54 protein-coding genes and 2 pseudogenes are annotated in these 57,671 nt (G+C 41.0%); 28 read left to right on the top strand and 28 right to left on the bottom strand.

What is annotated here, in order from left to right; all coding sequences use genetic code 11:
* Positions 1 to 239: 239 nt before the first annotated feature.
* The 3 genes from GNF10_RS03945 (at position 240) to GNF10_RS03935 (ending at position 1,956) form a co-directional block, all read left to right on the top strand.
* Positions 240 to 425, top strand: a complete 186-nt coding sequence (locus GNF10_RS03945; protein WP_185586200.1) for a hypothetical protein — start codon at positions 240 to 242, stop codon at positions 423 to 425.
* A gap of 259 nt (positions 426 to 684) precedes the next feature.
* The gene (locus tag GNF10_RS03940) at positions 685 to 1,467 is read left to right on the top strand and encodes an NB-ARC domain-containing protein (RefSeq protein WP_185586196.1); all 783 of its coding nucleotides are present in this window, start codon (positions 685 to 687) and stop codon (positions 1,465 to 1,467) included.
* A gap of 48 nt (positions 1,468 to 1,515) precedes the next feature.
* Positions 1,516 to 1,956, top strand: coding sequence for a hypothetical protein (locus tag GNF10_RS03935; protein WP_185586197.1), 441 nt, complete (start codon positions 1,516 to 1,518; stop codon positions 1,954 to 1,956).
* Here the strand turns inward: GNF10_RS03935 and GNF10_RS03930 are convergent.
* The 5 genes from GNF10_RS03930 to GNF10_RS03910 form a co-directional block, all read right to left on the bottom strand.
* Complete coding sequence (locus GNF10_RS03930; RefSeq protein WP_185586198.1) at positions 1,949 to 3,181, bottom strand: aspartate aminotransferase; 1,233 nt, start codon at positions 3,179 to 3,181, stop codon at positions 1,949 to 1,951. The genes GNF10_RS03935 and GNF10_RS03930 overlap by 8 nt on opposite strands.
* Positions 3,178 to 4,368: an iron-containing alcohol dehydrogenase family protein gene (locus GNF10_RS03925; protein WP_185586199.1), complete on the bottom strand. Its 1,191-nt coding sequence runs from the start codon at positions 4,366 to 4,368 to the stop codon at positions 3,178 to 3,180. Before GNF10_RS03925 ends, GNF10_RS03930 begins: the two co-directional genes overlap by 4 nt.
* A gap of 688 nt (positions 4,369 to 5,056) precedes the next feature.
* Positions 5,057 to 5,578 carry a Ycf51 family protein gene (locus tag GNF10_RS03920; RefSeq protein WP_185581558.1) on the bottom strand — a complete coding sequence of 174 codons (522 nt, stop codon included), beginning with the start codon at positions 5,576 to 5,578 and terminating at the stop codon, positions 5,057 to 5,059.
* Between the two features lie 642 nt (positions 5,579 to 6,220).
* On the bottom strand, positions 6,221 to 7,549 hold the full coding sequence (locus GNF10_RS03915) for an O-antigen ligase (protein ID WP_185581826.1): 1,329 nt from the start codon (positions 7,547 to 7,549) through the stop codon (positions 6,221 to 6,223).
* The gene (locus tag GNF10_RS03910; protein ID WP_185581825.1) at positions 7,531 to 8,373 is read right to left on the bottom strand and encodes a hypothetical protein; all 843 of its coding nucleotides are present in this window, start codon (positions 8,371 to 8,373) and stop codon (positions 7,531 to 7,533) included. The genes GNF10_RS03915 and GNF10_RS03910 overlap by 19 nt, the downstream gene beginning before the upstream one ends.
* A gap of 128 nt (positions 8,374 to 8,501) precedes the next feature.
* Between GNF10_RS03910 and GNF10_RS03905 the strand changes: the two genes are divergently transcribed.
* The 4 genes from GNF10_RS03905 (at position 8,502) to GNF10_RS03890 (ending at position 12,616) form a co-directional block, all read left to right on the top strand.
* Positions 8,502 to 9,566: an NAD(P)/FAD-dependent oxidoreductase gene (locus GNF10_RS03905; protein ID WP_185581824.1), complete on the top strand. Its 1,065-nt coding sequence runs from the start codon at positions 8,502 to 8,504 to the stop codon at positions 9,564 to 9,566.
* Between the two features lie 518 nt (positions 9,567 to 10,084).
* The gene (locus tag GNF10_RS03900) at positions 10,085 to 10,462 is read left to right on the top strand and encodes a hypothetical protein (RefSeq protein ID WP_185581823.1); all 378 of its coding nucleotides are present in this window, start codon (positions 10,085 to 10,087) and stop codon (positions 10,460 to 10,462) included.
* Between the two features lie 101 nt (positions 10,463 to 10,563).
* Positions 10,564 to 11,499, top strand: coding sequence for an SIMPL domain-containing protein (locus GNF10_RS03895; RefSeq protein ID WP_185592776.1), 936 nt, complete (start codon positions 10,564 to 10,566; stop codon positions 11,497 to 11,499).
* A gap of 340 nt (positions 11,500 to 11,839) precedes the next feature.
* Positions 11,840 to 12,616: a lecithin retinol acyltransferase family protein gene (locus GNF10_RS03890; protein ID WP_185587574.1), complete on the top strand. Its 777-nt coding sequence runs from the start codon at positions 11,840 to 11,842 to the stop codon at positions 12,614 to 12,616.
* 95 nt (positions 12,617 to 12,711) lie between these two features.
* Here GNF10_RS03890 and GNF10_RS03885 read toward each other — a convergent pair whose 3' ends face one another.
* Together GNF10_RS03885 and GNF10_RS03880 are read right to left on the bottom strand one after the other, a co-directional pair.
* Entirely contained in the window at positions 12,712 to 13,074 is a 363-nt protein-coding gene (locus GNF10_RS03885; RefSeq protein ID WP_185587576.1) for a type II toxin-antitoxin system PemK/MazF family toxin, read from the bottom strand.
* Entirely contained in the window at positions 13,064 to 13,282 is a 219-nt protein-coding gene (locus tag GNF10_RS03880) for a hypothetical protein (protein WP_185587580.1), read from the bottom strand. Before GNF10_RS03880 ends, GNF10_RS03885 begins: the two co-directional genes overlap by 11 nt.
* Positions 13,283 to 14,017: 735 nt before the next feature.
* Between GNF10_RS03880 and GNF10_RS03875 the strand changes: the two genes are divergently transcribed.
* Together GNF10_RS03875 and GNF10_RS03870 are read left to right on the top strand one after the other, a co-directional pair.
* Complete coding sequence (locus tag GNF10_RS03875) at positions 14,018 to 14,419, top strand: VOC family protein (protein ID WP_185587578.1); 402 nt, start codon at positions 14,018 to 14,020, stop codon at positions 14,417 to 14,419.
* 465 nt (positions 14,420 to 14,884) lie between these two features.
* The gene (locus GNF10_RS03870; RefSeq protein WP_185581750.1) at positions 14,885 to 15,832 is read left to right on the top strand and encodes a bestrophin family protein; all 948 of its coding nucleotides are present in this window, start codon (positions 14,885 to 14,887) and stop codon (positions 15,830 to 15,832) included.
* Positions 15,833 to 15,887: 55 nt separating this feature from the next.
* On the opposite strand, the gene GNF10_RS03865 is transcribed toward GNF10_RS03870, so the two are convergent.
* On the bottom strand, positions 15,888 to 16,535 hold the full coding sequence (locus GNF10_RS03865) for an MOSC domain-containing protein (protein ID WP_185581751.1): 648 nt from the start codon (positions 16,533 to 16,535) through the stop codon (positions 15,888 to 15,890).
* Positions 16,536 to 16,782: 247 nt separating this feature from the next.
* Here GNF10_RS03865 and GNF10_RS03860 point away from each other — a divergent pair, with 247 nt between their 5' ends.
* Both GNF10_RS03860 and GNF10_RS03855 read left to right on the top strand, forming a co-directional pair.
* Positions 16,783 to 17,619: an alpha/beta fold hydrolase gene (locus GNF10_RS03860; RefSeq protein ID WP_185581752.1), complete on the top strand. Its 837-nt coding sequence runs from the start codon at positions 16,783 to 16,785 to the stop codon at positions 17,617 to 17,619.
* A gap of 334 nt (positions 17,620 to 17,953) precedes the next feature.
* Positions 17,954 to 19,852 (top strand): serine/threonine-protein kinase, encoded by a 1,899-nt coding sequence (locus GNF10_RS03855; RefSeq protein WP_185607116.1) that lies wholly within the window; start codon positions 17,954 to 17,956, stop codon positions 19,850 to 19,852.
* A gap of 275 nt (positions 19,853 to 20,127) precedes the next feature.
* On the opposite strand, the gene GNF10_RS03850 is transcribed toward GNF10_RS03855, so the two are convergent.
* The 5 genes from GNF10_RS03850 to GNF10_RS03830 form a co-directional block, all read right to left on the bottom strand.
* Positions 20,128 to 20,916, bottom strand: coding sequence for an ABC-2 family transporter protein (locus tag GNF10_RS03850; RefSeq protein ID WP_185581883.1), 789 nt, complete (start codon positions 20,914 to 20,916; stop codon positions 20,128 to 20,130).
* A gap of 46 nt (positions 20,917 to 20,962) precedes the next feature.
* Positions 20,963 to 21,943, bottom strand: a complete 981-nt coding sequence (locus tag GNF10_RS03845; RefSeq protein ID WP_185592418.1) for an ATP-binding cassette domain-containing protein — start codon at positions 21,941 to 21,943, stop codon at positions 20,963 to 20,965.
* Positions 21,944 to 22,086: 143 nt separating this feature from the next.
* Entirely contained in the window at positions 22,087 to 23,733 is a 1,647-nt protein-coding gene (locus GNF10_RS03840) for an AarF/ABC1/UbiB kinase family protein (RefSeq protein WP_185581353.1), read from the bottom strand.
* 30 nt (positions 23,734 to 23,763) lie between these two features.
* The gene (gene yidD / locus GNF10_RS03835; protein WP_185581352.1) at positions 23,764 to 24,051 is read right to left on the bottom strand and encodes a membrane protein insertion efficiency factor YidD; all 288 of its coding nucleotides are present in this window, start codon (positions 24,049 to 24,051) and stop codon (positions 23,764 to 23,766) included.
* A gap of 78 nt (positions 24,052 to 24,129) precedes the next feature.
* The gene (locus GNF10_RS03830) at positions 24,130 to 25,194 is read right to left on the bottom strand and encodes a mannose-1-phosphate guanylyltransferase (RefSeq protein WP_185581351.1); all 1,065 of its coding nucleotides are present in this window, start codon (positions 25,192 to 25,194) and stop codon (positions 24,130 to 24,132) included.
* 115 nt (positions 25,195 to 25,309) lie between these two features.
* Here GNF10_RS03830 and GNF10_RS03825 point away from each other — a divergent pair, with 115 nt between their 5' ends.
* From GNF10_RS03825 to GNF10_RS03810, 4 genes are all read left to right on the top strand, one after another.
* Positions 25,310 to 26,842, top strand: a complete 1,533-nt coding sequence (locus GNF10_RS03825) for an LCP family protein (RefSeq protein WP_185581350.1) — start codon at positions 25,310 to 25,312, stop codon at positions 26,840 to 26,842.
* Positions 26,843 to 26,934: 92 nt separating this feature from the next.
* On the top strand, positions 26,935 to 27,441 hold the full coding sequence (locus GNF10_RS03820; protein WP_185581354.1) for a pentapeptide repeat-containing protein: 507 nt from the start codon (positions 26,935 to 26,937) through the stop codon (positions 27,439 to 27,441).
* A 173-nt stretch (positions 27,442 to 27,614) separates the two neighbouring features.
* A complete protein-coding gene (locus GNF10_RS03815; RefSeq protein WP_260446034.1) occupies positions 27,615 to 28,193 on the top strand; it encodes a DUF6232 family protein in 579 nt (192 codons plus the stop codon).
* A 51-nt stretch (positions 28,194 to 28,244) separates the two neighbouring features.
* Entirely contained in the window at positions 28,245 to 28,640 is a 396-nt protein-coding gene (locus tag GNF10_RS03810; RefSeq protein ID WP_185581857.1) for a hypothetical protein, read from the top strand.
* Between the two features lie 98 nt (positions 28,641 to 28,738).
* On the opposite strand, the pseudogene GNF10_RS03805 reads toward GNF10_RS03810, so the two are convergent.
* Positions 28,739 to 28,915 (bottom strand): annotated as a pseudogene (locus GNF10_RS03805) (sensor histidine kinase); the annotation flags it as partial.
* Positions 28,916 to 29,037: 122 nt separating this feature from the next.
* On the opposite strand from GNF10_RS03805, the gene murJ reads away from it, so the two are divergent.
* The 3 genes from murJ (at position 29,038) to GNF10_RS03790 (ending at position 31,983) form a co-directional block, all read left to right on the top strand.
* Positions 29,038 to 30,642 carry a murein biosynthesis integral membrane protein MurJ gene (murJ, locus tag GNF10_RS03800; protein ID WP_185581858.1) on the top strand — a complete coding sequence of 535 codons (1,605 nt, stop codon included), beginning with the start codon at positions 29,038 to 29,040 and terminating at the stop codon, positions 30,640 to 30,642.
* A gap of 328 nt (positions 30,643 to 30,970) precedes the next feature.
* Positions 30,971 to 31,483 carry an outer membrane beta-barrel protein gene (locus GNF10_RS03795; RefSeq protein WP_185581859.1) on the top strand — a complete coding sequence of 171 codons (513 nt, stop codon included), beginning with the start codon at positions 30,971 to 30,973 and terminating at the stop codon, positions 31,481 to 31,483.
* 221 nt (positions 31,484 to 31,704) lie between these two features.
* Positions 31,705 to 31,983, top strand: a complete 279-nt coding sequence (locus GNF10_RS03790) for a hypothetical protein (RefSeq protein ID WP_185581334.1) — start codon at positions 31,705 to 31,707, stop codon at positions 31,981 to 31,983.
* Between the two features lie 93 nt (positions 31,984 to 32,076).
* On the opposite strand, the gene GNF10_RS03785 is transcribed toward GNF10_RS03790, so the two are convergent.
* The 4 genes from GNF10_RS03785 to GNF10_RS03770 all read right to left on the bottom strand — a co-directional run bounded on the left by GNF10_RS03785 (position 32,077) and on the right by GNF10_RS03770 (position 37,121).
* The gene (locus GNF10_RS03785; RefSeq protein ID WP_185581333.1) at positions 32,077 to 34,944 is read right to left on the bottom strand and encodes a DUF3769 domain-containing protein; all 2,868 of its coding nucleotides are present in this window, start codon (positions 34,942 to 34,944) and stop codon (positions 32,077 to 32,079) included.
* Positions 34,945 to 35,140: 196 nt separating this feature from the next.
* A complete protein-coding gene (locus tag GNF10_RS03780) occupies positions 35,141 to 35,257 on the bottom strand; it encodes a photosystem II reaction center protein I (protein WP_041566417.1) in 117 nt (38 codons plus the stop codon).
* Between the two features lie 349 nt (positions 35,258 to 35,606).
* Positions 35,607 to 36,308: a DapH/DapD/GlmU-related protein gene (locus GNF10_RS03775; protein ID WP_185581332.1), complete on the bottom strand. Its 702-nt coding sequence runs from the start codon at positions 36,306 to 36,308 to the stop codon at positions 35,607 to 35,609.
* 648 nt (positions 36,309 to 36,956) lie between these two features.
* Positions 36,957 to 37,121: a hypothetical protein gene (locus GNF10_RS03770; RefSeq protein WP_159402498.1), complete on the bottom strand. Its 165-nt coding sequence runs from the start codon at positions 37,119 to 37,121 to the stop codon at positions 36,957 to 36,959.
* A 542-nt stretch (positions 37,122 to 37,663) separates the two neighbouring features.
* On the opposite strand from GNF10_RS03770, the gene GNF10_RS03765 reads away from it, so the two are divergent.
* Both GNF10_RS03765 and glgP read left to right on the top strand, forming a co-directional pair.
* Positions 37,664 to 37,987 (top strand): hypothetical protein, encoded by a 324-nt coding sequence (locus GNF10_RS03765; protein ID WP_114083509.1) that lies wholly within the window; start codon positions 37,664 to 37,666, stop codon positions 37,985 to 37,987.
* A 570-nt stretch (positions 37,988 to 38,557) separates the two neighbouring features.
* Entirely contained in the window at positions 38,558 to 41,122 is a 2,565-nt protein-coding gene (gene glgP, locus GNF10_RS03760; RefSeq protein ID WP_185581329.1) for an alpha-glucan family phosphorylase, read from the top strand.
* 68 nt (positions 41,123 to 41,190) lie between these two features.
* Here the strand turns inward: glgP and GNF10_RS03755 are convergent, their stop codons facing one another.
* Both GNF10_RS03755 and GNF10_RS03750 read right to left on the bottom strand, forming a co-directional pair.
* Complete coding sequence (locus GNF10_RS03755) at positions 41,191 to 41,658, bottom strand: DUF29 domain-containing protein (RefSeq protein WP_185592293.1); 468 nt, start codon at positions 41,656 to 41,658, stop codon at positions 41,191 to 41,193.
* Between the two features lie 37 nt (positions 41,659 to 41,695).
* The gene (locus GNF10_RS03750) at positions 41,696 to 42,436 is read right to left on the bottom strand and encodes a DUF429 domain-containing protein (RefSeq protein ID WP_185581064.1); all 741 of its coding nucleotides are present in this window, start codon (positions 42,434 to 42,436) and stop codon (positions 41,696 to 41,698) included.
* A 151-nt stretch (positions 42,437 to 42,587) separates the two neighbouring features.
* Between GNF10_RS03750 and GNF10_RS03745 the strand changes: the two genes are divergently transcribed.
* Positions 42,588 to 43,856, top strand: coding sequence for a glycosyltransferase family 4 protein (locus tag GNF10_RS03745; RefSeq protein WP_185581060.1), 1,269 nt, complete (start codon positions 42,588 to 42,590; stop codon positions 43,854 to 43,856).
* Positions 43,857 to 44,037: 181 nt separating this feature from the next.
* Positions 44,038 to 44,802: an ABC transporter ATP-binding protein gene (locus GNF10_RS03740; protein WP_221643517.1), complete on the top strand. Its 765-nt coding sequence runs from the start codon at positions 44,038 to 44,040 to the stop codon at positions 44,800 to 44,802.
* A 115-nt stretch (positions 44,803 to 44,917) separates the two neighbouring features.
* Here the strand turns inward: GNF10_RS03740 and GNF10_RS03735 are convergent, their stop codons facing one another.
* A complete protein-coding gene (locus tag GNF10_RS03735; protein WP_185581061.1) occupies positions 44,918 to 45,448 on the bottom strand; it encodes an orange carotenoid protein N-terminal domain-containing protein in 531 nt (176 codons plus the stop codon).
* Between the two features lie 222 nt (positions 45,449 to 45,670).
* On the opposite strand from GNF10_RS03735, the gene GNF10_RS03730 reads away from it, so the two are divergent.
* Positions 45,671 to 46,045: a hypothetical protein gene (locus GNF10_RS03730; RefSeq protein ID WP_185581062.1), complete on the top strand. Its 375-nt coding sequence runs from the start codon at positions 45,671 to 45,673 to the stop codon at positions 46,043 to 46,045.
* 113 nt (positions 46,046 to 46,158) lie between these two features.
* Here the strand turns inward: GNF10_RS03730 and GNF10_RS38330 are convergent, their stop codons facing one another.
* Positions 46,159 to 46,794: an HAD-IA family hydrolase gene (locus GNF10_RS38330; protein ID WP_260446274.1), complete on the bottom strand. Its 636-nt coding sequence runs from the start codon at positions 46,792 to 46,794 to the stop codon at positions 46,159 to 46,161.
* Positions 46,769 to 47,742 (bottom strand): annotated as a pseudogene (queG, locus tag GNF10_RS38325) (tRNA epoxyqueuosine(34) reductase QueG). Before queG ends, GNF10_RS38330 begins: the two are co-directional and overlap by 26 nt.
* A 329-nt stretch (positions 47,743 to 48,071) precedes the next feature.
* Here queG and GNF10_RS03720 point away from each other — a divergent pair.
* The gene (locus GNF10_RS03720; RefSeq protein ID WP_185585449.1) at positions 48,072 to 48,503 is read left to right on the top strand and encodes a ketosteroid isomerase family protein; all 432 of its coding nucleotides are present in this window, start codon (positions 48,072 to 48,074) and stop codon (positions 48,501 to 48,503) included.
* Positions 48,504 to 48,587: 84 nt separating this feature from the next.
* On the opposite strand, the gene GNF10_RS03715 is transcribed toward GNF10_RS03720, so the two are convergent.
* The 3 genes from GNF10_RS03715 to GNF10_RS03705 all read right to left on the bottom strand — a co-directional run bounded on the left by GNF10_RS03715 (position 48,588) and on the right by GNF10_RS03705 (position 51,574).
* Entirely contained in the window at positions 48,588 to 49,013 is a 426-nt protein-coding gene (locus GNF10_RS03715) for an anti-sigma regulatory factor (RefSeq protein ID WP_012411419.1), read from the bottom strand.
* Positions 49,014 to 49,016: 3 nt separating this feature from the next.
* Positions 49,017 to 50,690: a SpoIIE family protein phosphatase gene (locus tag GNF10_RS03710; RefSeq protein ID WP_185585450.1), complete on the bottom strand. Its 1,674-nt coding sequence runs from the start codon at positions 50,688 to 50,690 to the stop codon at positions 49,017 to 49,019.
* Positions 50,691 to 50,854: 164 nt separating this feature from the next.
* Positions 50,855 to 51,574: a response regulator transcription factor gene (locus GNF10_RS03705; protein ID WP_094329680.1), complete on the bottom strand. Its 720-nt coding sequence runs from the start codon at positions 51,572 to 51,574 to the stop codon at positions 50,855 to 50,857.
* A gap of 373 nt (positions 51,575 to 51,947) precedes the next feature.
* On the opposite strand from GNF10_RS03705, the gene GNF10_RS03700 reads away from it, so the two are divergent.
* Positions 51,948 to 52,703 (top strand): WecB/TagA/CpsF family glycosyltransferase, encoded by a 756-nt coding sequence (locus GNF10_RS03700; RefSeq protein WP_185585451.1) that lies wholly within the window; start codon positions 51,948 to 51,950, stop codon positions 52,701 to 52,703.
* Between the two features lie 322 nt (positions 52,704 to 53,025).
* Positions 53,026 to 53,772 carry a cell division ATP-binding protein FtsE gene (ftsE, locus tag GNF10_RS03695; protein WP_163927653.1) on the top strand — a complete coding sequence of 249 codons (747 nt, stop codon included), beginning with the start codon at positions 53,026 to 53,028 and terminating at the stop codon, positions 53,770 to 53,772.
* A 91-nt stretch (positions 53,773 to 53,863) separates the two neighbouring features.
* Here ftsE and GNF10_RS03690 read toward each other — a convergent pair whose 3' ends face one another.
* Both GNF10_RS03690 and GNF10_RS03685 read right to left on the bottom strand, forming a co-directional pair.
* A complete protein-coding gene (locus tag GNF10_RS03690) occupies positions 53,864 to 54,661 on the bottom strand; it encodes an armadillo-type fold-containing protein (RefSeq protein ID WP_185585452.1) in 798 nt (265 codons plus the stop codon).
* Positions 54,662 to 54,840: 179 nt separating this feature from the next.
* Entirely contained in the window at positions 54,841 to 55,425 is a 585-nt protein-coding gene (locus GNF10_RS03685) for a hypothetical protein (protein ID WP_185585453.1), read from the bottom strand.
* Positions 55,426 to 55,932: 507 nt separating this feature from the next.
* Here GNF10_RS03685 and GNF10_RS03680 point away from each other — a divergent pair.
* Complete coding sequence (locus GNF10_RS03680; protein ID WP_185585454.1) at positions 55,933 to 56,829, top strand: alpha/beta fold hydrolase; 897 nt, start codon at positions 55,933 to 55,935, stop codon at positions 56,827 to 56,829.
* A gap of 384 nt (positions 56,830 to 57,213) precedes the next feature.
* On the top strand, positions 57,214 to 57,671 hold a 458-nt coding region (locus tag GNF10_RS03675; protein WP_185607114.1), incomplete at its 3' end, for a type I restriction enzyme HsdR N-terminal domain-containing protein.

The following is a 57,671-nucleotide window of genomic DNA, read 5'->3' as shown; positions in this document are numbered from 1 at the left end:
ATAGAACACTCTGTATTTAGTAATTACACTGCTTATGTCTGTTAATCAGGATAATTTTCAGCTTTCAGGTAAATAGACCACACAGTAGGGGTGCAAGGCCTTGCGCCCTTACCCAAATGCAGAGATGGGATGTTTTTTTACCGGAAGTCCCTAAACCTTTGCATTCATTAAAATATTATTCCCGGATATGAAAAAATACTAATTACTGCAAAATTAACAATGCTGACATTCATAATCTCATGACTCGACAACCCCATGACCAATTTGCCAAGGAATATCTAGAGGAGTTGTTAACCTCTTTAGGTAAAGTAGAAACCAGCAAAGATGTTAAAAGCGAAGTTCGTGAGATAGATGTTTGGTTTGTCCCCAATACATCCCCATCTAATACATCAGAATTAGGTTTACAGCACTTCCCGAAGTTATGAGGTACACTAATTGCTCGAATTATTGTTTATCTGTGTTAATAGTCTTTCAAGTTTAAATTGATGGGTAAGAAAGTTCGTAGTAACTTTTCATTACTAGCTTGACAGACTACTAATAGCATCCCAAGTATCTGTACCTCACAGCAGCAGGAAGTGCTGTAATTCAGTGAAAAATCCGATGCAGCGAAAACTTTACATAAACTTGATAAAATCTCAAGGTTTTTATATTAGATACTTACAAAGTAAAATAACAAGAAAATTAATGCCACGCTCATTAAGAGTAAATCATCAGAGAATTAAGTATGTCAAAATTGCACTGTCTGAGAATGGATATCCCACCCAAAAATCCTTGGCTTATGAAACGGGATTATCCATAGACACAATTAGTAGATTCCTCAATTGTAAACCCGTTCTGTATGGAACCTTTGAAGAAATATGTCGGAAATTAAACCTAGATTGGAGAGAAATTTCCACTCCTGATTTTGAGCCTAGCTCTCTCAAAAAAAGTATCAATACACAGGAATTAAAAAGGAACAAATACCAAGACTGGGGAACTGCGGTTGATGTCTCAGTGTTTTACGATCGCACCCAAGAAATGGCACTGTTAGAATCATGGATATTGCAAGATAGGTGTCGCTTGCTTACAGTATTCGGCAGGGGTGGGGTTGGTAAAACAATTTTAGCTGCCAAGCTAGCTAAACAGATCCAGGATGAATTTGATTCTGTGATTTGGCGATCGCTCCGTCAAGCCCCATCCTTTGATGAGATAATAACTGACTTGGTATCTTTTGTATCCAATCATCAAGAACCCAAACCCGACATCAACAAACTCATTTATTATCTGCGTACTTCCCGATGTCTAATTATTTTAGATAACCTAGAAACAGTCTTAGATGTCGGTCATACTGGTAAATATCGCTCCGATTATCAAGAATATACTGAGTTAATCCGGATAATAGCAGAAGTAGAGCATAAAATCTGTGTAATTTTAACTACTAGAGAGAAAGCAGTAGAAATGAATTTTTTGGAGGGAGCTAACCGTTAGGTTAGCTCCCTCCAATTATTTGGCTCACTCGAAGCAGCCTTTCTCATAGTGCAATCTTATCCCCTCTTGGGTACGGATGAGGATAAATATAAATTATGCAATTTATACAGTAATAACCCCCTAAAAATCCGGGTAGCTGCCAATACCATCATTAACTTATTCAATAAAGATATCAATAACTTTCTAAAGCAAAATACTTTCGTATTCAGTGGTATCCGCAGCTTGCTTGATCAGCAATTCCATCGCCTTTCTGCTTTGGAACAGCAGGTAATGTACTGGTTACAAATAAATCAAGAATTGACTACTATTGGTTACTTACACAGTAAAATTGTGCCTACAATATCTAAAGCCAAACTGTTTGATGCTGTAGAAAGCTTGATTAGGCGTTCTTTAATTGAGACAGAGGTTGGTGGCTATACCCAGTCACTTATTGTAATGGAATATGTGAGAGAGGTATTTACGGAGGAAATTCTTCCTGTAATCAACTAACGAGATCGGCGATCGCTCCTGATGTAGAAACTACACTTTCAGGTTGATAGCGGATACCCGCTTGTTTGAAGCGATGTAAAGCTTCACCCAAGCGATCGCAATCTGCAATCAAACTGATCCGTACATAACCCTCACCTGCAACCCCAAAGGCATTACCTGGAGTCAGAACAACGCCAGTTTGTTGCAACACATTCAAGGCAAAATCTGTGGAACCCATACCAACGGGACACTTCACCCAAAGATACATTGTCGCCTTAGTTCTGGGGATATCCCAACCCAACTCTCCTAACCCATCAATGAGGAAATCACGGCGGGTACGGTAGCGTTGTTGTACCTCGTGCAAATAGACATCTGGCAATTGCAAAGCTGTTTCAGCTGCTTTTTGCAAGGCAGAAAAAATACCGTAATCCAAGTTAGTTTTCAGTGTTCGCAAACCTTGAATTACATGGCGATTCCCCACCACAAAGCCAACGCGCCAACCAGCCATATTATAGGTTTTAGATAAGGTGTGAAATTCCACACCAATATCTTTCGCGCCGGGAATTTCTAGTAAGCTAGTGGGTTGATAACCATCAAAAGCTAACTCGGCATAACACAAATCATGCACCAGTAAAATTTCATATTTACGGGCGAAGGCGACGATTTCTTCAAAAAATTCGCGGGGTGCGGTGGCAGCAGTGGGATTGCTGGGATAGTTAAAATAGAGAATTTTAGCTTGTCTTGCAACTTCATCAGGAATGGCAGCTAAATCAATTAACCAGTCATTCTCTGGTTTGAGAATCAAACTGTGGATTTTGCCTCCTGCGATCGCAGGGCCGCGAAAATGGGCGGGATAAGCTGGGGAAGGAACCAGAACTAAATCGCCAGGGTTAACGTAGGCAAGTGCTAAATGGGTTAATCCTTCTTTAGAACCTAGCAATGGCAAAGCTTCGCTATCGGGATCGAGAACCACACCATAACGGCGATGATACCAATTAGTGATGGCACGACGAAAACTAGCAGTGCCTTCAAAGGGCGGATAACCGTGATTGGCGGGATCTTTCAAGGCTGCGATCGCCGCTTCTACAACTGGTGCTGGCGTTGCACCATCGGGGTTTCCCATACCCAAATCAATTAAATCTAACCCTTGTTCCCGTGCTTTCGCTTTTAGTTCATCTAAACGGGCAAATACATAAGGTGGTAGTTTTTGTATGCGTTCTGCTGGGACAATCCAATTTAAACTCATTCTTCAACCTCGTCACTGATTCCCTTGGGTGAAACTCGATTTATATCTTTACTATCTATAGGTGCAGTGGTGGAAACCATTGCTGCCATCAATTGTTCTGGCGCGACTTTAAAAGGTAGTCGATGGATGTCAGAATTAGGAACTAGAGCAATTTCGGCGGCTGTTTGCAACTCCCCTAATGTAATATTGCCCAATCCCAGATCACTTAATTTTTGGGGTAGTCCAATTTCTGTATAAAACTTTAACAACTGTTGTCGTGCTGATGCTGCTAGTTGATTGCCTTGTAGCATTTCTTCTAAACGCAGTTGCACCAAAATTCCAAAAGCGACTTTTTCGCCATGAATACTGCCATATCCTGAAATATGAGTTAAACCATTATGCACGGCATGGGCAGCAACTGTGCGACACTGCGCCCCTCCAAGTCCTCCAACTACCCCAGCGAGTAAAACAGTCGCGTCTACAACTTCTCGCCAAACTTCACTACCTGGTTCGTTCAAAGCGGCGGCTGACTTTTGCAAGAGGATATCTCGCAAAACTCTTGCTTGTTGCACCGCAGCAATAATTAAAGTGTCTTGCAAATGCCCACTGCTAACAGAGGCTTCATACCACTTAGCGATCGCATCACCAATTCCAGCTACTAACGTCCGTTGTGGTGCAGTTTTAATCAAGTCATAATCGAGTATCAGTAAATCCGGACAACGAGACAGTCCTACATCATAGAGAAACGCCCCATTTTCCGAATAAACATTCGACAAGGCACTCCAAGCTGCACAGGTAGCCCCTGATGTCGGAATTGTCACCACTGGCAACTGTAACTGCTGCGCGAGTAATTTCGCTGTATCTAAGGCTTTGCCGCCACCAACACCAATAATCACATCAGCTTTATGTTCTTTTGCCTTCTTCTGTAAAGATTTCAGGCTAGCTTCGCAGCAATCTGGACTGTATGAAGCTTGAACAGGATGTAACTGTTGCGTTTCTAAAACTGGTTGCAAATTCTTTCGGCTGATGGCGAGAGTTGATTCACCTGCCACAATTAAGGGACGACTTCCCAAAGAGGCAATCTCTGTTGCGGCTGCTTGCAACACCCCAGAACCACGGATGACTTTTGCCGGGGCAACTGTGAGCGTAAATAATGAACTAGAGGTTTGAGTAGACAAAGAAGGTTGAGTAGAAAATTGATTAGACATATAATCTAGTTTGCCAAAAACTTGATATTTCTTAATCTAATAGACTTGCAACAAAATATACTTGTTGCCAGATGGCTACAAACTTACATCTGACTCAACTAGGTTTTAACCGATCTAATCGCTAACTGGTTAAGCCATTTAACGACGTTGCTTGAATCTGTAGTGTCCATTAGCCTGAAATTCCGAACTATCAAAGTTTTGAATAACCGTATGATTAACTAACATTACCACTCTCAGATTCTCAAGAAAAGTGATTGAGAACTGAATCGTCTTTTGATGGTCATTTCAGCTATGGATAGGTGCGTAAGGGTTTACAGTTCGATGTCCACTCCCACGCCGTTCCTTTTGGCTGCAAAAAATTGTAAAAATGTCAATAGTGGCAATTAAAATAACAACTGACAAATCACAACTGTCAGTATCCATTACCCGCACGCTGATCGATTTTTTTCCACAGTACAATCACGAAAGTGTGAATATCTTAATCTAAGAATAACTATTAATGTATCGGTAAATACAAAATAAATTATGTCATTCTGATAACAAGCATTGGATTGGGGATTAGGGATTAGGGATTGGGAATTGGGGATTGGGAATTGGGAATTGGGGAAAGACTTGTTTCAAGTTCTCACCTCTTGTCCCCTTGTCCCCTGCTCCCCTGCCCTCTGCCTCTTTCCCATTCCCCATTCCCTTAACCGTTAGATTTTGGCAATTGGGCAAATTTGTCTGTGTAAATTTCCACAGCCACTGGGGAATTTTGATGAGAAACGAGCGATCGCTTGGCCTTACCCAAGTACACTGGTACAGAAACCCCTGGTTCCGGGTGAATAATGGTGCGGGCGCGAACTGTCAACTTGTCGTCTTCCCGTGTACCTGAACGACCAGAAGAAAATAAATTACTAGCTGCTTGACGTAAAGTTGCTTCTAATTGGGTAGGTGTAATTTGGGGTGATGTAGCAATCACCGCTTGGTTTGAGCCATTGTCATAAACTAGAGTGTACTTCGTCGCTCCTGGAATCACAGCCCGACTCAACGGGACTATCGACAGTGCAAATAAACCACCTGTCACTACCAGCATAAAGCCAGTCGTACCCACCAGCCGAAAGCGGATGCCCCATTTGAGAATAAAAGCCAAAACTGTTAAGACAGCGAATGCCAAGGTAGCTATACCTGACCATTGGGTGTACTGAAGAAAGTTAGCTGTTGTGAGCATAAGGTAGGTTATGGATGCGTCTTTTTTTTGTTACCGACATACCCATTTTACCGAGAGCTTACACCATAGGGGTTGCCGTAATTCGCTTCGGTTAGAGAAAGTTATTTGTCATTGATTTTTATAAGACATCAAAAACCTCATTAACCTTATTTACATTGGTAGTAATGCAATAGACATCTCCAGAAATTAAATATGCGTTACCCATAAACCTTGTAGAGACCTAGCAATGCTACGTTTCTACATTCTTTTTCGGAGATGTCTAATAGGGTTTGAAAACAGATTAATCACATCTAAATAGTGTTGAGCGCAACCTTAATTAAAAATAAATGTAAAGAATAAGCATTTACCATTTGGTTTATTTTTCAAGACTCAAAACGATATTTAAAACGGGCTAGTCCTAAAAGAATATCAATAATTATAAATATACAAAAGGGCATCTACAAGAGATGCCCGTCATGCAGGAAAAACCCAAAGGGTTGTCCCTACACCTTCCCAACAATCAGCAACAGTGACTAATTAGGTATTAGTCACACTCACAGACGTGAATATAGTAATCTTATTAACTTCAAACTCTCAATGCCCCCAGTGCATACACTGAAAATTAACTGATGGTATTGTAAGTTGCTGTTTATCATTTCCTAACTAATTTGAACCAGATGTAAACCTGTCTTGCTCGTTATAACGATGTAATACTCCACAAATGGCAGCTAAAATTAACCATGAAATTACATTCAAACGGAAATCGAAGAGGGTTACATCTACTGTATTCAATAGAACCCACCCCACAAAGGCCAGAAGATAACTAAAATATATCAATCTATCTTCTGTTTTTATATATTTTGGCTTGCGTAGTAATTGGATACCTGTAATCAAAATCCAACCAAGTAAGCCACAAAATAAAAAAGTACTAGGAAAACCAGTTTCAGCAGATAACATCAAAAACAAGTTATGGGGATGACCCAAGGGAATCTGCGTTTGCGCTTTGTAGAGTCCACTAAAACTGCGTAATCCCCAACCAGTCCAAGGATGTTCTTTGGCTAAAGACCAGGCAAACTCCCATTGAGTTTTTCGCATTAAAGCGACTGGTCGATCTGGATACATATCGTCATTTAACCTTGCCCAAAAGAAGGCAGGAACTACCCGGCGAAAAATTTGAGCGATTGGGGAGGGAGCAAAAGCTGCCAAAAGAACGCTAGAGGCGATCGCAGCGACACCACTCACAATAATGCGCCAGCCTTGGTAAAGTGCATAAGCTAAACACGCAAAAATAGCGATCGCCCAGCCATTGCGTGAGTTAGTGAAAATCAAGGTAATGAAATTTGTAATCACCGCAATAGTTATGAAGATAAAAGGAAGTGAATTCTTCCTAATACCCAATCCTCGATACAATCGCCATTGTTCTAGCCACAACCCTAAGCTAAGGATGAAAACTATTGTTAGATAAGCGGCAAAGGTGTTAGCGTGCAAGAAAAGTGAGGCTATGCGACCTGGCGGATTTCCTCCTGGTGCGATCGTCCAATTCAACACAACCCACAAAATCTCTAATTTCAAACTCCAGCCTAAAAATAACTGTCCCAAACCAAGAATTATCACTGGCATGGAACCAATCGCAAAAACCCAAGCCATTTGCCGCAATTGGACAAATGTTTGAATTAGAGCGCTATGGGCAACAAAAAGTAAAAAGAATGGTAATAAATTAAATAAGCCAAGGAAAGCTGCTGTTTTGTCATCGGCAAATCCAGCACTTGCGATCAGCAACAGACTCAAAAGGGCAAATCCCCAATTGAGGGGGCGGCGATTAATTTTGTGGGATTGTTTCAGCCAAGTTATTAATGAGACAAAACCAATGGTCACAGCCCCCAACAATGGACTCAATGGGAAGATTAACAATGCCCATAGAGAGTAATTCCAAGAAGATCGCCAGCGATACTTGAAATAATCAGAAACCTTGTTCAAGCTGGCTCCCAACATTCCTCACGGGTGAGGCGAATTTGAGCTAAGGCGAAAATAGTCGGAATGATCCGACCATAGTTGGTAGCGATCGCTCTCCACCCCAAATCTGCAAAAAACCAAGTCCACATCATCGGCCCAATCACGGCAAACATGGTGCGGGCTGCCCCATAACGAGCAGCACTCACTGTCATACCCCGTTGCGCCATTTGCATAGCTACATAGCTTTGAAATTGCGTTGCAGCTGCTTCTGTACCTGTAATTGCCGCTTGTTTTGCTACTTCATAAGTAGCAAAGTGGATGGCAAATTGACGGGCAATTTGCTTAAGTACAAGTGGCTGGAGAAGTGAAGTAACCGCGATCGCACTACCGCCTTTGAAAAGCAACCCCAAGGGGTCAGGCTGCAATAAAAGTGGTAACGGTTCTTTTAGTTCTGATTGCACAAGGTGACGCTGCACTCTAAGAGTCAATTTTTGCTTTTCCTGTTCAGGTAATTTTTTCCATACCTGTCCTAGCAGATGTAAAAATACTTCTGCTTCTAAATCAATAGTTGGCAGCTGATGAGAATAGTGAATTTTTAGATACTTACATACTTGAACTAAGGCTTGTCGGTAAGTTACCTGGCCTGTGCGTCCCCGTAATACTGTCATCCCATCTGCCGCCAAAAAACGAAAGCGTCCCTCTAGTGAATCTAACCAAGCTTTGCGGTCTTGGCTTTGCACTTCGATGGGTTCGGGTGTGTGTACATAGTCTAAGGGATTGAACTTACGACTAAATAAAATTGCCGTTAAATCTTGCAATTCTTCTTCGGTCGCTAACTCTAGCGCCGCCCTCATTTCATCCAATTTCCCTTCCTCCCTTCCGTGCAGCTTTCTGTACCTTATTCTACTATTAGCTATTTTGTCCTTTGTTATTCGTCCTTGGTCATTTGATAAATAATGACTAAGGACAAATAACAAAGGACTATGGACTCATGACTGATATTGCAGTGATTGGTGCCGGAATGGCCGGTTTAGTCTGCGCCCAGCAATTAAGTCAAGCTGGATATTCTGTGCTAGTGGTGGACAAGTCCCGTGGTTTGGGAGGAAGATTAGCTACACGCCGCTTGCATGGAACTTGGGCAGATCATGGGGCTTGTTACCTGAAGCCAAAGGGTGAATTATTTAGACGTTTTGTGGAGATATTGCGATCGCGCCATATCCTCGAAGTTTGGACGGAGGAGGTTTACGAACTCACAGCAGGCGCTCCTTTATCTGAACCGAAAAACCGTAGTCCGCGATATGTTGCACCTAGTGGAATGAGTGCGATCGCTAAATCTCTCGCTCCAGGTTTAGAAATATTACTGAATCAGCGTGTCATTGCTATTACCCCAACTCCCGAAAATAGTTGGCGGATCACTCTTGAATCTAGCAACGAAGAATTAACTGCAAAAGCTATAGTTGTAGCCATTCCTGCACCCCAAGCGGTGATGCTGTTGGAATCTTTGGGTGAAGGTGTATTAGATACAGCTTTTCTTGATAACTTGCGTTCTGTAGAATTTTATCCTTCCATTAGTGCGATCACTGGATATCCTTTCACATCCCAACCACTCCCTCACTGGAAAGCTCTAACTTTTGTAGATGATGCTGATTTAGCATGGATTGGTTTAGACAGTAGCAAGCGTCCTAACCCTCAACAACCACATTTTGTGGTGCAAAGTAGCGCTAATTTTGCCCAACGTCATCTAGAATCACAGGATTTAGAACCTGCTGGAAAGCTAATGCTGCAACGAGCAGCTGAATCTCTATCCCTTCCTTGGCTGAATACCCCCGAATGGATGCAAGTACATCGTTGGCGTTATGCCTTTCCTAGCCGTCCTTGGCACGAGGCTTTTTTGTCTACCGAAACTCCCTTACCTTTAGTTTGTTGTGGTGATTGGTGTGGCGGCAATCTTGCAGAAGGTGCGATGCTTTCTGGATTAGCGGCGGCAGATGAAATTAATCATCAGCTGCGTCATCTACCTTTAGACAATGTGAACTTTTTCAACGTTTTTGTCTGATCATTTCATCAGTAGCTAGACTGATTTTGCGTTCTAGTGAGTTGGTATTTGTCTGACTTACTAAATCAATGTGCAACAAATAAGTTTTTTAGATGAAACAGCAAATTTTTTAGCAAACTTAAAATGTGATGTAAATTACCAACAAAGCTTAACTTCATTAAAAACTTGTTCCTAATTCAAGATTTTTATTGCCGTTAAGTTTGATCCCCTAGCCTTGATGCTGCATTTTATGTAGATTTCTGCCTTTTTGGCAAAAATTTAAAATAATTAGGATTATAAATATAAAATGTCGCTAACCTCCCAGCATATTGGATGCTGTTTTAATAAGTCATGCTGTGAATCAGTATAAACTTTAACTAAGATAAGCAAAGCCAAATGTCTCAAATCCAACCAAGATAAAAGGCTAGTTACAGGGTTTATTACATCTATCAGTTGAATTACTTTTAACTGATTTTCATCTAAAAAATTTGTTTTCTCCACCAATCATTGACTGGAATTAAAAAAGGAGTTTAAAAATTATGAAAACGGTAGTTAATTTAACACAGCAATCAGTAGTAGGAGAGATTGAAAGCGTTTTGGATACATATCCATACCATCCATATCAAAAAGCCTTTGCGATTCCTGACTTACGCCAAGAGCTAATTGCTTTCGTCCTCACCCGCCTTCCCTCTTTTGACGGCGCTATCTCTGAGGGACGTATTTCCCTAGCGGAGGCTGAACAAGGAAGCTTGGCTTATTACAAATTGCCTCGTAAACCCTTAGAGCAGCAACTCCACCTACAGAATTTGATTCACCAAGGCATTTGTTTAATCGTTCAAGAAAAGTCAGATTGGATTAACGATCGTGTTTGTGAAATAGTTCAGCCAGCTTGTGAAGCCTCTCACTGGTTTGGTTAATAGTTCCCAGTGAATTTTTAATTTTTGAGCTAATTCCAAGGCGTTTAGCCCTGGGATTAGCTCAATATTTTTGTACGTATCTTGCTCTTGAGGTGTAAACTTTGACAATTAGATTCAAAGGATATTCCCAGGATATGAGAAAAATAACTGCTCTAATGTTGGTAAGTATGACGGTGACTGTCGGCGTGGGAGTATTAACGCCCAAAGTTACTAATGCCCAATTATTTTATCCACCAGCAAGCGATCGCCATTCACTAATGGTAATCGGTCAAGGAGTAGTGAAAGTGCCGGCAGATACAGCCGATATTGAACTGGTATTCAGTAGCGAAAGTAGCAATGGTGAGTCAGAAACGCAACCATCATCTCTACCGCAAACCCGTCGCATATCCTCACCCTCCGGGTATGCCTCCGGCACGCCAAGAGCGAACGGCAGTCCCTCTTTGTTGGAACAAAAAGACCGGGCTGCCTCACCAACTCTATTTTTAAATTACAAAACAGTAGCAGAATCTTCACCAAGCAAAAAATCACTAAGTAAAGCAACTCTCCAGCCTGTAGTTAATAGCCTAGTTGCCAAAGGAATTAGTGCTGATAAAATTCAAGTACAAATTAACCCAAATTCCAGCGAAAATAACGCCAAAATATTGGTGAGGTTGGAAAAACCAACACGCGATAGAGTCCAGGAAATTGTTGCTACAGCGAACAAAGCGACAAGCCAAATTGACAATCTTTCTGTTAAGAGTGTGGGCGTTGAGTACGCAGTAAATGACTGTCAGGCTTTGCAGAGTTCAGTTTATCAATCAGCTATGAAAGATGCTCAAAGCCGCGCTCAGGCTTTAGCAACTGCAATGAGTGTTAAACTTGATGTTCCTTCTGTAGCCGAACCATTTTACACATTATTTTATCCCTCATGTAGTTCTAAAACTGGAGCTCCTTTACCCTCATTTGCTAGTTTTTTATTATCACCGACTTATAATCCCGATGCCCCAGCAGAAGTTGAGATGAAAAAGGATATTTTTGTGACATATACAACAAAATAAGCATTTATATTCAGTGCGATCGCATTTTGATTTAATCAAGATTGAGAGTGCGATCGCTTAACTATTTATTCTGAGCTGAATCAATAAGGATAGGTGCGATCGCACTTTTTATTTACTTCACATTTTGCGATTCGCTTTCTATAAAACCTCATGTTTTTATCTGGATATAACCCAAGATTTACTTAAGTAATATTTTAATGTTTGCTACTCTATATTTTAATATTTAGTTCTAACTTTATCGGAAATTTTTACGGCTTTTACTACTGATAAATAAATTGTTATCCTCATAATCTATATCTAAAGGATTACAAAGAATGTAGCCCAATAGAAGAGGTAAATCATGGCTAAAGGGGATCATATCTACGTCAGTCTTTGGACGAATGGCAATCCTTTTACTCATCATGGAATTGATTGTGGAGATGGGACTGTCATTCATTATGATGGGCAAAGAATTTGTCTAGTTTCTAAGACTGCATTTGCCGAAGGGAAGAAAATTCATATAAAGGAGTATGGAAAGTGTGATGCAGATGAAATTGTAGTCCAAAGGGCAAAAACTAGATTAGGTGAGGGCAAATACTGGCTCCCTTCTAACAACTGTGAGCATTTTGCCTCCTATTGCAAAACAGGTAAGCATAAAAGTGAGCAAGTCAATAGGGTTGTAGCAGGTGGGGGAGGTGCAGTGGCTGGGGGTGCTGTTGGTTTGGCTACAAAGTTTGCAACTGAAACGGCTTTTCTAGCAGCAGTGGAAGCTGCAAAGAACTCTGTAAACCCAATATCAAAAGTTTTAATAAATGTAGGAATTAAACAAGCTCCTCGTGCTGCTGTCGCTGGGCGTGTTGCAGGGGGTATAGCAGGTGTAGGAGGTTTAGTAAGTTGTGTAGCGACTGATTTGGTAGTCGGTAAAGTTCTAGAAGATGATGAAAACTTATCTGAACATGAACGTGAAGCTAGAAAAAATGGTAGAGATGCAGGAAAAATAGGATCAATAGCTGGGGGACTGGCCGGAGGTGCTGCTGCTCTTATTGTAGGAGAAGGTGCTGCTATTGCTGTTGGCGTTGCTGCTCCTGCTGTATTAGGAATAGGGGCTGCTTTAGGAGCCTATCACTTTGGGAAATAAAACAAAAAATAGTAAGGTAATTCAAGGTGCGTTACATTATGTTGACGCACCCTATAGTTTTAATATTCACGTTAATAAATGAATTATACAAATCACTAATAATACTCAACTACGGCAGCAATAGCAGCAGCAACTTCCTCCATAATTTCACTTGAACATCCTCCAATTTTACGGATAAATCTTTGTATATCCATACCGCGCAGTTGCAAAATATCTACAGCAGAAGTTTTTGTTAGACTATTTGCACTGTCTGGTTCAATTTTAACGTGCCAAATATTGCTAGCATAATATTCTTTCCAGTCTGTGATTGGTGCAATCAACTTAATGGGTAGCTTGCCAACACCATCAGAACTTACTACTATAGCCGGACGGACTTTTTTAATTTCTGCTCCTACTGTCGGATCGAAATTAGCAAGCCAAATATCACCCCGTTTAGGAGATGTATATTTAATAATCAATCAATTCTCCTGTCTGTAATTCCTGCCATTCTCTATCTTGCTCGTAATGTAATAACATTAACTCAGCCTGTGCTGCCAATATGCATCGCCGTTCTTCTAATGACAATTTCATAAACTCCCGACGGCTGATACTCTTAGCTTGTACAAGTGTTTCCGAAGCTTGTGGCTGTGGTATGCCTCTCTGAGGATTAGAATTCGAGATTTCCATACTTTCTTAGTAATTTTTATAAAAATTACTACCTATACTACCTAATTTATATTTATTTTACTGCACAGCTATAATATGCGAGTTCATACTCAAAATCAAATATTCACTTGAATCTAGACTAAATTGCTGATTTCAAACTCCAATAATGAAAAAACTCCAGAAATGTTTGTGACAAATCTGGAGTCAGGAAAGATACGCATTTACCTATACCAAATTTTCACCGTGAGAGTATCTTACGTCATCAGGGTATACACTCAAATACAGTAAAGAATGTCTGAGGATTAACTGCTTCGTTTACACAAATTTTCTGTTTGAATAGAACTTACGCACGAGTTACGGAATAAGGAACCGCGGAGGCGCAGTATTTCGACTTCGCTCAATAACCGGACACAGAGAAATGAGATTTTGCGTAAGTCTTATTGAAGTAACGCAAAACAGCCCCAGTAAATCTGAGGCTGCTTTGCGAGAGTTGTTTGGTAGGAGGGGGTACATCAACAGAGTGATGCCCTATGTTAAATATAAATAATTCAGTATGCATCCCTATTCAGCCGTCTTTTGGCTGATCAGGATGATTTGAAAAATTGCGTAGGCGCAGCCTGTCGTAGACATCGCTTTTTCAAAAAGAAACTCCAGATGCACTTAAGGCATTCTGGAGTAGTAACAGGTTTCTAACATCAATTAATTTTTACATCTGCGATCGCCTAATGTCGTTGGGATATATACTCAAATCTATTTATGTCTACTCATCCGCAAATAGAACAGCAAATTACCTTCTTTTACACCCATAATCTCAATTCCTCTACAGAATTCTACGAGCAAATACTAGGCTTGGAGCTATGGCTTGACCAAGGAACCTGTCGAATTTATACTGTTAGTGGTTCTGGATACTTGGGATTTTGTCAAGCAAGCGAAACATCGACTCCTCCAGGCGACCAGCAATCAAGTGTCATTTTTACCCTAGTAACGCCGCAGGTGGATGAGTGGTTTGAATATCTCAAAGAACGTGGTGTCAAATTTGAAAAGCCACCTACACTAAATGAAAAGTACAATATTTACCACTGTTTTTTTCGCGATCCCAGTGGTTATTTGATTGAAATTCAACGTTTTGAGACTAACCATAAAAAAAGACATAACTAAATAAGTTATGTCTAAATATTCAATTTATAGGGCAGGATTTTTACAGATTAGAACTTTTTGATTTACTGGGGTATATGACACCGACTAATGCAGTATGACCATTACCCTGAGCCATCTACCTTTTCTTCTATCGACTTATCAGAGTGAGGCGCGGGATTTATGCAGCCATCGAAAATATTTACATTTCTTTACAATTAGCCATAAGCACTGTTGATTTTTATATAATGGTCGCTTAATCGCTGACAAAAAACTATTTGTATTAGTCCTAATAATAGGTATTTAACCGGACTCGATATTGTATAACAGAAGCTAAGATACAATCATTATCGCAAATGTCTCGTGTTTTTTAGCAAGATTACTTTTTAAAGTATACTGCTTGCCAATTTTGCTATTTATATAGTTATTATTTTTAAAGTATCGATATTTAACATATCGATTCGCTAAATATTCTCTTGGGGTGACTGCATGACAGCCAAAAAAATTACATGGCTACGTACAACATTGCAATTTAAAGGTTCGGTCTTGAAAGCAGTTTACAAGCATATCTTATGGTGCGGAGCTTTCGGGTTTTTGATTTCGATACTGTACCATTTTAAAGTGCCTGTATCTCAACCGATTTTAGGAAGTGTTATTCCTAGTATTGTTTTAGGTTTATTACTGGTATTTCGCACCAATACTGCTTATGAGCGATTTTGGGAAGGGAGAAAATGCTGGGGTTCTCTAGTAAATAACATCCGAAACCTGGCTCGACAAATTTGGGTATCTATTGAAGAAAAATCTCCAGAAGATAAAGAAAATAAAATTACAGCCTTAAATTTATTGGTAGCTTTTGCTGTGACAACTAAATTACATTTGCGAGAAGAAGAAGTCAATAGTGAGTTAGAAGATTTAATGCCATCTAGTAAGTATATCAAATTGAAAATTATGAATAATCCCCCTATAGAGATTGCTTTTTGGATAGGAGATTATTTACAGGAGCAATATCATCGCAATTGCCTTAACAGTTACCAGCTAACATCTATGCAAGAATTATTAAACAATCTTGTAGATAATTTAGGTGCTTGTGAACGAATTTTAAAAACACCTATGCCATTAGCCTATGCCATTCATTTGAAGCAATTATTGTTACTATATTGTTTACTATTACCCTTTCAAATAGTGGCAACTCTGGGTTGGTGGACAGGTTTAATTTCGGCTTTAGTTGGTTTTACAGTATTTGGCATTGAAGCAATCGGTTTGGAGATAGAAAACCCTTTTGGTTATGACCCTAACGACTTACCTCTAGATACGATTTGTGCCACAATGAAACGGAATATAGACGATTTAATTACTCTGACTCCAAATGCGCGTAGACGCGAAGCGGCTTGTCATCAGACATCGCACCAAGGTAATTTGACTTATGAGAAAAGCTGAGACTGTTTATAAAACAATTAGAACGTTTTCTTAAGAATTTTAAGATTCATGAGATTCATCTGTTAAGCTTTTTGATTTGCTGCTGGAAATAGTCTCGCCAATTTATAGGTAAAGCCTCAACTTTTACGGCGCGGTGTAACAGTTCTAGGTCGTCTCTTTCGCGTGCATACAATCGGGTAATATCGGCAATAGTGACATTATTTGAGTCTCGACTGATTAACTCAAAAGTATCACCATTCCCTACTTGGCCCTCTTGTAGCACCGAAAAGTAAAACCCTGTTAGGCGGCTATCTAAAAACTGTTTAACTATATCAGCACGTCCAAACTTGATTCCTAGTTTATAACAAGGCATTCGAGGTTGAGTCACCATTACCTCTGCGCTACCAATCTGGAAGCAATCGCCAATATTAACGTCATCTTCTAACAGCCCGACTGTAGTGAAGTTTTCACCAAACATTCCCCAGGGCAAATCTATATCAGGTAACTTGCGCCGCCAATAGTCGTAATGCTCAAATGGATAAGCATAAACTGCTTTGTCCTTGCCTCCGTGGACACTCAAATCAGCTTGTCTATCTCCATCTAAGTTGAGGGCTTGCATCATCACCCGTCCCTCAACTGGTTCTTTAAAAATCCCCGTTGTAACTGTTTTGCCCTTCCAAAGTACTTCACGGGGAAGTCCTACATTGACTGAGATAACTTGCATAAGTTAATATCCCTTCTTGCAAAAATTGGATTTTTAATTATATAAAGCAAACGTTACAAAATTCAGCACTTTTCATTTTCCACTTTGAGGCTAAGTATTGTTGGCAAACAGTTAATAATCTTACAAGTGGCGCTACGCCCAGTCGTAGGTGTAGCACATCGCATAGACTCATTTCTCCCTGCCCTCCAGCTTGTTTCGCAGTAATATATAAGCGCGAAACTATCTCTTCATTGGTGGATGTGCAATGATGCCTGTACGTCAAACTTTATCAAAGCCTGATATCCAACTTTCTTACTTAGAGTGGAAGCAGGGTCAAGAACCCTTACTGCTGTTACACGGTTTAGGCGACCATGCTTTAGTGTGGTCTAGTTTAGGAGATTATTTAGCAGCAGACTACCACATAGTCGCACCAGATATGCGCGGACATGGCGAAAGTACCAAGCCTGAGAGAGATTATACTTTTGAAAGTGCGATCGCAGACCTCGAAGCACTCATGGATCATCTAGGATGGACATCTGCCCAGATTGTAAGTCATTCGTGGACAGGTAAATTAGCCGCTATCTGGGCAAGGCAAAACCCAAAGCGTTTGCGGAGTATAATTCTCGTCGATCCCATTTTTATCTGGAAAATGCCCAGCCTTCTCAGGCTAACTTTTCCCATATTGTATCGCTTCTTACCTTTTCTCAAAAGCATGGGCCCCTTTGCCAGTTATGGAGAAGCCGAACAACAAGCACGGCAATTAAAGCAATATCAAGGATGGAGTTCCTGGCAGCAGCAAGTTTTCCAAGCAGGAATAGAAGAAAAAACCGATGGTAGTTGGGGTAGCAAATTTACCATCGCCGCCCGCGACGGGATTTTTGAAGCAGTTATGCAAGTGCCTGGTTTTACAATCCCCCTTGATACCCAAGCTCTCTTTGTCCAACCAGAACAAGGGCTTAATCGCCAAAATTGGCAAATCCAGCCCTACAAAACTTATCTCAAAAAACTACGCATCTGCCAAGTTCCTGGCAATCACTGGTCGTTTTTGACACAACCAAAGGCATTTAACCAGACTGTTGCAGCTTTTTTGGCAGAACACAGATAGAAAATCTCATTATTATTAGACGGGATTATCATCCGGCAACAGAAGAATGAATAGGAAGGATGTTTAGCGATAAGCGGCTACGCATCTGCGCTTCCCTTAAATCAGTTATTAGTTATCAGTCATCAGCATTCAGTGATTATTGATAACTAATTAGGACTTACACCAAACTACAATGCTGTAGGGGTAATATCCTGCGGGTACTCCGTTGGAAAACTCGTAGATTAGCCGCTTTGTGTCTACATGAATTGCCCCTACCTGAAAATAAGGGTTTTGGCTATTGTTTGCGTAAGTCCTGCTAATAACTGATAACTGTTAAAGTACGGATAAGCCACTCATGAGCCTTTGTATCAATCCCGTTTGCCCTACACCAAATCACTCAAATAATGAACAAAACCGCTTCTGTCAAAGTTGTGGTTCCCATTTGGAATTGCTAGGGCGTTATCGGGTGACGCGCCTGTTGAGTGACAAAACAGGGTTTAGTAAAGTTTATGAAGCATACGAACAAGATACTCCTAAAATCCTCAAAATACTCAAAGAGGATTTATCAGGTAACGCCAGAGCAGTAGAACTATTTCAGCAAGAAGTAACTGTGCTGGAACAACTCAACCATCCCGGCATTCCCAAACAAGATAGTTACTTCCAGTATCAAACCCGACATGGTTTAGTGTTGCATTGCATTGCAATGGAAAAAATCGACGGGTACAACTTAATACAGTGGCTAGAGCAGCAGCAGAATCGCCCTATTTCCGAAGACCAAGCTGTAGGTTGGCTAAAACAATTAGTGGAAATTTTGGATTTAGTGCATCGTAAACAATACCTGCATCGAGATATTAAGCCATCTAATATCATGATTAGATCCCCTCTTGGAAAGGATTGGGGGGATTTAGTACTAATTGATTTTGGCACCGCCACAGAAATTGACAGAACCGACCCAGACCAACCTAGTAACGGCGACAGGATGACAGCACTTATGTCATCTGGCTACAGCGCTCCCGAACAAATGAATGGTCAAGCAGTACCGCAATCAGATTTCTTTGCTTTGGGACGCACTTTTATATTTTTGCTAACGGGACACCATCCCTTAGATATGTATGATGTCCAGCAAAATGTATTGCACTGGAAAAATCATGCCATCGATATCTCACCCTTACTATTAAATTTAATCGATTGGCTCACAGCAGCAGATATAAAAAAGCGTCCTGCTAATGCTCAAGAAATTTTGCAGCGCCTAGAACACATTGAAGAAGGCAAAAAATTCTGCTCAGATGAGGATTCAACCACACCTGTTGCGCCAGGTTCCCCCAGAGTAGAGGAGCCACTTGCAGAAGTGGAAGATTCAGAGCCAATCTCGCTGTTGTCGGAGCAGGAACCAGAAAATAGTATTCCTCCTGCCTCTTTTGTTGAAACTCAGCTAACAGAAACTACTCCTGAAAATATTAATTTAGTAATTGATTTGAACACAGAAGAATTGTCCCCGCCAATTCCTAAAACTTTATCATCCCCACAGAAAGAGCCAGAAGAAGTACCACTATTGAAATTTTTTGCAGGGTTGCTAGTGATATTAGGATTACTTAGTATAGTGGCTTTAGCAATGCGAAACTCAAAATTTATGGTGAATTCAAATTATGGGCAATCTCCCGAAAAGAGAGGTAATATTGATTATTTTTCTTATCAAGAAGGTAGAGATAGCCAGGGGAGGAGAGCCGATTTTAATATAGCTGTTTTATCACTAGAATATAAATGGCTTTTAGGTAGCAATTTTCAAATTAAATATAATAATGAAATTATTAGTATAGACCTTTTAAAGTTGAACTTAGAACAAGAAGGCATACAAAAGATAATGGATGAACCAAGGGAAATTATCTCTGTAGGTACAGTTTCTTGTAGGGGTAATATAGCAGTTCAACAACGAATGGCTCTAGAACGTTCTAAACAGATTCAATTTTTAGTCAAAAAATTATTTATTAATACACCAAGCGTCAAAAGTTATAGAATACTAAATTTAGGACAATTTCAACGAAGTAATTGTCAGGCGAATCAGGATTTAACTACATATCAGAGAAGTCTTATAATTATTGGCGTGAAAAATAAATCTTCAGGTGTCATTCTCGATGAAGCGCTACGGGATAGGTTAGAAAATAAACCTTTTGCTGATTTTAAGTTAGAAGATTATTCTTTGGGGACGACAGAAAATTTTAGGACGATACCAAGTAATTTATTACAGTTAAGATAAGACCAAAACATTTGTAGATACGGCGATTTATCGCGTCTTAAAATCCAAAGTTTTTGCCAGTCGCCCTTAACCCAAGCCTATTGATTTATATTATTATATATAGCATAGCAAAGTATAAGCTGTTACTTATACAACTTGCACTATCAGGGCGCTCATGTTGACCACCCCACAATCATATTGAAAAAAATATTAGTGCAAATTAAAGGCACAACAGTTAATCAATATATAGGTTTAGCCAATCATAATATATCGCCACTTTAGTAATTATGAATCGTTTATGCTCCCATCCCAGAATACCTCTTCAAACCCGCACGCCAAAGGAAGCGATTCAGTCCCAAAAACACTAATATCCAACCAAACATTGACCAAAATCCTCGCCCTATATCCACAGGTAGCCCTACCAAAAGACTCGCAGGAAAATCAATCAAATACGGAAAAGGCGTAAACATTACGATTGTCCGCACAGGCTCTGGAAAAACCTCTAAAGGTGCTATCAAACCAGATAAAAATAGATAAAATAACAACCAAAAATTTTCTAAAGCACTAGCCCGTTCTGTCCAAAAAGCGAACATGGCAAAGGTGTACTGAATTGTAAACCGCAAAGTAAAAGCTAGCGCCACCGCCAATGTAAACAGCAAAAATCTACTCAAACTTGGTACCCAAAAAGCTTGGGGATAAAGAATAAAAAATAATGCCACTAATAAAAAAGCAAACGATAGCCTAGCAAATCTTTCAGAAATATGCCCTGCAACATGATGCCATACTGGGTCGAGTGGTTGTAGCAATTTGGGCGAAAGCTTTCCTTCCACAACCTCTTTTTCAAAGTCCCAAATTACCCAAGCAACTGTTAATTGTCTAACAACGAAAACCGTGATAAAGTAACGAGCAAAATCTACAGGTGATAGCCCAAATTGGCCACCTTGTGCTGCCTGTATCCAGATACCCATGAGGATAATTGGCAAAGACCCAGCCAAAACCCATAGAATTAATTCTGCTCGATACTCAACCGAATAGGCATAGTATACTGACAGCAAAGTTAGGGCTTTTCTAATCATCTTTTTCATTTACAGTGCATTCTCCCCTCGGTAACTCTATTTCTGGCAGCGATCGCTACACAACACCTGCCTGAAAAACTCGTCCAATTACTTCTTCTACAGGCGGTTCAGTGACAGTTAAATCAATTACCTCCAAATCCGTCAGAATCTTAGATACCGTGCGGGTAAGCGCCTCTCTAGATACCATAAAATGCACCGATCGCCCTTCTAAGAGTTGTACATCCCCATAAGTCATAAGTTTTTCTATCGGTAGAGGTTGGGCTAATTCTATATGGACTTCTCGGTAAGGGGCAAAACGTTCTAGTAGTCCATCTAAGCTACCGTCATACATCAGGCGTCCTTGGTGAATCAACAGCACTCGTTGACACAAAGCTGTAATATCAGCCATGTAATGACTAGTCAACAGCACTGTAGCCTGATAACGCTGATTGTAGTCACGCAAAAAATCGCGTACTGCCACCTGAGCATTTACATCTAGTCCTAGAGTCGGTTCATCTAGGAACAATACGTGGGGACGGTGCAAAAGTGCTGCTAGCAATTCTGCTTTCATCCGCTCACCCAAAGATAGTTTCCGTACTGGTTGGGTAAGTTTGCCTTCTAGGGAAAGCATCTCTGTTAATTCACCCACCCGTCGTTGGAATTCTTTATCAGAGATGTTGTATACAGCAGCATTAATTTTCAAAGAATCCAGCGCGGGTAAGTCCCAAATTAGCTGCTGTTTTTGTCCCATCACCAAGGTAATTTTTTGCAAAAATGCTTCTTTGCGATGAAACGGAACTTGTCCAGCTACTGTGACTTTGCCGCTAGAGGGATGAATCAGCCCCGTGAGCATTTTTAGTGTGGTGGTTTTACCGGCACCATTTGGCCCCAAAAAACCCACTACTTCACCGGGGGCGATTTCAAAGGAAACATCCTGCACTGCTTTAATTGAACGGTAGGTGCGGCGGAAAAGGTGGGTAATTGTTCCTTTGATACCCGAACTTTTAACCGCCACTGGATAAGATTTACTCAGATTTTCAGCAATGATAATTGACATATTTTTTATATTAGAAATTAAATTTTAGACTTTCCTGTGGAACGCTACGCGTAGCTTGCTTCTCCGAAGGAGTACGGCATGAGCGCTCAGTCGCAGGCTTTTTCCTTCAATCCAAAATCCAAAATTCAAAATCTAAAATGGTTTTACCGTAAACGTCCCGATCGCAATGTACTGATAATTAACCACAAACCCAATAAGCTAGCAACGGCAAAAAGGGCGGTGCTTAAAAAAGATAGCTGACTTGTCTGCGCTCTAGTGGAAATAATTGCTGCACCCATAATCAGCGAACCTACTAGTATACTAAAAGATAGTCGGTTAGCCGCATCGTCCATAGTGCGCCGCACGCCATCTAAACCCCGCAGCGATAAATTCCACTGTAAGGTTTCTGAGGTAACTCGGTCTAATAGCAGTTCTATTTGGCGAGGAGATTGCAGAGAGAGACTTTTTATATCTAAGGCTGTCCGTAATAGCGATCGCACTGGATTATCGCCCAGTAATTGCCGACGAAACAAGTCTGTAATTAATGGTTTAACTTCATCGAAAAAATTAAGCTCTGGGTTGAATGTCCGCGCTACACCTTCTAAATTTGCTAGGGTTTTGGCATACAAACCCATATTGCTAGGTAATCTAATTTTATTGTTACGCGCAACTTGTAAAACTTCATAAATTATCTGACTGAAGTTGATTTGCGTTAAGCTGACATTGTGATACTTTCGCAACATGCGATCGTAATCATTTTCTAACCGCGACAAAATAACTGGTTGAGCAGAATCTGATAGCTGCAAAGTTAACTGAGCGCACCTTTGAGCATCTAAATCAACGATCGCTAACAACATCTCTGTTAATATCTGCTGTGTGCGGGGATCAAGCCTTCCCACCATGCCACAATCTAAGAGAGCAACGCGCCCATCTTTAAGATAAAACAAGTTTCCCGGATGGGGATCAGCGTGAAAAAAGCCATCAATATATAGTTGCTGAAAAAATACCCGAAATAACAAAGTAGTTATTTCTTTACGCTCTACGGCAGGGTCTTTACCATTATTGTTATTGTTTAAATCCGCCGACAAGAATGGTACTCCATCTAACCATTCCATCACCAGTAATTTTTCTGTGGTCAATTCCCAGTTAATCTCTGCAACCACTATTTGCGTGGGATCAAACCAGCGACTTTTAGATAAGTTGCGCCGCAGTTGGTCTGTAAAACCCGCTTCCCGTGTAAAATCTAACTCGGCTTCTAGGGCTTTGGTAAATTCTTCAGCGATGGATTTGATTTCGTAGGTTTGCCCAAATTCAGTCCGCGCCACTAAATCGGCAATACCTTGAATTAAAGCAATATCTTGGGCAATAGTCAGATCGATTCCCGGACGTTGCACTTTTAGAGCCACTTCTCGACCATCTGCTAATGTAGCGCGATGTGTCTGGGCAATTGATCCCGCCGCTACGGGGATCGGGTTAACTGTCTTGAAGGTTTCTGCTAATGGACGTTTTAATTCTTTGCGAAGGATTATTTCTATCTCTGACCAAGGAACTGGTGGTACTTCGTCTTGTAAGGTTGATAGTTCCTCAATGTAGGCAGCGTTCAGTAAATCTGGACGTGTAGACATTAGCTGGCCAAGTTTGACGTAAACTGGCCCCAAGTCTACCAAGATATTTTTTAAAACCGCAGGTGTAGGTAACTGTGGTTCATCAGCTTTACCACCAGTAAGTAACCTTCGCATATAGTCCCAGCCATTGCGAAGGAATACTTCAAGAATTTCTCGTTGACGGGGAACAGTTTGGGTGAGGAACATTTTTGTAAATAACTGCAAAGACGCAGGGAGTTAAAGAGGTAAACAACAGGGGATGACAATACAACGGAAGTTGGCTTTAGCTTTTAAAGTTTTGCTAGCTGCGCCACAGTCTTGGAATCTTTTTATGGATGATTGTACGGCTTCGTAGAGTTTCTGTTCACTCAGCATTCGTTTGACGTAATTAGAGCAGGAATCCCCACCGTGTAATAAGCGATGGGAACAACTAAATCCTTTGGAAGGAGAAATATATTTTTGATAGGCTGTAATAGACTCGATTGCCATTGTCTTGGCGAGAGGCTTAAAGCTAATAATGTTCATAACTGTCAGATAAAATAACAGACAGTCAAGTTATAATAGGAAAACAGACTTTTTAGCCTCTGCCAAGGGTTCTAACTTTTACAGCAGGTCAGTAAATCGAGAATCGCTTTGGAGAATTTTAAGGATCTGCTTAATTTCCTGGGTACGTTCTTTTTTAACAACGAGTGTGACATTGCGATCGCGCACAATCACCACATCCTCTAAACCAATTGTAACAACTACATCCTCTGGATTTGAGGCATAAATAATCGCCCCCTGCGTATCTAGACCTACGTGGGTAGCGAGTTCTACATTGGGATTCTCTTCTGTTTTGAGTAACCGCTCGATCGCATTCCAATCTCCTAAATCATCCCAACCAAAATCAACTGGCAAAACGTATGCTAGAGTTGTCTTTTCCATTAGGGCATAGTCTATACTCTTCTTAGGTAACTGGGGATAGATATCAGGGCCCTGTTGTTCTAAAGGTTCGATAATTTCTGGAGCATGGGTATGTAGTTCCTTGAGAACAACCCCTGCCCGAAAAACGAACATTCCACTATTCCAGCTAAAGCGCCCCGTAGATAAAAAAGTCTCTGCCGTTTCGCGGTTGGGCTTTTCAGTAAAGCGGTTCACGTGATAAGCTGGCAACTCATTAAAGCTACCTATCTTTTCACCTTGTTCGATGTAGCCGTAACCGGTTGATGGAAAAGTAGGCTTGATCCCCAGTGTAACGATCGCTGCTGTGCTTGCTGCCAGTTGCGTAGCCGCACTTAATGTGTGGGCAAACGCTTCTTCGTTAGCAATCCAGTGGTCAGCAGGGAAAAAGCCAATCACAGCGTCTTCTCCATAGCGCTGTTTGATTTCTAAACTTGTCCAAGCAACGGCTGCGGCTGTGTCTCTGCCTTCTGACTCAATTAGTAAGTTTTCAACTGGTAGATCAGGTAATTGTTGTCGTACCCCTTCAGCTATCTGACTAGAAGTGATCACCCACAAGGAATCCCACCCGCCGCCGAGTTTTATCAATCGATCGGCGGTTGCTTGTAATAAACTTCTAGAGCTACCATCAAGACTTAAAAATTGCTTAGGTCGGTCTTTGCGGCTCAGGGGCCAAAAACGTTCACCTTTACCACCAGCCAGGATTACGGGGAACAATAAAGTATTCATGTTGTCATACACGCCTACCGAAGAACATTATAAGTTTACAGTGAGCCTTTCCACTGGCAATATCTGTAGCTTGGATTAACATACTTTTAGGGAGTGGTTGAGTGGGGAGATAATTGTGATAAAACAAGTCGAATGGTCGGAAAATCCGGTTACATCTCAGCAAGTTGTAGAATTTGAAACTGAGGTGCGATCGCAGCAAATTCAACGCACGGAAAATCAGGTAACGTCAGCACCAGTAGCCGACTCAGAGGAGGAGGATGTCGAACTAAACCCGCCAGCCAATCCGAATCGTAGCGTCGTCGAATCAGTGGGCGCGATTCCCAATCAGCTTTACGAGAGACTGGGCTTAACCATGCCTCGCTGGTTGTTGTGGATTATGACGATTGTCATCGGCATCATCCTATCTGGTTTGCTAGTCTCAAGTTTAGCGCTGTGGACTCCTTTGTGGAGTAACCTCGATCGAACAGATGAAGATTTGGGAACTAACGCTAAAGACGAGGTAAAAATCCCACTACCAGGGGAGTTGTGGGGTAAACTCTCTCAGTACAAGCTTTCACGCCCCATGAATATCTTAATTATGGGAATTGAACCAGTTAAGGGGAGTGTTGATGGTTCACCAGAAAGCTTTGCTGGTAAAAGCGACACCATGCTGCTGGTAAGGCTTAACCCTAGTGACAATGCTAGCAACAACTCTGTACGGGTGCTTTCGATTCCCAGAGATACGATGATTGCCATCCCAGAAAAGGGAGAAAAGGGATTAACTAAGGTATCTGATGCCAATGCCAAAGGCGGCCCAGTCTTGGCAGCACGGGTAGTTAGCCGTACTTTAAATAATGCCCCAATCGATCGCTACATTCGTATTTCTACTAGCGGCTTACGGCAGTTAGTCGATCAGTTAGGTGGAGTAGAAGTCTTTGTTCCCCAATCAATGACATATAAAGACTCCAGCAGTCGGCTGTCGATTAATTTAGTCAGTGGCTGGCAAACTCTTAACGGCGAACAAGCAGAACAGTTTGTGCGGTTCCGCGAACCAGGTTTAGGAGATTTGCCGAGAGTTCAGCGTCAGCAAGCACTAACAGCAGCATTGCTACAACGCTTAAATAGTCCTACCATTTTACCCCGGTTGCCTCAATTAACTCGCTTAATGCGAAAATACTTTGATACCAACCTGAAGATGGAAGAAATGATGGCGTTGGTCAACTTTGGCCTCAACCTGGATCGAGATAATTTCCAAATGACGGTGTTGCCTGGGACTTTTAGCCGCTTTAGCAAAGACCCTGATAGCTATTGGCTAAATATGACTGGACAACAGAGCCTGTTGAATGATTATGTTGGGGTAAATGTACCTGGTCTGAAACCAGATATGCGTCAGGTTCCTAACCTCAAAATTGCTATTCAAAATGCCTCCAATCAACCTCAGCTAACTGAAAAAGTTATTGCTTATCTGAAACAGAAAGGCTTTACTAATATTTACAAAGTACCTGATTGGCCAGATACCCAACGTCAAACTCAGATTATTGTCCAAAAAGGCAATCGGCGAGTTGGTGTTGATTTGCAAAAAGTCTTAGGCTTGGGTCAAATCGAGGTGTCAGCGATTGGTGATTTAGAATCTGACCTTACAATTCGGATTGGTAAAGATTGGAAATAGTCAAGAGTCATTAGTCATTAGTCATTAGTCATTAGTTAAATGACAAAGGGCTAATGACAAAGGACAAAGGACAAAAGACAAATAATAAAGTTATGAAAAAGATTTTACTGCGATTTTTGGGTTTGATTGTAATTTTGATACTAGCATTTTGCTGGATAATACTTAATCCAAAACCGGCTTTTGCTCAACTAAACACAATTAACTACAACAATATAAATTTAGAAAATCGTGATTTTTCTCATGCTGATTTAGCAGGTGTGACTTTTGTTGCAGCAGAAATGCGGGGAACGAATTTTCAAGGAGCGAATTTAACCAACGCAATTCTCACTAAAGGAGTTTTGTTAAAAGCAAATTTAGAAGACGCGAACTTGAGCGGCGCTTTAGTCGATCGCGTCACGATGGATGGTGCTAACCTGAAAAATGCCATTTTTACTGAAGCAACTTTGACCCGCAGCCGTTTTTTTGATGCCGAAATTACAGGCGCTGATTTTACCGATGCTTTGATTGACCGTTATCAAGTGTCGCTAATGTGTGAAAGAGCCGATGGGGTAAATCCGGTTACGGGTGTGTCAACGCGAGATAGTTTGGGTTGTCGTTAGATAACAAGCAAGAATCAATCAAATTGTCTAAAAAAATCCAAACTCCAAGTATAATCCGCATACAAGTTAGTTCTATCGGTTAAAAATAAATATTCTATTGCAGAAATTATTAAAATATTTGTTCCTCATGAATAAAATGATAAAAACTGTGGTTATCTAATAAACATGTGTTTTTGGTAGCAGAAATTAATATGCTTAGTCAGTTTCTACCCGATGAGAACAATAGCCCAACTGAAATAAAAACATCGATTATAAAAATTAGAGGTAAAACTTTAATATACGGCAACGTTGTTTATCAGATTCATAACATTGCAAGTATCGGGTTAGTTGATCTGACAACTACAGTTATCAAACCAATGCCAAAACTTTTTGTAGTTTTACCTATTATTGGTATATTCTTTTTATTTATTCCCTCACAAGTAGCAAAAATATTAGGATTTTTATTCATAGCTCTTGGAGCTTGGTTAATTTATCAGCATAATCAAAATAAAACCAAGGTAACGGAAAGATATGGCATGACTATTTATACTAATAGTGGGACAAAAGCTATTTTAGTAAGTAGAAGCGAAGACTTTATCAAACGAATTATTTTAACTTTATATGGTGTGATGAATAGCGATGATTTAAAAGCTATTAATTTTAATTTTGAAACTTTGGATATGTCTGTTGATAATTCTATAGGAATTGAAACAGCTATTGGCTCTTCTGTAGTATCGGGTCATGTTGGAGGAGATGTTGTCAGCCAGGTTTAAAAATTATTTATCTTGATAATCAATTCACTCAATAAATTTAGGAAGTAAAACATGGAAGACAAATCAATAAAAATTGGGAGAAGCTATGCTTCTTCTATAGTATCAGGTCATGTCGAAGGAAATGTTTCTAGTGAGATTAAAGATTCATTTAATACATATACTCAAGAGCAGAAGCAAAATCTTGCTGACGCTGCTGCTGAGATTCAAGAACTTCTACAACAACTAGAAAAGTCATATCCTATCGATACAACCACTGGAAAGATGATGGTAGCGACTGAAACTATAAAGCGTATTGAAAGTGACCCAAAACTGTTGGAGAGAATATTTAGTGCCTTAAAAGCAGGTGGTACTGAAGCTTTGGCACAATTTCTGAATCATCCCGCAGCTAGCTTTGTAATTGGTGCGTTGGAAGACTGGCAGAAAAGTAAGGGGAAAAAATCTCAATGAGAACAGCAAAAAATGCCCAGTGTAAACGTGCGTAAAAAACATTTATCCTGAACACAGACTAAAGTTTTTTTCTGACCATTGTTAAAAACTAGTCACCCTTAATTATTAGTGGGAATTTCAATCAAAAATTCTGTTCCTTCTCCTGGTTTAGAAGAACATTCGATTTGTCCATGATGTTTTTCAAGTATTATTTGATGGCTGATAGACAATCCTAACCCCGTACCTTTACCCGGCCCTTTAGTAGTGAAGAAGGGATCAAATATATGCGATCGCAGGCATCGCACTTAAAATGACTATAAACTAGTGACTGATTTGCCAAAATTTACCTGACAGACTGCGGAATATCAGGTTAAATGTTTTAAAGTATGCACTCTGCAAGAGTTGTCGGGTATTATTCGTGACACAACAAGACCAAAAACCTTCTCGTTCTTTCGCTGGAATTGCTGGCATTGTTGCCGCAGCCACATTAATTAGTAAAGTCTTCGGTTTAGTGCGGCAGCAAGCGATCGCTGCGGCTTTTGGTGTTGGTGCTGCTGCTACCGCCTATAGCTACGCCTATGTTATCCCTGGCTTTCTATTGATCTTACTTGGTGGCGTAAATGGGCCATTACACAGTGCAGTTGTCAGCGTTTTAGCCAAGCGACGGCGAGAAGAAGCGGCTCCTTTAGTGGAAACCGTGACAACACTGGTGGCTGGAGTACTGTTGCTGGTGACAGTTGCTCAAGTTTTATTTGCGGATGCGATCGTTGATCTAGTCGGTCATGGTTTGGAAGCGACAACCAGAGCGATCGCCATTCAACAACTCCGCATTATGGCACCGATGGCTTTATTTGCCGGTTTAATTGGCATCGGCTTTGGTACTCTAAATGCAGCCAATCAATATTGGTTACTCTCCATTAGTCCTTTATTATCCAGCATTACCGTTGTTGCCGGTCTTGGTATCCTGGCGATGCAACTGGGCAAGGATATTATTAAGCCGGAGTACGCTTTAATCGGTGGAATGGTCTTAGCTTGGGGAACCTTAGCAGGAGCAATTCTCCAGTGGTTAGTGCAGCTAATTGTTCAGTGGCGGTTAGGACTCGGCACATTACGCCTGCGGTTTGATTTTAAATCCCCAGGCGTTCAAGAAGTCATTAAAATCATGACTCCGGCGACAATTTCCTCTGGAATGATGCCAATTAATGTTGCCACTGACCTTTATTTTGCTAGTCCTATCCCTGGTGCGGCGGCAGGATTTAACTATGCGAATTTATTAGTCCAAACTCCGTTAGGGATTATTTCTAATATCATTTTACTGCCCCTGTTACCGATATTTGCCAAACTTGCTGGCCCCGAAAATTGGCCAGATTTAAAATTACGCATTCGCCAAGGACTGCTACTCACTGCCTTCACCATGCTACCGCTAGGGGCGCTGATGGTGGCATTATCTGTACCTATTGTGCAGGTGATATATGAACGCGGTGCTTTCAAGCCAGAAGCCACACAGTTAGTTTCATCTTTACTTGTAGCTTACGGAATTGGGATGTTTGTCTATTTGGGACGTGATGTTTTGGTGCGGGTTTTCTACGCTTTAGGCGATGGACAGACACCTTTTCGCATTAGTATTTTTAACATCTTGCTCAACATCATATTAGATTGGTTTTTCGTTAAACCTTTTGGCGCACCCGGTTTGGTGTTAGCAACGGTGGGTGTAAATTGTAGCTCAATGCTGATGCTGTTGTGGTTGCTCGATCGCAAACTCAATGGTTTACCTTGGCGTGAGTGGGGTTTGCCGATTTTGGGTTTGGCTGCTGGAAGCGTGGTAGCTGGGGTAGCAAGCTATGGGACATTGGTTGGTTCTCAGCAATTGCTGGGTAAAACGGGTTTACTGATTTTGGTTTTGCAATTGTGTGTGTCTGGCTTTGTAGGGATTGCGGTGTTTGCTGCGATCGCTTCTTGGATGAGAATACCAGAGGTGAGTATTTTTATATCTCGCCTACGTCAACGCTTTTTGAAGAAATAACTTTAATTTAAATAGAATTCAGAAGTCAGGAGTCAGAATGGGCTAAACCTTAGTTATCCGCTAACAGCATGAACTTGGAGTCAGAGAAAGCGAATAGCGCAGCGTAAAGACAAGAGGGTGGTGGATCTGAATCTTCCACTTTCTGGTTCTGACTCCTAAATTCTGACTTCTGAATTCTTCAATTAAATATTTCAGTTAGTACACCCAAGTGGGTGAGAAATAATTCAGCCAGTAGGGTGAACCAGGTGTGCGAGGTTACATTTTGTAAAAAAAGAGATTCTAGTACTAGAGAACATTGGTTTTAACTAACTCTAGTGAGAAGAATTCTATGAAACTTACAAAATTAGCTGCCTCTTTCCTTGCTGTTGCTTCCATTGTCCTCTCGGCGGGAATTGCTTCTGCTCAAACAGCCGGTACAAACGGTAATTATATTGGTGCTGGTATTGCTGTTGGCGCAACCAGTGGCGGACAAGGAAACGATGAAGCCCAAATTGGCGGTAATATTCAAGGACGTTACGCCGTTCGCAATGCACCTGTTTCACTGCGGGGTTCTGTACTGTATGGTGGTGATGCTGCTGCAATTATGCCCATCGTGACTTATGATGCGCCGATCGCCAGAAACACTAACGTTTACTTCGGTGGTGGTTATTCTTTTGTAACTGACGAAGGTCAAAAAACCCCATTGGGTAATCAGAATGCACCTGTAGTCACCCTTGGTATTGAATCAGAAGTTAGCAATAATGTCATTGCTTATGGCGATACTAAATGGGGCATTGATGCCTACAGAAATAGTGATGCTGATGCTGTCAGCTTCCAAGCTGGATTAGGCTATCGCTTCTAGTTATTACGAGCTAGGAGACAGCTTATTCACAAGCTAAAGGAATGATGTTTACCAGCCGTAATAGTAATTTGATATGTCATATCTGAGTATGGATGCTCAGATATGACAAATTTTTTAATCATTTTTATTTATGATTTTGATAACCAATTATATTGGCTATTATCAATAGTTTCTCTTAAAGTTAAATGGCCAATTTTAAATATGCCTAAAAGATATTACTCATGGAAAAGATTAATGCCATTCCAGAAATACTGGGTGAAACAACTGATGTAGAATCTTGGTTAATTCGGGCTGGGCTAAGATTTTCAGACTTAGGTAACGATGCCGCCAGTACTGCAATTCGTAAGCAATGGCGAGAATATCAAGCCGCAGTTCAAAGATGCTGTGCAGTCCTACACCAACCACCTTCACGTGTTCAATTAAGCGGCGACTATGCCAACCTGAGAATACCTGGGGGTGCATCAACCCATTGTGCGATTCCTCATACTGATTCTACGTGAGGCTGCACTTTCAACGCTATGCGGATTTATCCTTCCACAAGCAGAAATTTTAGCAACTTGATAATGGTGATTCAGAATTTTGAATCACCATTATTAATAACTCTGTTGCACACCGTTTACTACTGGTTTAACTTCAGAAAATGGATCGGTGCCGCCACCCCAGTTAAAATCACTAATTCGGATGCTAAAGCCGCCTAATTCCAACACTGGATTGTAACGCAAGGTGATGCCATAGGTGCGACGGCTATATTCTAAAATGTAGTCAGTACTGGTTTCTCTACCAGTATCCAAGTTAACAGATGTTTGAAAGCCTAAGCGAAAAGGTCCGTAGATTTGCTGTGATATCCCAGCAGTCAAAACTTTGTTATCAACGGAGCGATCAAACAAAAAGGGTGATAATCCGTTATTTAAGCCTTGAGAGAAACTAATATTAAAGGCGGTATAGTCGAAAAAAGGGCGAGAAAAATGACCAACTTGTCCTTGTAAACCAATTGTACCAGTTAGGGTGCTTTGGTTATCACCATTGGTGTAATAACTTGTAGTACCCGTAAGTCCAGCGATCGCTTGCAAGTAAGGAACTACAGGGTTAGCTGTGTATCGTAATCCCTCACTGGCAGTAGGTGGTAATGGTTTTCCCTGCCACAGTAACAGCCCTTTACTCAGGGAAGCACTGGCTTGGAAACGACCTAGTGAAATGCGATCGTTTTCCCGTATGGGTTCTAGTAAGTCTTGGCGATCGGTATTGGCATCGATATACTGAGCGCTTCCCTGATAGGTGAGGTTGATGCCACTTTTTCCTAAAGGAATTACAGGAGAGGTAATAATGCCCCCAAAACTGCTCTGGACAGTTTGAAAGCCGAGAGTACCGTTGTAGAGGCGATCGCGGTAATTATATTGCACATTCAAGAGATGGGGAAGGGAAGTGCCTATTATCTGACGCAATCCCAAATTTATCCGCAAATTATCTTCCACCTTGTCAAAGTCAAAACTGGTTAACTCCCCAGTTCCTTCAATTACTGCTCGTGGACTCAAAACAGAATTTACCTTTGTCTTGACAGCAAACAGTGAGCCTAAGTTACCTATACCTTCTTGCACACCTCTCTGTAATAGTAACTGAGGTGTGATTGTCCAGCTTGTCTTTTCTGTATCGATCACTGGAAAGCCACGCTCAATATACAAACCACCCCGCTTATCTCCATCATAGCCGGGAGAAACGATTGCGGGTGTAACGTCCCTTTCCCGGCGGTCAATTGTCTGCTGATTCACCGGAATTGGTAAGGAGATTCTTTGATCCAATACCAAACGCTGTCGCTGTGTTCTAATGCGGTCTACCAAGGGTGTTTCTCGTGTCAGAGTTACTGTATCTGCGCGTAACTCTAGTTCTGGAGGCGAAAAAGGATCGTTGGTGATGCGGACATCTCTTGCTTGCCAGCCTTGCGGATAGAAGTCAATGTGTTCAGCTTCAAACCTGAGCCGATTGACTACACCTCCTGTTTTCGGGGGTGAGAGGTTGCTAGCATCAGCCTGACCCCCGACTGTAAAATCAATTCCTCCAGGGCTGCTTACACCAGAAAGAGGCTGATTGGCTCTAATGCGATCGCTAGGCGGACGTTTTGTGACTCCACCAGCAGCTGCATCTATGGGTGAGAAAGCAAAATCTGTTTGTGCTGAGGGCACATAAATTTCTCCTCTACCATTTAAGAGTTCTCCATTATCTTGAACAAAGTTATAGGTAAAGCGTTGTCCACGCAGTATCTGATCGCCCCGGGTTAAAGTTACGTTGCCTTCCCCCGCAGCAATTAAGTTGTCTAAATTAACTTGCAAACGATCAGCATCCACCACCGCCCCATCAAATCGCACAACTACATTTCCAACAGCTGTAATAATTCGCCGTTGCTCGTCATACTCTTGCCGATCTGAAGTGACTTCTACAATTCTCGGTTTGGCTGGCGGTTTGCTAGCTGGTGCTTGTGGCTGATTGGTGGTATTTACTGATGGTGTAGATGTTGGCGCTTGAGTTTGTTGTTGGACTTGGGAACTGAATTCTACAGTGATGGGCGTTGGGAGTTGCTTTGTCGGGTTACGAGACTGGAATTTTATAAAATTTTGTACTGATTGAGAACTTGGTGCAAGATCGGCAGCAGATAGAGAGATATTGTATTTTTGTGAAGACTGTGGCGCAGTAATGTCACTTAGCTGTTTTTGCTGGGCTAACTTCTTAGCTAAAATTTCCGCCTTGGATTCGACTAACTTATTGCTGGTTGTAACCCTGGGGACAACTGGAATAGAAGGCGGAGATTGGGCGACAAGGGGGCTTGGAAAAACCCTATAGTTAAATCGTAGAGAGTCCAAAAAGGTTTGTTTTTCTCTACCAATAGAATTGGGATTTAGCGTAGACGCAAAGCGGCTTGTCGTTAGACCTCGCTCACCGAGTTTTTGAGAAGATTCAGGTTTTGCATTTAAGGAAGGCTCCACTCCAACTTTTTTTGGCAATGTAGTGGCTTCTGTTTGCGTCTCCCGTTTGCGTAACGCCGCTCTTAGGAGAAGTTCTGAGCGACGGCGTTCGACGCTTGGGCTTTGGACATTAGAGGTTTTAATATCCTGCGTTGGATAACCAACAAGCAGCGATTTCCCCAAAAATTCAGCACTTCCAGAATCGGTAATGGGGGAAATCTCTGGTGGGAAAGTTTCTGGTGGATGAGGTACAGAGGAAGTTTCGGCAACTACTGAGTCATCCTGAGTTGAGTTGATGGGAGTTGGTAATGGCGAATTACTCTTGGTGTCACCCGCAATAGACAACTCAGGCAAATCCTTGAACTGCTTGGATTTGTCTGTCTTTTCCTGCATTCCAGTTTCTACAACTGAAAGAAACTTTGTATGACTAGCAGATGAGGTGGGATTTACAGGTTGTAAAGATTCGAGGATAGGAGGCGGATTGGGTGGCAGAACTGGATGAAGCATAAGTGAGCAAAATCGGGCTAACAAACAGCCAAATGACGGACGGAAGGATTAAACATACATTCTGCCTTCCGACTGTCGCCTTCTGCTACCTACAGCAAGCTACCTGGAGGAAGAAACTTACTAAATTCCGCTTAGTAAGTTTCTGTGGCGTTTAGTATTTTCCGCCTTCCAAAGTCGCGGATGATTTATCGCCCTTTTACTCTAAGTCCCGACGGCCGGGGTTACGAGCAGGATCGTTCGACAAAAATCCAAAGATGAAGATAGTTACGAAGAAGGCAACAACAATATAAACAGCGATTTTTAAAGTCAGCATAGAAATATCTCCAACGGGTAAAACAAAGAAAGCTTTTCTTTGAGGATCTGCCATGCAGAAAAGATAGCTACTTTATATTACCCAAATCTCGTCCCTTTTTTAGAGGACTGTGGGGACATGGGACTTGGCACTTAGAGACTAGGGACTAGCAAGTACCTACTCTACAGTTATTGAGAATGGTGCAAAATGTCAGTTGTCTGACTTTTAGATGCCCTTAAAAATAACTCAGAAACTGCTTACTCCAGTTCGTGACGTTAACTGACAGTAAAAGTTTCTTCCCAAAGGCAACATATTAAAGGTTATGGGAAATAGTTACCATGCCCAATGCCCCATGCCCCATACCCATGCCCTATTTCTCAGTTTGAACTTTTACTAGGTCTTTACCAATTCGGTTTTTGACTACTCGTGCAGGTATACCTACAGCAACGGAGAAAGGAGGAATATCTTTATTGACAACTGCTCCCGCACCAATAACACTACCTTTGCCAATGGTAACGCCATCTAATACCGTTACTCCATGACCTAGCCAACAGTCATCTTCAATCACAATTCCCTTGCGAGTAACACCTTGGTATTTAATTAGCTCCATCGGATCGGCAAAATTATGATTATTGGCATATATCCCGGAGTGGGCAGCAATCATGCAGTGTTTGCCAATTTTAATGTCTCCTGGCCCCTCAATACACACGTTGGGAGCAATAAAGGTGTCTTCATCAATATGTATACACGTATCTTCCAAACACCCTATATCAACGTTACGCTCAATAGCTACTCTATTGCCTAGATGAATTTTATTATTTTTGTGTCCTCTAGCATCCATGCGTACACCCTTGAAAATATAGACTCCACTGCCTATCTCAATACAAGAAGCACCGTTAAATTCAACACCATTTTGAATATAAACTGGGCTGCCTATTTGGGCAAAAATACTCCGATATCCTAAACTACGCAACTTTGGCCCCAGAATAAGTGTAGGAAGATCCCCTAACACAGTAGTTACTACAAGTTCTTGCACACGCTGCAATTTGGAAAAATATTGCTCGTTAGGCATGGCTACATATCTCTTCAATTAATTGTTGTTGACAGTATTGAAAGTTTTTTACCTGTATCCTAATCTTCTGACAATCTAAGAGATATCGTATTTCTTAATACATTAAACTTAGTTGGCAGTATTACCTGAATTTACCCATATTTTTAGATGGTTTTCCGAATTTTGGAAAACCTCCAGCCTGGCTTTAACTATGTGAGCAACTCTTGAAATTAAGTGTGTTATAATTACTCACTTGATATGCACAACTACCTTGGATCTATAGAAGCTTTTGTACCAGTCAAGGCATGTAAAAACTTTGCTTCTTTTTCACCAGAGCAATTAACAAAAAATCTTAGTGCATTGCAGAGTCAAGCCCCAGACTATGAAATTATCTGATGGGTAAATTGGTTGGTTTAGATAGGATACTGTTTTGGTTATCTGGAAAATTTGCAAAGCTTGTTACGCAACTAGGGATTGAGTTGTTTGCCTTGAGGCTACTTCCTATCAGGCGGTTTTAGTCTTTTAAAACAACTCAGTTTCACAAGCTATGTTGCAACAAAAAATACATTTAACTAGACTATATTCAAAAATTTAGATAAAATTTCTGCCTAGCATAACAATGTAATTATTGTTGGGTCTAATTGGGTATTATTGCCCCAGAAAACCCAATTAGGGTGGATTATCCCCTACATCAGCCATCACATTGAAGTTGACCATCGGTGCAAACAAGTAAGCGCTTCCCCGACTGCTATGACGGCTTTCTTGCAACGAATTTCTAGAGTATGCTGCTCCAATCATGTTGCACACAGATGATTTACAGACTAGCAAATTCATGCTTGTAATTACATGAATCGTTTTTAATAACAGTTGCTTTTAACAATAACACATTTTATTTTTAGTGGAACACTCTTAATAAATAAGTTGATTGGTGATGAGAATATTGTAAATTAGCTAACTTTTTTTATGGAGCTATCGCTACTCTTAAATAATTTTATACACTTAGATAAAATTCCTGGAGGACGGTAATTTTAAAAATGATCACAGATGTTAATTGTCTTTTTGTCTATATTTCTACCTTTGCTTGTCCAAGTAATTTAATAATTGGGCGTTAAACTCAGAATGATATCTACTATACTGGTGACACCCTCTTCGTTCAAAAGCTGAAAATTTTCTTCTTCTTTATTACTTATATCTAAAAATTTGTAAATCACCCATTCGGGTGAGCCAAGCGGGTGATGCGTGCTTGGTATGACTCATTATAAATTTTATTGTAAAGAAAGCTAAAACTTAGCTTAGTTTCCAGGAGAAGTCCACAAAACAACATTAACTTGACCACATTGAGGTATCGGTTTTAACTCACACACTTGGTTCAAATTATGGCTTTAATTAAAGAAATTGTCCAAGAAGCTCTAAATAGCGGCTATCTAAGTGTTGTAGCCGAAGAACAACTGCGATCGCAACTTCAAAGTAATTATGACTCAGAAGACCTAGATGCCTGGATCATTTTACAGCGTGCTATTGTAGCGGGTGATGTCAAACAAGAGTCGCGCCGAAAAAAAGCTTCTCTTTCTCCTAAAGCCAAGGACGCTTCATCAAGTATCAAACTTGCTTATCAAATGGCAGCGGAGATTGCTTATGCAGCTGCTGTAGCTTTGTCAATGACAAAAAATACCAAAGACCAGCCTTCACTAGGTTCATAAGATAACACCCTAACAAGTTATTTTTCTGATTTAGTATCAAAAATTTATACCAAGTAGTTTGTAACGCTTTTTCTAGTTAACTGCTTGGTATTATTTTTACGCATTCCTCTTTTAAGTGATGTCTACATGGGTTATTTTGTATCACATCTTCTCAAACTCATCCTTAACCGAATAATCATGGCTGCTTATTTCCCAGCGCAATTTTATTAAAAAATAATTAAAAATTTAACCTTTGTGGAAACAGCTACGAGGAAATTTCACCCTCAGCCAAGACAGTAGAACTGATCCCCGGAAGCAATACTAAAATAAATATAAATTATTTATTCAAAACTAGATTTTTTTAAGTGATACATACCACTCAATGATTAAATCTTAATATACCAAGTATATGGCTGAGAGTAACGCACAGAATTAGAAACACCTTGGTGTAAACTTTAGCAACAATGTTAAAAAGAATTCTCAATGCTTAACAAAGTCATCGCTTCTTCACAAACTACAGTATAAAGAATTGGCAACATTGGTAAAGACAGTAAACAATAACCATAACTAAACTTGGAGTTTTGCCAACCTATGCAGCCAATTCGCACATTTAACGTATCCCCTTCGCTACCACCGCGACTCGAACCACTGCGGCGGTTAGCATATAACTTGCACTGGGATTGGAACGTTGATAGCAAAGATTTATTTCGTCGTTTAGACTCTGACTTATGGGAGTCTAGCCATCACAACCCAGTGTTGATGCTCGGTACTATCTCTCAATCGCGGCTTTTGGAAGTTGTCGAAGATGAAGGCTTTCTAGCGCAAATGGATCGAGCTGACCGTCAGTTAGACGATTATTTGCAAGAACGCACTTGGTATCAAAAACAACGGGAAGACAAACCAAAAGAATGCTACGCCTATTTCTCGGCTGAATTTGGACTTGTTGATTGTTTACCCGTCTATTCTGGCGGCTTAGGCGTTCTGGCGGGGGATCACCTCAAATCTGCTAGTGACTTGGGACTACCGCTTGTCGGTGTAGGTTTGTTGTATCAGCAAGGCTACTTTGCCCAGTATCTCAATGCTGATGGCTGGCAGCAAGAACGCTACTTGCTCAATGATTTCTACAATATGCCCTTGCATCTAGAGCGCAATGCCGATGGTTCAGAACTAAGGATTGCCGTAGATTATCCTGGACGCAAGGTGTATGCCAGAGTTTGGCGCGTACAGGTGGGAACAGTACCTCTGTATTTGCTTGACACTAATATTGAACCCAACAACACTTACGACCACGACATTACAGATCAGCTGTACGGTGGCGACATCGATATGCGTATCCACCAGGAAATCATGCTGGGGATCGGTGGTGTGCAAATGCTCAAAGCTTTGGGGCTGAAAGTCACCGCTTACCACATGAATGAAGGCCACGCCGCCTTCTCTGCCCTAGAACGCATCCGCTTGCTGATTCAGGAAGAAGGGCTGAGTTATGCCCAAGCTAAACAGGTGGTGGCTTCCAGTAATATCTTTACTACCCACACGCCAGTCCCGGCGGGAATTGACTTGTTCGCTCCCGACAAAATGCTGCACTACTTGGGGTACTATGCAGAGATATTTGGGTTGCCCAAAGAGCAATTTTTAGGGCTGGGGCGCGAGAATACAGGCGATTTATCTGGGCCTTTCAGTATGGCGGTGCTGGCGCTGAAGATGGCAACATTTTCTAACGGTGTCGCCCAACTGCATGGTGTGGTATCGCGGCAAATGTTCCAGGGCTTGTGGCAGAATGTGCCAGTGGAAGAAGTGCCGATCGCAGCAATTACTAATGGTGTCCATGCTCGCAGTTGTGTGGCGAAATCGACTCAAGAGTTATACGATCGCTACCTTGGGCCAAATTGGTCATCAGCACCACCAGATAGCCAATTGTGGGATCGGATGGATGCCATTCCTGATGAGGAGTTGTGGCGCAATCACGAACGCTGCCGCTTAGATATGGTTTTGTATGTGCGAGAGCATTTGGTCAAGCATTTGACCGATCGCGGCGCTTCGGCTTCCGAAATTATCCAGGCACAAGAAGTTTTAGATCCTTACGCTTTCACCATTGGCTTTGCCCGTCGCTTTGCCACCTACAAACGCGCCACCCTCTGGATGCGTGATTTGGATCGCATTAAGCGGCTTCTGCTGGCTAACAAAGACCGGAAAGTGCAATTTGTGATTGCTGGTAAGGCACATCCTAAAGATATTCCCGGTAAAGAACTGATCCGCGAGATTAATCACTTTATCCGCGAACAAAACTTAGAAAAGCAGGTCGTTTTTGTCCCCAATTACGACATTCACATCTCCCGGTTGATGGTTGCGGGTTGCGATATTTGGTTAAACACACCGCGTCGTCCACGAGAAGCCTCTGGTACTAGTGGCATGAAAGCTGCAATGAATGGCTTGCCGAATTTAAGTGTACTAGATGGCTGGTGGGATGAAGCTGATTACGTCCGCACAGGCTGGGCGATTGGGCACGGCGAAAATTACGACGATCCTAACTACCAAGATGAAGTAGAAGCAAACGCTCTCTACGAATTGTTAGAGAAAGAAGTTGTACCGCTATTTTATGAACACCGCGATAGTGATGGCTTGCCTCGTCCGTGGGTTGCCAAAATGAAGGATGCAATTCGGTTGAATTGTCCGTTCTTTAATACAGCGCGGATGGTAGGAGAATATGCACAAAGGGCTTATTTCCCGGCTAGCGATCGCTATCATACCCTGACTGTGAATAACTATGCTCCAGCAAAAGAACTAGCTGCTTGGAAAGAAAAACTGGGCGAACACTGGTTCAACATCAGAATCAAAGATGTTGATGTATCGGCAGCTTCAGACATTGAAGTTAACCAAACTGTTGCTGTCAAAGCCAAAGTTGATTTGGCAACCTTGACGAATAATGATGTGCAGGTGGAGTTATATCAAGGTGCGATCGATGCCAATGGTGAGATTGTCAACGCTGTAACAGTGGTGATGGATTACCAAGGTGAAGATTCACAGCAATTGAGCATTTACACGGGTAATATTACTTATACCGCTTCTGGTTTACAGGGCTTGTCTTTGCGTGTATTGCCGAAAAATCCAAATCTGGCTAATCCTTACGAACCAAGGTTGATTGCTTGGGCAGAGTAAGAGTTCTCAGTAGTTATTAAATACTCAAGAATAGGCGTTGCTAACTTAATTTAGCAACGTCTTTTATATTACAAGTTTTCAGGTAAGTAATTAATATCTAGTAGCTGTTCTAAGGTATAGGTAGAATATTGAGGTAAGTTATCGAGTTTGCCTTCAGTTTTATCAGTTACATATCCTAAAGCATCATTATAAATTGATGCTAATTCTTTTTCTAAAAATTGATATAAATTCGTTGTTAACTGACGTTTTAATTGATTCCTGAAACCTCTAATTTCTGCTTTCCAATGTCCAGAATTATATTGATATTCTTCTGTCCAATATTGCAGTAGTAAAAGATGTCTAATAATTTGTTCTAATAAACTAGCAACCTTGGCTTTGTCTCTACGACCCAAATTTTCTAGCTCCTCAATTAAATTTTCTAAGTCTAATTCTTCTAAATGGTTAGCTTTCAAGAGTTTGATTGTTTCCTCTAGCCAGAGATGCTCGTCAATTTCATAAAGTTGTTTCAAACTCAAATTAGAACTAACTCCTTGCATAAAACTTCCTCGACTTAAATCTTAGGATATTACAATTTTAGGATAATATTCTCTGGGGAATGATAATGTAGCCAGTGGTGCGATCGCCTAATACCAAATTACGTTGTTCTCCCCAATACCACCAGTATGCAGCAACATAAGCGCAAATTAAGCTATCTAGTTTATCTTCGGTTGCTTTGAGGGCTGCGCCTGTGGTGGGGATTTCAAGAGGAAATAAACCGCAGAGGCGCAGAGAACGCAGAGGAGGAGAAAGAGAGGGGAGGATGTCGAGAAGATAATTTTGGAGTTTGATTAGTTCTAGGCGACGCTCAATGAGTCGTCCTTTTTTGTATTTGAGGATGCGTTCTAAGTTGAATAAGTTAACGATTGCTGGGTGGGGAAAGACTTCTATTTGATATCTGCTCAGTTTTTGCGGTTCTATGGTGGGTGCGTGGGCAAAACCACGTGATTCTAATTCTAAGCCAAAGTTGATGGTGCGATCGCTGAAGGGTAGGTTTTGATTAGCTGGGTAGCAGCCTGCATGATATTTACCAAAGTATTTGTGGCTGAGTTTGTCAGGGAGGCGGCTTCCGGTAGCGTTGGGTATGAGGGTAGGTGCATCTACGGCGATGATCGCTGGTTCGTCTGGTTGGACGCTACGATCAATCCAGGTGAGGATGTCTGCAATGGCTTCTTTACGGTCTAGATCGAGTAGTTGCAGTTGTCCATCTATCCATTCTAAACAGCATAGTCCACTTGGTTGCGATCGCCAGCCTAAATCAATGCCAATAAATTTCATTGTCATAACATGAATTTGCGATTATTTTCGCATTTTCAGGCTACCATTTACCTAAATTTACTTGCTAAAAATTGTGAGAAATAATCTTATAATCTGAAATAGTTTGTCTTAATTTATTTTATCTGGCAATAATTTAATCAAGATTATTCCAATGAAAGTTTTATTTTTACATCCCAATTTTCCCTCACAATTTCGCAACCTAGCGACAGTTTTAGGTAAAGATCCTAATTGCCAAGTCGTCTTTGGAACAAATCGTCGTGAAGGTGAAATACCTGGCGTTTTTAAAGCTATTTACACTCCTTCTCGGGAAGCTGCTCCCCAAACCCACCATTATGTTCGCAACCTAGAAAATGCTGTTCTCACCGCGCAGGCTGTCTATCGCGTGTCCGAAAAATTAAAAGCCGAGGGTTTCGTTCCAGATATAGTCTATGGTCATTCTGGTTGGGGCCCGACTTTATTTATGAAAGATGTTTTTCCCAAAGCAGAATTATTGTGTTATTTCGAGTGGTTTTATCACGCTCACGGTTCGGATGCAGATTTTGATCCTAATGAACTACTAAATGCTGATGACGAATGCCGTATCCGCGTAAAAAATGCGCCAATTTTGACTGATTTATATAGCTGCGATCGCGGCCTTTCTCCCACTAATTGGCAGCGTCACCAGTTTCCCAAAGAATATCATAGCAAAATCACTGTACTTCATGATGGTATTGATACCAATTATTTTGTCCCTAAGCCAGACGCAAAGTTAGTTTTACCAAGAATAAATCTTGACCTTTCCTATGTCGAAGAGTTGGTAACTTATGTGGGACGGGGAATGGAACCTTATAGAGGATTTCCACAGTTTATAGAAACGGTGGCACTAATTCAACAGCGAAGACCTAACTGTCATGTAGTAGTTGTGGGAGAGGATAGGGTGGCTTATGGAAAGAATCTTCCCGATGGTCAGACTTATAAACAATTAATGCTAGAAAAATTAAAATCATCTTTAGATTTATCAAGGCTGCACTTTACAGATAGGCTACCTTACAATGAGTATCTTCAAGTTTTACAAGCTTCTTCTGCTCATATTTATTTAACCCGTCCTTTTGTTTTATCCTGGTCAATGTTAGAAGTAATGGCAGCAGGATGTTTACTAATAGCTTCTAAGACTCCGCCAGTATTGGAGGTCATCCAGGATGGGGTAAATGGATTGTTGGTAGATTTCTTTTCTCCCCAGGATATTGCTAATCGGGTTGAAGAGGCGCTGAATCATCCTCAAGAGATGAAAAAAATTCGTGTCAATGCGAGAGAGACAATTTTAAAGCGTTATGATTTAGCCAAACTGTTACCACAGCATTTGCAATGGATGTTTGCTGGTAAAAATTCTGAGAGTTTCAAAAAGCGCTCAGTTTCTAAAGGATTTGGCAAAAGTTATTAGTCAAAGGGTTTTAGCCTATTTCCTTTTTGTTTACATAGTTTGATTTTATTGTGCCAACTTACTTATCAACAGGAATTAGCGATCGCTAATTCTTTCCCGACAATTTACCTTGTGAGGATGGTTACTATAGTTACAACTGGCAAAAAAGTAACTTACCAGCCCAAGATTACCTATAATCTTTATGACAAACACTATTTCAATTAACGATTCCCTGGTTCCTAATCCTCTACCGAAACCAGCAATCATTCGACTAGAAAACATTTTCAAGATTTATGGTAGTGGCGAAACAGAGGTACAAGCGCTGAATGATGTCAACTTAATTGTGGAACAGGGCGAATATTGTGCAATCATGGGCCCTTCCGGTTCTGGTAAATCCACAGCCATGAATATTATCGGGTGTTTAGACCGTCCGACAACCGGACATTATTACTTAGATAATCTTGATGTAGCCCAAATGGACGATCGCTCATTGGCGCACATCCGTAATAAAAAACTGGGGTTTGTGTTTCAACAATTCCACCTATTGCCCCAACTAACAGCATTAGAAAATGTGATGCTGCCAATGCTTTATGCTGGTGTGAATCCAAAAGAAAGGAGCGATCGCGCAATAGTTGCATTGACACGAGTTGGTTTAGCAAATCGTCTCAACAACAAACCAACTCAATTATCTGGTGGACAACAACAAAGAGTAGCGATCGCACGAGCCATTGTCAATCGTCCTGTAGTACTCCTAGCCGATGAACCCACAGGCGCACTTGATTCGCGCACAACCCAAGAAGTCTTAGATATCTTTAGCGAACTCAATGCTAGTGGAATCACCGTTGTCATGGTAACACATGAGCCAGAAGTTGCCCGTCAAACCCAGCGCATCGTTTGGTTCCGCGATGGTCAAGTGGTACACTCTAATCTAACTCCATCTGACTTGAGCCAGTTGGCTGTCTTATAAGTTATTAAAGTCCGCTTTCCTTCTCTAAGAGAGGCTGTCCAATGAAAAGCTTGGCACAGCGTAGGAGGAAGCGGACTTTGTTAGTATAGCCGAGACTTCTAGCCGCCAGGCCCGATTACAAACTCGACGTTTTTCCAGTTTCTGCTTGCGTTGCGATCGGCTTAACATCGGTGTAACCCACTTCACCAGCTATTGTCCGAAACACCGAAATTTGCTCGTCAAAATCTAGTTTTTCAATCTGGGAAACCAGATCGTTAATTGCCTTACTTGGCTCGTAGCTACCTGGTAAGTCAACTACTTGATTCCCCATAGCTACCGCCCAAGCATACCAAACTAACAGCTGGTTGTTTTCTTTTATCGCTCCATAAGCACGGGAATATTCTGTATCTTTGCGGTTAACAATATCCCGCATAATATCTAGTTGTTGCTCATCTGATAATTCAAAAAAGTCTCCTAGCAGAAGTGGTGATAATTCTGGTTCAGCAGCAGCAGGAACAGCTGGTGTGATAGAATCACCCATTTTTTTATAAACCAAATAGAACCAAGCTAGTTTTGCATCGGTATCTAAATTGTTAAACGTATCTACCAATTTTTGAGTTTCATTGCTCTGGGCTTGAGAAATAGTTTTATCGTAACTTGCAGTCATAATTTTATTTCCAAAGAAATTTTACAGCACAAACTAAGGCTTACCAAAGTTTGAGCATCAGTTTCTACTATCGAGAGAAAGAGTTATGTTAATTGTAAATTGCAGCTTTAATCTATCTTTTAATAGACGTAAAGTCTCTCCCCAGGGAGCATGAAAATAACTAATTACCTTGCTATGCTTTTTCAAGTAAGCAATAAAAAATTTAACTTAAGGATTTTAATTATGTCTGATGAAGTAAAGCCCAATGTTAATGAAGCTCCCACCCATGATGCTCAATTAGCTGCCGAAAATATCGCTAGTGGTGAAGAAAAAGCGCCAAAAGTTGATTTTGATGCTGATTATGCAGCGGCACAACAATTTAGTGTGAGTGAAGTTGACCGCACTGGTGAAGGTGCAGCAGCAGCCGAAGCAGCCACAGCACCTCAATATCAAATATCTAAGCCAGAAGAAACAAAAATTGAAGCGCAGTCAACAGGCAATCCTGACGATTATGCAGAGTTAGCCAAGGAAGTTGGGAATTCTAGAACTGAAGGTGTAACTAATGTCAGTGATGAACTATTACAAAAAGCTTTGGAAAAAGGTCAACCGAAAAAGTAATTTTCCCTAATCCAATATTTAGATATCTGGTGAAAAAGAACGTAGAGACGTAGCATCGCTATGTCTCTACAATGGTTATTGATAACGCATATTTAACTTAGGGAGATATATAATTAATAACCATTCATCACTTCTAGCAGTTCGCTAGGATGCTGAATCAAATAATCTGGATTTTGTTTAGCTAGTACTTCCGATGAGTTAAAGCCCCAAGCTACTGCAATTACTTGGATATTTGCTTTCTTTGATGCTTCTATATCTCTGGTTTCATCTCCAACATAAATAACTTCTTGAGGTTTGAGTTGCTTTTGCCTCAATACATTATTGATTATGGTTGTTTTGCCAAAAATTGTAATTCCTGAGTAGATGAAATCAAACAGGTGATTTAAATTATTAATTGTGAGAAATTGGGTAACGTTATCTTTAGAATTAGAAGTGATAATACCCAGTTTATATCCTTGATTTTGCAGTTCTATTAATGCTTCTTTAATTCCAGGAATTGGTTTTAATTCAGGAATTTTGTCTTTTAATTCTCCTTTAACTTTTTTAACTAAAAAAGGTATTTTAAATAGAGAAACTCCTGAATACTTAATAATTTCCCTAGATGTTAAGTTTTTAAGGAAACCTAATTGCTCTGGGCTGATGTGTCTATAACCAAAGTCTACAGCTAGACGATTAGCAATACTTACAAGGGCATCTACTGTATCAGCAATTGTGCCATCAAAATCAAAAATAATTACTTTCGGGGTCATTATTTGCCTGGATGCGTCAAGATTAGCTAGGGCGTTGCGTCGTAACATTTCTGGCTTAATCCGCCGCAAGGCAGATGCTGGAAATCGTTTATCCCACTCCTGGTTTGAGATTTGGGCTAATTCTAGCAGTTTGGGAGCAATATTCCCAGGATAAGGCTGAAACTCTGGAATATCAGTTGTGCTGGCAAAACGTTGATTCCAAGGACAAACATCTTGGCAAATATCACAACCAGCAACCCAGCCTTGCAAATGGGGTGTGAGTGTCTGTGGCAGTTTTTCGTCCCGATTTTCAATTGTATGATAAGCGATGCAGCGATTAGCATCCACAACAAAAGGCTGAGTAATTGCACCTGTAGGACAAGCCTGAAGACAACGAGTACAGCTACCGCAGTGTTCTGTATGCGGGCGATCGCTCTCTAGCTCCAAATTGGTCAACACTTCTCCCAAAAATACCCAAGAGCCATATTCTCGTGTAATCACATTACCATTCTTGGCAATCCAACCAATTCCGGCAAGTTGAGCCAATACTTTATCTTGTACTGGGCCCGTGTCTGCATAATAACGAACTCTTACACTTTCATCTAGTGATTCTAGCCATGTAGATAGCTGCTTGAGTTTTTTATGCATCACCTTATGATAATCTCTTCCCCAACCATAACGGGAAATTTTGGCATATTCCTCGCCTTCTGGACGTTGATGTGGGGTGTAGTAATTTAGCGCCACACACACTAGCGATCGCGCTTCTGGCATCACTAAGCGGATATCTTGACGTTTTGGGTTAGCCATCCATTCCATATCGGCGTGATAACCCAGTTCAATCCATGCTTGTAACCTCTGCGCTTCTGTGGCATCTATGCTATCTACAGCAGCAATTCCAACTTTGTGAAAGCCCAACTCGCTGGCTTTTTCTTTCACCACACTACTGCTTGTTACAGAATACTGACTCATTTTTTTATTTGGATTTTGCCTAAATAAAGGCAAATAAATTATACATTACCTAGTCAATACCTTTAATGAATATTTGTTACCTTCCCTATGTATCAATTTTATCGAGAAAGGCAGAAGGCAAGAGGGTAGTATTCCTCCTACCTCCTGCCCTCTGCCTCCTGCCTTCTTCAATTTTTGCAACACCAATGTAGAGACATTCCATTGCAACATCTTAACTTCCATCGTGAGGAAGATTTAGCAATATGTAGCAATCTATCTCAAAAGCAGCTTTCTTTTGAGCGATTTTTGTATTGAAATGAATATTCAGTTAGCATAATACAGAGAATTTTATGACTTCTGCTGAATTTATATCCCCAGCACAGTTGAAAGAAGAATTCCAGATTGAGGGAATTACAGAAACAAGCGTACTGCGTTATTTTCAAACCTTAAATGCCGGAGAATTTGAGGCAACTGCTGCCTTATTTGCGGTAGATGGTGTGATGCGTCCACCCTTTGAATCTGATATTGTGGGGACAGATGCGATCGCAGCCTACTTAAAACAAGAAGGCCAAAACGTTAAAGCTTACCCCAACACGGCAATCGCCGAGACTTTAGAAACCGGTGAGATACAAATTCAGGTAGCAGGCAAAGCCCAAACTTCCTGGTGTAGTGTGAATGTCTTGTGGCTATTTATCCTCAACCAAAAACGGCAAATTTTCTATACTAGAATCAAACTTTTAGCTTCTCCCCAAGAGTTACTTTCTTTACGCCGTGAAAAGTAGTAAATAAGTATAATTGTTGAGGAAATGTTTGATATTACCCAAAACAAAATCTAGGCATCAAAAATTCCTATAAATAACTTTTGTCTATTTGACTAATTCGGGTAAAGTAGCTTGTAATTTGAGACAGTTTGCACCATCAATCTGCAACTCATAGTCTACTTTATCCATCAGACGATTCATAATCAGCCAACCATAACCACCTTCTTGTTTTTCCAGAGGGTTGGGTGCGTAGTAGTTAGACATATCAAAGCCTTCGCCGTAGTCCCAAACTTCTAAGGCCAAATCCCGGTCTTTCACTTCTAAACGCAGTAAAATTGGTAAATTTGGTTTGTCCTTGTGGGCATGACGGACTGCATTTGAGTAAGCTTCCACCAAAGCCAGTCTCAAACGACTTGATTGCCGTGACCAATCCACAGATTCTCCTAACTGAATTTTCAAACATCCCAGTAACCAGTTTTCGACAATATTCAGAAAATTCAAGTCACTTGGTACATGCAGCTCACTTTTCATCACTTATAAAATCTCCAGTGAAAGTATAGTTTGATCGTCTTCTTGAATGTGGTTATCTGCCTGGATGCGAGCTAGTAAATGGTTGAGAGAAAGTGGTTGTTCTTCTTGTTGTAACAGTTGCCAAAGACCATCTTGGTTCAGCATAGAACGATTAACTGCCTCAGGACTAGAGCCATTTTTTACTGTTAAATCAGAATCATTTGAGATCGTTGCTTCTGTAATACCATCACTAGCGAGTAACAATGTGTCTCCAGTAGCGAGAACCAAACGACCAGACTGTGCCTGCCACTTGGGTAAGATTCCCAAGGGAACGCTGCGGACTTTTAGGTAATTAGGATTGTCGCCTAAAGCGTCTTGGCGTGACCATAACAGTGGATAAATATGACCGGCATTCGTGTAGACTAGTTCCTTCGTACTAGGGGTATAACACGCTAACACAAGAGTAATGAAATAATTGTTGCTAATTAAATCTTCACTCAGAGCATAATTGAGGTTTTGCATAACCACATTCGGCTCGGCTGGTGTTTCTTGAGATAATTCTCGGCGCAAAACTGAAATAATACTAGCCATAAATAAAGCAGCTGGGACACCCTTACCAGAGACATCACCCACTGCTAACCACAAGTCCCCTTTGGGATGAACAAACACTTCAAAGAAATCGCCTCCTACTTCCCGCGCTGGGTAGCAACAGGCTTGCACTTTTACACCTTTGATATCAGGTAAACTTTGACGTAGTAAGTTGTATTGAATTTGCCGAGCCACCTCCAACTCATTATGAATCTGCTGTTGCTTTTCTTGGAGACGCTGGTAGAGTTTTGCTTGAGAGAGAGCTAAGGCTGCTTGTTCGGCAACACCTGCAATTAGTTGGATGTCTTCGTCTTGCCAGGGGCGATCGCGTCCCCATTGGTGGAGGGCCAGCACAGCCAACAAATGCTGCTGGTAGCTAAGTGGCACAACCAAATGGTGACAGGGGTTGCCCTCATATATTTCTTGAGTAAGTTGATAATGACCGGTTTCCAGCACTTTTTCAATTAAAATACTGGGGTCGAAGAAGCAATCTAATACATTGGATTTAGGATCGTAGTATGAAAACTCATCTTGTATCAGGCGATCGCCCTCTACTGGTCTGAGCAAGCAACTGCTAGCGTCAAATGTTTGTCCAATGGTTGCGACAATTTTTTGCAGCATACTATCGTAGTCTAAAGACTCCCGAATTGCGGTTGTTACGGCATTAAACAAAGATTCTCGCCGTAGGGCCCGACGCAACTCTTGCGTGCGCTTCTTGACTACACGATATGTATCAGTCGCTTGCTCAACTAATGCCCTAAGTTTATCTGGATTCCAGGGTTTGGTAATATACTTGAATACCTGACCAGAGTTAATGGCATCCACTAAATCTTCAACATCAGTAAAACCAGTTAACAAAATTCGGATCGTGTCTGGAAAGCGCTCTACTGTCCGACTAAAAAATTCCGTTCCATTCATTTCTGGCATTCTTTGGTCAGAAATAATCACCGCCATTTCGCCAAATTGATCCAAGATTTCCAAAGCGCCAAAGGCATGATTGGCTTTATATACTTGAAAATCTCGTCTAAAAGTACGGTAGAGTAAATCTAGGTTGTCTGGCTCATCATCTACCACCATGAGCTTAAGTTTTTCGACCCCTGTCTCAGCCATATTTGACTTTACTTTTGAGATGTTTGAATGGCGATATAGTGTGATGTTTATCCCACATAATAAATCACAGAAAATCAGAGAAGCTATTCACTTTGAAAATATCACTTTCTCAAAGTTATGAGTTTCCCTTAATCTTTCTCAATTGCTCCACATAAAAATTACCTTTACCCAACTAAACCAGAACGCAGGGCGCGTACTGCTGCTTGGGTACGGTCATCGGCACATAGCTTATTCAAAATATTGCGAACGTGAGTTTTAACAGTCCCAACAGTGATGTAAAGTCTTTCCGCAATTAGTGCATTACTACAACCTTCGACAATCAACTGTAGCACTTCTAATTCCCGTTCTGTCAGGGTGTAAGGTTGAATTCCTTCCAGATTCTCGACATAATCAGGGTTAGAGGCAATAGTCTTGGTATCTACAAAAGCTGATTCCAACTTTTGAGGATTTTGTTGTGCTTGTTGTAATACAATTCGAGCGATCGCTGGATCGATCCAGGCGTTGCCATTGTAAGTTACTCTCACTGCTTCCAGCAAATTATCAAATTTGATATCTTTCATACAGTAAGAGTCTGCACCAGCAGCAAAAGCTGCCAACACAGCTTCTTTGTTATCCCGCAGCGTCAAAATTAACACTTTTGTGGCTAGCTGCTGCCCATTTGCAGTAGATTTTACCTCCCGTGTTAGTTCAATACCATCTTTATCTGGTAAACCAATATCTACGATCGCAATATCAGGTTGTACCATTTTTAACATCTTTAGCCCCTCGGCAGCATTGGCAGCTTCACCTACAACTTCAATTTCATCCTTTTGGATGAGCGCTGTCCGAATACCCACGCGAGTGAGGTCATGATCTTCAATTAAAGCAATACGAATTTTACTCATAGCCAACTTCAGCCCGTTACACTACCTTAACCATAAAGTCGAGTTTCGTGACATACTCCCACACTAACTGTAAGCAGTATAGTAGGAGCTTCTGTTCCCGGAACCAGAGTTGCAAGTTGAGCTTTTTTATACTGGGTTAATATTACACTTTCATAATAAAGTTTGCACTGATTCAGCCCAAGTACAAGCGCCCTGAAAAATCCCCTGTTTCAAAACCGCACCCTTGTAGAGCCAATGTTTAAAATAGGCAGTATGTCAAGCTTTCTATTGTTCCAAGGCACTGGGGATCTTTCCTGCCTAAGTTCTAATATAAAAAATTTGATAAACTTAACATTCAAGTAAATCTGGCGTGAGGGTTACTCAAGAATAGGCTATGTCTAAAGGCAATCAAGCATTTTCAGTATTGGGAATACCAGTTCATGTGATGGCTAACTATCCAGGCTGGTTGTTAGAAAGCCTAGAACAAGGCAGAGGAATTCATGTAGTAACGCTCAATGCAGAAATGACTATGCAGGCAGAGCAGGATGAATCACTCGCTCAGATAATTAAAAATGCTGAACTAGTTATTCCAGATGGAGCCGGGGTTGTTCTGTATTTACGGTTATTATTATGGCAAAAAGTTCAGCGTTTTCCGGGAATTGAATTAGCAGAAAAACTTTTGCAAGAACTTGGACAACAGAAGACAGGGGCAAAGGTGTTTTTTTATGGAGCAGCACCTGGGGTGGCCTCAACTGCGGCAGATTTTTGGCAGCAGCAAATTCCAGATTTGAATATAGTAGGCACTCACTCAGGCTACCATTCCCCAGAAGAAGAAGCGCAATTGCAACAAACTCTTGCTCAATTGCAGCCACAAGTGATTTTTGTCGGTTTGGGAGTGCCACGTCAAGAGTTATGGATTGCCGAAAACCGCCATTTGTGTCCTCAAGCAATTTGGATTGGCGTTGGTGGTAGTTTTGATATTTGGTCGGGAACTAAAACCCGCGCTCCCGCCTGGTTAGCAAATAATAATTTGGAATGGTTGTATCGGCTGTATCAAGAACCTTGGCGTTGGCGGCGAATGTTGGCTTTGCCTGCTTTTGCTGTCAAAGCTTTTATTTATCGTTTGACAGCAAAAGATGCAATTAGTTAAGTAAGTTGGCGCAATTAAAGCTAACTGGTAAGGGCTGTCATTTGTGCTTCGTCACTTGTACTGAGCGTAGTCGTTGGCGCAGCCTCTCGCAGAGAAGTATTGGTCATTAGTAAGGACTTTACTTGGTTAAGAGTTTTGCTAGCAGTAGCGGGGCGTTTAGTCTGTATTATTACTTAATTAATACTGAAGTCTTCAAAAAATTTTAAATTTTCTTTGTTGAATTTTAAATTCCCAGGCAAAACCTGGGAATCCTTATTTTGATAGGCAATGTCACATCTAAGTCGGCAAATTGTTTAGTTGTGGTTATGAGGAAAATTTAACAATGCCAGTATTAACAACTCAAGTTAAAACAGATAAATCCGTTCAGAGAGAGGACTCTGCAACTCAACAGCATGGTAGTAATACTACTGCAAAGGTGACATTGCAATCTGTGAGCAAGACTTATGCTAACGGCACTCACGCCTTATTGAATGCGAACCTTGAGGTAAAAAAGGGAGAATTTCTGTTTATTACCGGGCCAAGTGGTTCTGGTAAATCAACGCTCTTGAAACTGTTGTATGGCCAGGAGTTGCCTACACAGGGAGAAGTAATTGTTGATGAGTGTAATATAGCGGGTTTACGGGGCGATCGCTTGTCATTATTTCGGCGACGGATTGGCATTGTGTTTCAAGACTACAAACTGATTAGCCAACGAACAGTAGCAGAAAATGTGACTTTTGTGCTGCAAGCTCAAGGGTATACCCGTAAAGAAATTCAACGACGTTTAGAACCAACTTTAAAGCTGGTGGGTTTACTGAGTAAAGCTGATTGCTTCCCAGATCAACTATCTGGAGGAGAGCAACAACGGGTGAGTATTGCTCGTGCGATCGTTGGTACACCACCATTACTGTTAGCAGACGAGCCTACTGGAAATCTCGATCCTGATAATTCCTGGCAAGTAATCCAAATTCTCCAGAAGTTAAATTCTTTTGGAGCTACGGTAATTGTTACCACTCATGATGAACAATTGGTACGGCGGTGCAATCATCCGGTAGTGCAAGTTACTAATGGACAGTTGTCTCGAAAATAAAAATTGGGAACTGGGAATGGAGAATGGGGAATGGGGAATGGGAATTAGTTATTAGACAAATGACAAATGACAAATGACAAATGACAAATGACTAATAAACGTGATGTTTGACTTTTGCTGATACGGGTACAAAAGGTGCTGCTGTCTTGGGGGGTAGCACTTGTAAACGATGGTCTCCGACCGACCGGAGGCGATCGCAAGCTTGTAAACTCTTAAAAGCTGCCTCTCGGATCGCAACTTCTTCCTCTCGACTGAGTAAAAGTTGCAAGCATTCGGCAACATCTTGCTGCACTGAAGAATCAACTCGCTGACGGCTGATGAATTTAGTTAGTTGACGTAAGGCAATCAACCGTTTCAATGGATCTTTGTCTGTTAAATTGACCAACAACTGATCAAGGTAGTCTTCTTCTCGATTTTCATAGAAGTTGACAATTTGCCAGACTAATAAAATCAAAGTTAACAGGGTTCCCACGCCTTGGATAATAGCACCAGCTGCAATCCAAGAACTGTGAGAGTCAACCCAAATTGCAGCAGCCATATAAGTGCTGACAGTAGCAAGACCACCACTAATGACTGCTAAGACTAATCGACGATTTGAACTGTTTAAGAACTTACGTATCTTAGACCAGTGCAATTGCCAGTCCCACTTCTGCATTGAGTAAACCAATACCATTACCCCAATGCCCATTAAGAGAGCCAATAGCAGCATCCAGTTCCACAACAACATAGCAACGACGATTGTCAGGAACCCAAGAAAGCCTCCAGGCCCAGAGAAACGCTGAAATGTTTGCTGCTTTGTAGCTCCTTTTGTCTTGAACAATGGATGCGACCAGTTCCAGTTGGGGATCTGGTTGATCAATTGCTGCCAAGAAGACGAAGCCTGTGCCACAGTGTTTACCTACTTGATTACGAAATTACCTATTGTATAAGTTTTACTAGGGAATGAAGAAAAGGTGAAGACCCAAACCACAAGATGCCTGCTTTGCATCGACAGATAGTAGACTAGTACAGCACGGCGGAAATAAAGATAGCATTTTAGATGGCTCAGAGCAAGGGCATAAAGGCTTTTTAAAGGCAAAAATGAAAGTTGTCAATGGTGAATTGACCATCAAAAGCACAGAAGGTAACGCTATAGATGTTATTCACATTTATAGATAATAAGGTATTGGGGGAAATTGCTGAGTCTGAATTGGCAAGATTAGAGCCTGGTAGTGCAGTTTGACCGAGCAGTTGGCGATCGCGATCGTAAGCAGAAAGTACTAGCCGTTGAGAACTAGTGACAAAGGCACTAACTGAGTTAACCGGACGCAAGAAAGTAGCTTCTACAAATCCGCTTTTGGGCGCTCCCATTAAAACTGTTAGCCCTGAATAGGCTGGAAATGCTGGATTTGATGGTTGTATTGCTAGAGAATTGTGAAAAATTACTCCCCAGCGTTCATACTGGCGCTCTACTGGTTCAAAACACTTCAACTCTTCTAGGTCTAAAAAAATACAAGTAGGTACAGTAATTCTGGCAGCATCAATGGCTGACTCGACCTGATCCCTACAAGCTGAAGCTTTAATTTCATTTTGTATATTAAACTTGTCAAACGCAAATTCAGCGTCTTCAATCGTTGGTAGTTTATTTGATTGAAGAGTAGCCTGCTTTACCATGACATCCCGCCTTACCATTACTTAGATAATAATTAGATTGCTTATACATCAAAAGCAATTTATCTTACATATAGAAGTAGAATAAATAGCCTATTAAAATGAGCGTTTCAACTGTTTTTAACGCTCAAAATTATTTATGAGTTTTTTGATAGATTACCATAAAAACTTATGCTGGATTTAGGCTTTAGTGATACTCGCTACCATAAAAAGCCTTGTAAAACAGTAATTTCAAGGTTAATTTCCTTTTTATTGTGAAAAAAAATCACCAAATCTTTACAAGTAATCCAGTAATTTTACATCTGCTTAATCTGACGGTGGTGAGAAGTCTTAGAGCAATTGATTCGCTGATAATAACAATGAGTGGAAGTTTGAACTAAACACGTAAGCATTCAGTGTAACTAAAAAAGACCTGGGGACGCAAAGACAGGATCAAAATTCTCTCAGCGTTTACCCGCATCACTACTTTCACTTGTACCAACGAATGACTACAATCAACAAAAAATACTTATGTTTCAACCACAAGGATTTGACCAACACTCTATAAATACCTCACTAGGTAGAATGGTGTATTATTCTGCTGATGGAGCGCCTTGGCAGAATAATGTAACTGCTAAAGACGCTCGGGAAACTTTGGTGTTCTTGCATGGCTTTGGTGGTGGGTCTTCTGCCTATGAGTGGTCGAAGGTTTATCCGGCTTTTGCCGCCGAATATCGGGTCATTGCACCCGATTTGATCGGTTGGGGTCGCTCTGAGCATCCGGCACGGAATTATAATATTGAGGATTATTTGACCACGATTCGGGAGTTTTTACAGCAGACTTGTACTGGTCCTGTAACTGCGATCGCTTCTTCTTTGACCGCAGCATTTACAATTCGAGTAGCAGCAGCTAATCCTGATTTATTCAAGGCTTTAATTCTCACCACCCCCGCCGGACTTTCCGACTTTGGCGAAGACTACTCACGTAGTTTTTTTGCCCAGTTAATAAGTGTTCCTGTTGTTGACCGTTTAATTTACAGCACGGGGGTAGCCACCAGTGGGGGTATTCGCAGTTTCTTAGAGCAACGGCAATTTGCTAAGTCTAATCGAGTGTACCAAGAAATTGTAGATGCTTATTTGCAATCAGCCCAGCAGCCTAATGCTGAATATGCAGCACTGTCCTTTGTCCGTGGCGATTTATGCTTTGATTTATCCCTTTACATTCAAGAATTAATAACTCCCACCGCCATTATTTGGGGACAAAAGTCAGAATTTACAGGGCCTTCGATTGGTCGCCGCCTTGCTGAAATTAATCCCCAAGCAATCCGATTTTTTCAAGAGTTAGAAGATGTGGGGTTAACACCACAGTTGGAATTGCCGGCAGTCACAATTGGGTTAATTCGCCAATTTTTGCCTTTGCTTAATTAGTGGTTTTTCATTAGTCCTAGCCCTCTCGTATGCGGATTTCGTTTGTGTAGTAGCGTTTGCATCAGCGTACCGGAGGCTCTATTCTATAAGGCTGTTGGTCAATTAACGATGGGTTAAAATCACCAGCCTTTAAACATTGGTGAGAGTGTTGCTTTCCCAGTTGCAATACATTGTGGGCTATTAGCTAAAGTGTGTTGAAACGCACTGAAATTAAATAAATTAATTCGCCAACAGTCTTATTCTATTTGCTCAATCCTTTACATCAAGATGAAGGGTTCATTATAGTATTCAAAATCACGATACTATCTCACCTGAATTGATAAATTACTAATTATATAAATAAAATAAGGTATAGCAAATTTATACTAGCAGGTAGATTATCTGATGACTATTCCAGAGTCAATTCAAAAATTTATTACATGGATACAAGGTTTTGACCATCGGATTTTACAAAATGAAGATGATGTCAAAGAAAAGTTTATTTTACCAATGCTTCATTATCTCTGTTATCCAGAGAGATGTCGTCGTGAATACCCTTTAACGTCTAAATCAGGAAATTATCACAGAAATACCGAATTTGTTCAGGTTTATTATAAAACAAATGATATTCAGCAACAAAATACAAATAACTCACTTATGGCTATTAAAGCAATAGCACCAAATGAAACTAAATTAAATGAAGTTGTCCAACAAAATAAATCTTATAACGATAATTTTAATGCGTTATTTTTTGTAATTACTAACGGATATGATATAAAGGTTTTTAAACGCTCACATTACTATAAAGAAGAATCTGTTTTTGATCTAAATATATATATACTAAAAAATAATTATATTGCCTC

This window comes from Nostoc sp. UCD121 (genome assembly GCF_014222285.1).
Classification (GTDB): domain Bacteria; phylum Cyanobacteriota; class Cyanobacteriia; order Cyanobacteriales; family Nostocaceae; genus Nostoc.
This window is presented reverse-complemented; position numbering and strand designations above follow the sequence as displayed.

Bases quoted from the DNA above. Each gene is read 5' to 3' on its own strand.
- GNF10_RS03945 (WP_185586200.1), top strand. From the start codon at position 240: ATGACTCGACAACCCCATGACCAATTTGCCAAGGAATATCTAGAGGAG.
- GNF10_RS03940 (WP_185586196.1), top strand. From the start codon at position 685: ATGCCACGCTCATTAAGAGTAAATCATCAGAGAATTAAGTATGTCAAA.
- GNF10_RS03930 (WP_185586198.1), bottom strand. From the start codon at position 3,181: ATGAGTTTAAATTGGATTGTCCCAGCAGAACGCATACAAAAACTACCA.
- GNF10_RS03925 (WP_185586199.1), bottom strand. From the start codon at position 4,368: ATGTCTAATCAATTTTCTACTCAACCTTCTTTGTCTACTCAAACCTCT.
- GNF10_RS03920 (WP_185581558.1), bottom strand. From the start codon at position 5,578: ATGCTCACAACAGCTAACTTTCTTCAGTACACCCAATGGTCAGGTATA.
- GNF10_RS03915 (WP_185581826.1), bottom strand. From the start codon at position 7,549: ATGTTGGGAGCCAGCTTGAACAAGGTTTCTGATTATTTCAAGTATCGC.
- GNF10_RS03905 (WP_185581824.1), top strand. From the start codon at position 8,502: ATGACTGATATTGCAGTGATTGGTGCCGGAATGGCCGGTTTAGTCTGC.
- GNF10_RS03900 (WP_185581823.1), top strand. From the start codon at position 10,085: ATGAAAACGGTAGTTAATTTAACACAGCAATCAGTAGTAGGAGAGATT.
- GNF10_RS03890 (WP_185587574.1), top strand. From the start codon at position 11,840: ATGGCTAAAGGGGATCATATCTACGTCAGTCTTTGGACGAATGGCAAT.
- GNF10_RS03880 (WP_185587580.1), bottom strand. From the start codon at position 13,282: ATGGAAATCTCGAATTCTAATCCTCAGAGAGGCATACCACAGCCACAA.
- GNF10_RS03875 (WP_185587578.1), top strand. From the start codon at position 14,018: ATGTCTACTCATCCGCAAATAGAACAGCAAATTACCTTCTTTTACACC.
- GNF10_RS03870 (WP_185581750.1), top strand. From the start codon at position 14,885: ATGACAGCCAAAAAAATTACATGGCTACGTACAACATTGCAATTTAAA.
- GNF10_RS03865 (WP_185581751.1), bottom strand. From the start codon at position 16,535: ATGCAAGTTATCTCAGTCAATGTAGGACTTCCCCGTGAAGTACTTTGG.
- GNF10_RS03860 (WP_185581752.1), top strand. From the start codon at position 16,783: ATGCCTGTACGTCAAACTTTATCAAAGCCTGATATCCAACTTTCTTAC.
- GNF10_RS03855 (WP_185607116.1), top strand. From the start codon at position 17,954: ATGAGCCTTTGTATCAATCCCGTTTGCCCTACACCAAATCACTCAAAT.
- GNF10_RS03850 (WP_185581883.1), bottom strand. From the start codon at position 20,916: ATGAAAAAGATGATTAGAAAAGCCCTAACTTTGCTGTCAGTATACTAT.
- GNF10_RS03845 (WP_185592418.1), bottom strand. From the start codon at position 21,943: ATGTCAATTATCATTGCTGAAAATCTGAGTAAATCTTATCCAGTGGCG.
- GNF10_RS03840 (WP_185581353.1), bottom strand. From the start codon at position 23,733: ATGTTCCTCACCCAAACTGTTCCCCGTCAACGAGAAATTCTTGAAGTA.
- yidD (WP_185581352.1), bottom strand. From the start codon at position 24,051: ATGAACATTATTAGCTTTAAGCCTCTCGCCAAGACAATGGCAATCGAG.
- GNF10_RS03830 (WP_185581351.1), bottom strand. From the start codon at position 25,194: ATGAATACTTTATTGTTCCCCGTAATCCTGGCTGGTGGTAAAGGTGAA.
- GNF10_RS03820 (WP_185581354.1), top strand. From the start codon at position 26,935: ATGAAAAAGATTTTACTGCGATTTTTGGGTTTGATTGTAATTTTGATA.
- GNF10_RS03810 (WP_185581857.1), top strand. From the start codon at position 28,245: ATGGAAGACAAATCAATAAAAATTGGGAGAAGCTATGCTTCTTCTATA.
- GNF10_RS03795 (WP_185581859.1), top strand. From the start codon at position 30,971: ATGAAACTTACAAAATTAGCTGCCTCTTTCCTTGCTGTTGCTTCCATT.
- GNF10_RS03790 (WP_185581334.1), top strand. From the start codon at position 31,705: ATGGAAAAGATTAATGCCATTCCAGAAATACTGGGTGAAACAACTGAT.
- GNF10_RS03785 (WP_185581333.1), bottom strand. From the start codon at position 34,944: ATGCTTCATCCAGTTCTGCCACCCAATCCGCCTCCTATCCTCGAATCT.
- GNF10_RS03780 (WP_041566417.1), bottom strand. From the start codon at position 35,257: ATGCTGACTTTAAAAATCGCTGTTTATATTGTTGTTGCCTTCTTCGTA.
- GNF10_RS03775 (WP_185581332.1), bottom strand. From the start codon at position 36,308: ATGCCTAACGAGCAATATTTTTCCAAATTGCAGCGTGTGCAAGAACTT.
- GNF10_RS03770 (WP_159402498.1), bottom strand. From the start codon at position 37,121: ATGAATTTGCTAGTCTGTAAATCATCTGTGTGCAACATGATTGGAGCA.
- GNF10_RS03765 (WP_114083509.1), top strand. From the start codon at position 37,664: ATGGCTTTAATTAAAGAAATTGTCCAAGAAGCTCTAAATAGCGGCTAT.
- glgP (WP_185581329.1), top strand. From the start codon at position 38,558: ATGCAGCCAATTCGCACATTTAACGTATCCCCTTCGCTACCACCGCGA.
- GNF10_RS03755 (WP_185592293.1), bottom strand. From the start codon at position 41,658: ATGCAAGGAGTTAGTTCTAATTTGAGTTTGAAACAACTTTATGAAATT.
- GNF10_RS03750 (WP_185581064.1), bottom strand. From the start codon at position 42,436: ATGAAATTTATTGGCATTGATTTAGGCTGGCGATCGCAACCAAGTGGA.
- GNF10_RS03745 (WP_185581060.1), top strand. From the start codon at position 42,588: ATGAAAGTTTTATTTTTACATCCCAATTTTCCCTCACAATTTCGCAAC.
- GNF10_RS03740 (WP_221643517.1), top strand. From the start codon at position 44,038: ATGACAAACACTATTTCAATTAACGATTCCCTGGTTCCTAATCCTCTA.
- GNF10_RS03735 (WP_185581061.1), bottom strand. From the start codon at position 45,448: ATGACTGCAAGTTACGATAAAACTATTTCTCAAGCCCAGAGCAATGAA.
- GNF10_RS03730 (WP_185581062.1), top strand. From the start codon at position 45,671: ATGTCTGATGAAGTAAAGCCCAATGTTAATGAAGCTCCCACCCATGAT.
- GNF10_RS38330 (WP_260446274.1), bottom strand. From the start codon at position 46,794: ATGACCCCGAAAGTAATTATTTTTGATTTTGATGGCACAATTGCTGAT.
- GNF10_RS03720 (WP_185585449.1), top strand. From the start codon at position 48,072: ATGACTTCTGCTGAATTTATATCCCCAGCACAGTTGAAAGAAGAATTC.
- GNF10_RS03715 (WP_012411419.1), bottom strand. From the start codon at position 49,013: ATGAAAAGTGAGCTGCATGTACCAAGTGACTTGAATTTTCTGAATATT.
- GNF10_RS03710 (WP_185585450.1), bottom strand. From the start codon at position 50,690: ATGGCTGAGACAGGGGTCGAAAAACTTAAGCTCATGGTGGTAGATGAT.
- GNF10_RS03705 (WP_094329680.1), bottom strand. From the start codon at position 51,574: ATGAGTAAAATTCGTATTGCTTTAATTGAAGATCATGACCTCACTCGC.
- GNF10_RS03700 (WP_185585451.1), top strand. From the start codon at position 51,948: ATGTCTAAAGGCAATCAAGCATTTTCAGTATTGGGAATACCAGTTCAT.
- ftsE (WP_163927653.1), top strand. From the start codon at position 53,026: ATGCCAGTATTAACAACTCAAGTTAAAACAGATAAATCCGTTCAGAGA.
- GNF10_RS03685 (WP_185585453.1), bottom strand. From the start codon at position 55,425: ATGGTAAAGCAGGCTACTCTTCAATCAAATAAACTACCAACGATTGAA.
- GNF10_RS03680 (WP_185585454.1), top strand. From the start codon at position 55,933: ATGTTTCAACCACAAGGATTTGACCAACACTCTATAAATACCTCACTA.